General features: G+C 36.8%; 60 protein-coding genes, 1 tRNA gene, 6 pseudogenes and 1 riboswitch (1 of these 68 running past the window's edge). Of the genes and pseudogenes, 31 read left to right on the top strand and 36 right to left on the bottom strand.

All coding sequences use genetic code 11. The features are described from left to right. From KNQ03_RS15535 to KNQ03_RS15515, 5 genes are all read right to left on the bottom strand, one after another. On the bottom strand, positions 1–384 hold the 5' portion of the coding sequence (locus KNQ03_RS15535) for a heavy metal translocating P-type ATPase (protein ID WP_214725478.1). Its footprint begins 2,073 nt before the window's first position; the window shows 384 of its 2,457 coding nt (coding positions 1–384); the start codon lies at positions 382–384; its stop codon lies beyond the left edge, outside the window. A 17-nt stretch (positions 385–401) separates the two neighbouring features. Continuing rightward, entirely contained in the window at positions 402–617 is a 216-nt protein-coding gene (locus tag KNQ03_RS15530; protein ID WP_094942611.1) for a heavy-metal-associated domain-containing protein, read from the bottom strand. Between the two features lie 27 nt (positions 618–644). Next, positions 645–1,109, bottom strand: coding sequence for a CopY/TcrY family copper transport repressor (locus tag KNQ03_RS15525; RefSeq protein WP_214725476.1), 465 nt, complete (start codon positions 1,107–1,109; stop codon positions 645–647). A gap of 52 nt (positions 1,110–1,161) precedes the next feature. Beyond that, positions 1,162–1,232: transfer RNA gene (locus tag KNQ03_RS15520), tRNA-Cys, on the bottom strand. 88 nt (positions 1,233–1,320) lie between these two features. Continuing rightward, positions 1,321–1,638 (bottom strand): thioredoxin family protein, encoded by a 318-nt coding sequence (locus KNQ03_RS15515; RefSeq protein ID WP_214725475.1) that lies wholly within the window; start codon positions 1,636–1,638, stop codon positions 1,321–1,323. Positions 1,639–1,895: 257 nt separating this feature from the next. Between KNQ03_RS15515 and KNQ03_RS15510 the strand changes: the two genes are divergently transcribed. After that, positions 1,896–2,228, top strand: a complete 333-nt coding sequence (locus tag KNQ03_RS15510; RefSeq protein WP_214725473.1) for a four-helix bundle copper-binding protein — start codon at positions 1,896–1,898, stop codon at positions 2,226–2,228. A 58-nt stretch (positions 2,229–2,286) separates the two neighbouring features. Here the strand turns inward: KNQ03_RS15510 and KNQ03_RS15505 are convergent. Beyond that, positions 2,287–2,622, bottom strand: a pseudogene (locus KNQ03_RS15505) (winged helix-turn-helix domain-containing protein); the annotation flags it as partial. Between KNQ03_RS15505 and KNQ03_RS15500 the strand changes: the two are divergent. Next, a pseudogene (locus KNQ03_RS15500) lies at positions 2,607–2,756 on the top strand (ATP-binding protein); the annotation flags it as partial. The pseudogenes KNQ03_RS15505 and KNQ03_RS15500 sit on opposite strands and share 16 nt — an antisense overlap. A 47-nt stretch (positions 2,757–2,803) precedes the next feature. Here KNQ03_RS15500 and KNQ03_RS15495 read toward each other — a convergent pair. The 7 genes and pseudogenes from KNQ03_RS15495 to KNQ03_RS15465 form a co-directional block, all read right to left on the bottom strand. Continuing rightward, positions 2,804–3,565, bottom strand: coding sequence for a formate dehydrogenase subunit gamma (locus KNQ03_RS15495; RefSeq protein ID WP_214725469.1), 762 nt, complete (start codon positions 3,563–3,565; stop codon positions 2,804–2,806). 110 nt (positions 3,566–3,675) lie between these two features. After that, positions 3,676–3,927, bottom strand: a complete 252-nt coding sequence (locus KNQ03_RS15490; RefSeq protein WP_214725467.1) for a copper ion binding protein — start codon at positions 3,925–3,927, stop codon at positions 3,676–3,678. A gap of 235 nt (positions 3,928–4,162) precedes the next feature. Beyond that, positions 4,163–5,050 carry a DMT family transporter gene (locus KNQ03_RS15485; RefSeq protein ID WP_214725466.1) on the bottom strand — a complete coding sequence of 296 codons (888 nt, stop codon included), beginning with the start codon at positions 5,048–5,050 and terminating at the stop codon, positions 4,163–4,165. Between the two features lie 186 nt (positions 5,051–5,236). Next, positions 5,237–5,425 (bottom strand): annotated as a pseudogene (locus tag KNQ03_RS15480) (cation transporter); the annotation flags it as partial. Between the two features lie 128 nt (positions 5,426–5,553). After that, on the bottom strand, positions 5,554–5,760 hold the full coding sequence (gene copZ, locus KNQ03_RS15475) for a copper chaperone CopZ (RefSeq protein ID WP_214725464.1): 207 nt from the start codon (positions 5,758–5,760) through the stop codon (positions 5,554–5,556). 69 nt (positions 5,761–5,829) lie between these two features. Further along, positions 5,830–6,162: a metal-sensitive transcriptional regulator gene (locus KNQ03_RS15470; protein ID WP_214725462.1), complete on the bottom strand. Its 333-nt coding sequence runs from the start codon at positions 6,160–6,162 to the stop codon at positions 5,830–5,832. A gap of 147 nt (positions 6,163–6,309) precedes the next feature. Further along, positions 6,310–6,525 carry a hypothetical protein gene (locus KNQ03_RS15465; protein ID WP_214725460.1) on the bottom strand — a complete coding sequence of 72 codons (216 nt, stop codon included), beginning with the start codon at positions 6,523–6,525 and terminating at the stop codon, positions 6,310–6,312. 40 nt (positions 6,526–6,565) lie between these two features. On the opposite strand from KNQ03_RS15465, the pseudogene KNQ03_RS15460 reads away from it, so the two are divergent. Next, positions 6,566–6,862 (top strand): annotated as a pseudogene (locus tag KNQ03_RS15460) (YdhK family protein); the annotation flags it as partial. A gap of 270 nt (positions 6,863–7,132) precedes the next feature. After that, on the top strand, positions 7,133–7,687 hold the full coding sequence (locus KNQ03_RS15455) for a hypothetical protein (protein WP_214725457.1): 555 nt from the start codon (positions 7,133–7,135) through the stop codon (positions 7,685–7,687). 191 nt (positions 7,688–7,878) lie between these two features. Here KNQ03_RS15455 and KNQ03_RS15450 read toward each other — a convergent pair whose 3' ends face one another. Continuing rightward, entirely contained in the window at positions 7,879–10,473 is a 2,595-nt protein-coding gene (locus tag KNQ03_RS15450; protein ID WP_251140335.1) for a DEAD/DEAH box helicase family protein, read from the bottom strand. Between the two features lie 204 nt (positions 10,474–10,677). Here KNQ03_RS15450 and KNQ03_RS15445 point away from each other — a divergent pair, with 204 nt between their 5' ends. Further along, positions 10,678–11,301 (top strand): recombinase family protein, encoded by a 624-nt coding sequence (locus tag KNQ03_RS15445; protein WP_214725455.1) that lies wholly within the window; start codon positions 10,678–10,680, stop codon positions 11,299–11,301. Positions 11,302–11,479: 178 nt separating this feature from the next. On the opposite strand, the gene KNQ03_RS15440 is transcribed toward KNQ03_RS15445, so the two are convergent. Next, positions 11,480–12,046 (bottom strand): cysteine hydrolase family protein, encoded by a 567-nt coding sequence (locus KNQ03_RS15440; RefSeq protein ID WP_053451931.1) that lies wholly within the window; start codon positions 12,044–12,046, stop codon positions 11,480–11,482. Between the two features lie 118 nt (positions 12,047–12,164). On the opposite strand from KNQ03_RS15440, the gene KNQ03_RS15435 reads away from it, so the two are divergent. Then, positions 12,165–12,608 carry an Lrp/AsnC family transcriptional regulator gene (locus KNQ03_RS15435; RefSeq protein ID WP_053451932.1) on the top strand — a complete coding sequence of 148 codons (444 nt, stop codon included), beginning with the start codon at positions 12,165–12,167 and terminating at the stop codon, positions 12,606–12,608. A 167-nt stretch (positions 12,609–12,775) separates the two neighbouring features. On the opposite strand, the gene KNQ03_RS15430 is transcribed toward KNQ03_RS15435, so the two are convergent. Then, positions 12,776–13,111 (bottom strand): winged helix-turn-helix transcriptional regulator, encoded by a 336-nt coding sequence (locus KNQ03_RS15430; protein ID WP_053451933.1) that lies wholly within the window; start codon positions 13,109–13,111, stop codon positions 12,776–12,778. Between the two features lie 321 nt (positions 13,112–13,432). On the opposite strand from KNQ03_RS15430, the gene KNQ03_RS15425 reads away from it, so the two are divergent. The 3 genes from KNQ03_RS15425 to KNQ03_RS15415 all read left to right on the top strand — a co-directional run bounded on the left by KNQ03_RS15425 (position 13,433) and on the right by KNQ03_RS15415 (position 16,662). Then, the gene (locus tag KNQ03_RS15425) at positions 13,433–14,197 is read left to right on the top strand and encodes an MBL fold metallo-hydrolase (protein WP_053451957.1); all 765 of its coding nucleotides are present in this window, start codon (positions 13,433–13,435) and stop codon (positions 14,195–14,197) included. 102 nt (positions 14,198–14,299) lie between these two features. Then, positions 14,300–15,310, top strand: a complete 1,011-nt coding sequence (locus tag KNQ03_RS15420) for an LLM class flavin-dependent oxidoreductase (RefSeq protein WP_053451934.1) — start codon at positions 14,300–14,302, stop codon at positions 15,308–15,310. A gap of 797 nt (positions 15,311–16,107) precedes the next feature. Continuing rightward, positions 16,108–16,662: a hypothetical protein gene (locus KNQ03_RS15415; protein WP_214725453.1), complete on the top strand. Its 555-nt coding sequence runs from the start codon at positions 16,108–16,110 to the stop codon at positions 16,660–16,662. A 109-nt stretch (positions 16,663–16,771) separates the two neighbouring features. On the opposite strand, the gene KNQ03_RS15410 is transcribed toward KNQ03_RS15415, so the two are convergent. From KNQ03_RS15410 to KNQ03_RS15390, 6 genes and pseudogenes are all read right to left on the bottom strand, one after another. Continuing rightward, on the bottom strand, positions 16,772–17,521 hold the full coding sequence (locus KNQ03_RS15410; protein ID WP_214725451.1) for an adenylate/guanylate cyclase domain-containing protein: 750 nt from the start codon (positions 17,519–17,521) through the stop codon (positions 16,772–16,774). After that, a pseudogene (locus KNQ03_RS17310) lies at positions 17,521–18,095 on the bottom strand (Pycsar system effector family protein). The gene KNQ03_RS15410 and the pseudogene KNQ03_RS17310 overlap by 1 nt, the downstream one beginning before the upstream one ends. A gap of 132 nt (positions 18,096–18,227) precedes the next feature. After that, on the bottom strand, positions 18,228–18,518 hold the full coding sequence (locus tag KNQ03_RS15405; protein WP_047392518.1) for a type II toxin-antitoxin system RelE family toxin: 291 nt from the start codon (positions 18,516–18,518) through the stop codon (positions 18,228–18,230). Between the two features lie 3 nt (positions 18,519–18,521). After that, complete coding sequence (locus KNQ03_RS15400; protein WP_214725449.1) at positions 18,522–18,842, bottom strand: hypothetical protein; 321 nt, start codon at positions 18,840–18,842, stop codon at positions 18,522–18,524. A 459-nt stretch (positions 18,843–19,301) separates the two neighbouring features. Further along, positions 19,302–20,384 carry an MFS transporter gene (locus KNQ03_RS15395; protein WP_214725447.1) on the bottom strand — a complete coding sequence of 361 codons (1,083 nt, stop codon included), beginning with the start codon at positions 20,382–20,384 and terminating at the stop codon, positions 19,302–19,304. A gap of 103 nt (positions 20,385–20,487) precedes the next feature. Next, complete coding sequence (locus KNQ03_RS15390; RefSeq protein ID WP_214725445.1) at positions 20,488–21,816, bottom strand: 6-phospho-beta-glucosidase; 1,329 nt, start codon at positions 21,814–21,816, stop codon at positions 20,488–20,490. Positions 21,817–22,005: 189 nt separating this feature from the next. Here KNQ03_RS15390 and KNQ03_RS15385 point away from each other — a divergent pair, with 189 nt between their 5' ends. Beyond that, positions 22,006–22,737, top strand: a complete 732-nt coding sequence (locus tag KNQ03_RS15385; RefSeq protein ID WP_058266015.1) for a MurR/RpiR family transcriptional regulator — start codon at positions 22,006–22,008, stop codon at positions 22,735–22,737. Between the two features lie 104 nt (positions 22,738–22,841). On the opposite strand, the gene KNQ03_RS15380 is transcribed toward KNQ03_RS15385, so the two are convergent. Then, entirely contained in the window at positions 22,842–23,777 is a 936-nt protein-coding gene (locus KNQ03_RS15380) for a DUF2382 domain-containing protein (RefSeq protein ID WP_214725443.1), read from the bottom strand. A gap of 610 nt (positions 23,778–24,387) precedes the next feature. Here KNQ03_RS15380 and KNQ03_RS15375 point away from each other — a divergent pair. Then, positions 24,388–24,721, top strand: a pseudogene (locus KNQ03_RS15375) (winged helix-turn-helix transcriptional regulator). A gap of 52 nt (positions 24,722–24,773) precedes the next feature. Here the strand turns inward: KNQ03_RS15375 and KNQ03_RS15370 are convergent. From KNQ03_RS15370 to KNQ03_RS15340, 7 genes are all read right to left on the bottom strand, one after another. Continuing rightward, the gene (locus KNQ03_RS15370; RefSeq protein WP_214725441.1) at positions 24,774–25,619 is read right to left on the bottom strand and encodes an aldo/keto reductase; all 846 of its coding nucleotides are present in this window, start codon (positions 25,617–25,619) and stop codon (positions 24,774–24,776) included. A 494-nt stretch (positions 25,620–26,113) separates the two neighbouring features. Further along, a complete protein-coding gene (locus KNQ03_RS15365; protein ID WP_214725440.1) occupies positions 26,114–27,424 on the bottom strand; it encodes an LLM class flavin-dependent oxidoreductase in 1,311 nt (436 codons plus the stop codon). Between the two features lie 55 nt (positions 27,425–27,479). Then, complete coding sequence (locus tag KNQ03_RS15360) at positions 27,480–28,232, bottom strand: 3-oxoacyl-ACP reductase (protein ID WP_214725439.1); 753 nt, start codon at positions 28,230–28,232, stop codon at positions 27,480–27,482. A gap of 134 nt (positions 28,233–28,366) precedes the next feature. Continuing rightward, positions 28,367–28,467, bottom strand: a riboswitch (TPP riboswitch). Between the two features lie 106 nt (positions 28,468–28,573). Next, the gene (locus KNQ03_RS15355) at positions 28,574–29,656 is read right to left on the bottom strand and encodes a hypothetical protein (protein ID WP_214725438.1); all 1,083 of its coding nucleotides are present in this window, start codon (positions 29,654–29,656) and stop codon (positions 28,574–28,576) included. Between the two features lie 19 nt (positions 29,657–29,675). Further along, positions 29,676–30,494, bottom strand: coding sequence for a hypothetical protein (locus KNQ03_RS15350; protein WP_214725437.1), 819 nt, complete (start codon positions 30,492–30,494; stop codon positions 29,676–29,678). After that, entirely contained in the window at positions 30,491–31,171 is a 681-nt protein-coding gene (locus KNQ03_RS15345) for an ABC transporter ATP-binding protein (RefSeq protein WP_214725436.1), read from the bottom strand. The genes KNQ03_RS15350 and KNQ03_RS15345 overlap by 4 nt, the downstream gene beginning before the upstream one ends. Beyond that, entirely contained in the window at positions 31,164–31,550 is a 387-nt protein-coding gene (locus tag KNQ03_RS15340) for a GntR family transcriptional regulator (protein ID WP_214725435.1), read from the bottom strand. Before KNQ03_RS15340 ends, KNQ03_RS15345 begins: the two co-directional genes overlap by 8 nt. Positions 31,551–32,586: 1,036 nt before the next feature. Between KNQ03_RS15340 and KNQ03_RS15335 the strand changes: the two genes are divergently transcribed. The 13 genes from KNQ03_RS15335 to KNQ03_RS15275 all read left to right on the top strand — a co-directional run bounded on the left by KNQ03_RS15335 (position 32,587) and on the right by KNQ03_RS15275 (position 46,289). Beyond that, on the top strand, positions 32,587–32,928 hold the full coding sequence (locus tag KNQ03_RS15335; RefSeq protein ID WP_214725433.1) for a DUF3139 domain-containing protein: 342 nt from the start codon (positions 32,587–32,589) through the stop codon (positions 32,926–32,928). A gap of 1,265 nt (positions 32,929–34,193) precedes the next feature. Next, complete coding sequence (locus tag KNQ03_RS15330; protein ID WP_214725431.1) at positions 34,194–34,973, top strand: hypothetical protein; 780 nt, start codon at positions 34,194–34,196, stop codon at positions 34,971–34,973. Between the two features lie 109 nt (positions 34,974–35,082). Further along, entirely contained in the window at positions 35,083–35,496 is a 414-nt protein-coding gene (locus KNQ03_RS15325) for an SRPBCC family protein (protein WP_214725429.1), read from the top strand. Positions 35,497–35,605: 109 nt separating this feature from the next. Then, positions 35,606–35,851, top strand: a complete 246-nt coding sequence (locus tag KNQ03_RS15320; protein WP_055966353.1) for a DUF2164 family protein — start codon at positions 35,606–35,608, stop codon at positions 35,849–35,851. Between the two features lie 680 nt (positions 35,852–36,531). Then, complete coding sequence (locus KNQ03_RS15315) at positions 36,532–37,437, top strand: helix-turn-helix transcriptional regulator (protein ID WP_214725427.1); 906 nt, start codon at positions 36,532–36,534, stop codon at positions 37,435–37,437. Between the two features lie 79 nt (positions 37,438–37,516). Further along, positions 37,517–38,032 (top strand): DinB family protein, encoded by a 516-nt coding sequence (locus tag KNQ03_RS15310; RefSeq protein ID WP_214725425.1) that lies wholly within the window; start codon positions 37,517–37,519, stop codon positions 38,030–38,032. A 456-nt stretch (positions 38,033–38,488) separates the two neighbouring features. Continuing rightward, positions 38,489–38,800 (top strand): SDR family oxidoreductase, encoded by a 312-nt coding sequence (locus KNQ03_RS17110; RefSeq protein WP_371743275.1) that lies wholly within the window; start codon positions 38,489–38,491, stop codon positions 38,798–38,800. A 165-nt stretch (positions 38,801–38,965) separates the two neighbouring features. Beyond that, complete coding sequence (locus KNQ03_RS15300; RefSeq protein ID WP_214725423.1) at positions 38,966–40,399, top strand: hypothetical protein; 1,434 nt, start codon at positions 38,966–38,968, stop codon at positions 40,397–40,399. 1,129 nt (positions 40,400–41,528) lie between these two features. Then, positions 41,529–42,605: a hypothetical protein gene (locus tag KNQ03_RS15295; protein ID WP_214725422.1), complete on the top strand. Its 1,077-nt coding sequence runs from the start codon at positions 41,529–41,531 to the stop codon at positions 42,603–42,605. A 622-nt stretch (positions 42,606–43,227) separates the two neighbouring features. Beyond that, positions 43,228–44,043, top strand: coding sequence for a ParA family protein (locus KNQ03_RS15290; protein WP_371743274.1), 816 nt, complete (start codon positions 43,228–43,230; stop codon positions 44,041–44,043). Continuing rightward, positions 44,027–44,713 (top strand): DUF3102 domain-containing protein, encoded by a 687-nt coding sequence (locus tag KNQ03_RS15285; protein WP_029343472.1) that lies wholly within the window; start codon positions 44,027–44,029, stop codon positions 44,711–44,713. The genes KNQ03_RS15290 and KNQ03_RS15285 overlap by 17 nt, the downstream gene beginning before the upstream one ends. Next, entirely contained in the window at positions 44,710–45,489 is a 780-nt protein-coding gene (locus tag KNQ03_RS15280; protein WP_214725417.1) for a ParA family protein, read from the top strand. The genes KNQ03_RS15285 and KNQ03_RS15280 overlap by 4 nt, the downstream gene beginning before the upstream one ends. Further along, complete coding sequence (locus tag KNQ03_RS15275) at positions 45,486–46,289, top strand: hypothetical protein (RefSeq protein WP_214725415.1); 804 nt, start codon at positions 45,486–45,488, stop codon at positions 46,287–46,289. Before KNQ03_RS15280 ends, KNQ03_RS15275 begins: the two co-directional genes overlap by 4 nt. A 64-nt stretch (positions 46,290–46,353) precedes the next feature. Here the strand turns inward: KNQ03_RS15275 and KNQ03_RS15270 are convergent, their stop codons facing one another. After that, positions 46,354–47,109 (bottom strand): hypothetical protein, encoded by a 756-nt coding sequence (locus KNQ03_RS15270; RefSeq protein WP_214725412.1) that lies wholly within the window; start codon positions 47,107–47,109, stop codon positions 46,354–46,356. A 307-nt stretch (positions 47,110–47,416) separates the two neighbouring features. Here KNQ03_RS15270 and KNQ03_RS15265 point away from each other — a divergent pair, with 307 nt between their 5' ends. Then, on the top strand, positions 47,417–48,265 hold the full coding sequence (locus tag KNQ03_RS15265) for a hypothetical protein (protein ID WP_214725411.1): 849 nt from the start codon (positions 47,417–47,419) through the stop codon (positions 48,263–48,265). A gap of 98 nt (positions 48,266–48,363) precedes the next feature. Here the strand turns inward: KNQ03_RS15265 and KNQ03_RS17305 are convergent, their stop codons facing one another. The 3 genes from KNQ03_RS17305 to KNQ03_RS15255 form a co-directional block, all read right to left on the bottom strand. Further along, positions 48,364–49,200, bottom strand: coding sequence for an IS3 family transposase (locus tag KNQ03_RS17305; RefSeq protein ID WP_483298108.1), 837 nt, complete (start codon positions 49,198–49,200; stop codon positions 48,364–48,366). Then, complete coding sequence (locus KNQ03_RS17300) at positions 49,200–49,709, bottom strand: helix-turn-helix domain-containing protein (protein WP_483298107.1); 510 nt, start codon at positions 49,707–49,709, stop codon at positions 49,200–49,202. Before KNQ03_RS17300 ends, KNQ03_RS17305 begins: the two co-directional genes overlap by 1 nt. A 139-nt stretch (positions 49,710–49,848) precedes the next feature. Beyond that, positions 49,849–50,829: a hypothetical protein gene (locus KNQ03_RS15255; RefSeq protein WP_214725407.1), complete on the bottom strand. Its 981-nt coding sequence runs from the start codon at positions 50,827–50,829 to the stop codon at positions 49,849–49,851. A 205-nt stretch (positions 50,830–51,034) separates the two neighbouring features. Here KNQ03_RS15255 and KNQ03_RS15250 point away from each other — a divergent pair, with 205 nt between their 5' ends. Further along, on the top strand, positions 51,035–51,733 hold the full coding sequence (locus tag KNQ03_RS15250; RefSeq protein WP_214725405.1) for a 4'-phosphopantetheinyl transferase family protein: 699 nt from the start codon (positions 51,035–51,037) through the stop codon (positions 51,731–51,733). Positions 51,734–51,847: 114 nt separating this feature from the next. Here KNQ03_RS15250 and KNQ03_RS15245 read toward each other — a convergent pair whose 3' ends face one another. Further along, positions 51,848–52,714, bottom strand: a complete 867-nt coding sequence (locus KNQ03_RS15245; RefSeq protein ID WP_214725403.1) for a helix-turn-helix domain-containing protein — start codon at positions 52,712–52,714, stop codon at positions 51,848–51,850. A 175-nt stretch (positions 52,715–52,889) separates the two neighbouring features. Here KNQ03_RS15245 and KNQ03_RS15240 point away from each other — a divergent pair, with 175 nt between their 5' ends. The 5 genes from KNQ03_RS15240 to KNQ03_RS15220 all read left to right on the top strand — a co-directional run bounded on the left by KNQ03_RS15240 (position 52,890) and on the right by KNQ03_RS15220 (position 57,159). Next, a complete protein-coding gene (locus KNQ03_RS15240) occupies positions 52,890–53,093 on the top strand; it encodes a hypothetical protein (RefSeq protein WP_214725401.1) in 204 nt (67 codons plus the stop codon). Positions 53,094–53,176: 83 nt separating this feature from the next. Continuing rightward, complete coding sequence (gene tyrS / locus KNQ03_RS15235) at positions 53,177–54,397, top strand: tyrosine--tRNA ligase (RefSeq protein ID WP_214725399.1); 1,221 nt, start codon at positions 53,177–53,179, stop codon at positions 54,395–54,397. Further along, complete coding sequence (locus tag KNQ03_RS15230) at positions 54,394–55,377, top strand: phosphotransferase (protein WP_214725397.1); 984 nt, start codon at positions 54,394–54,396, stop codon at positions 55,375–55,377. The genes tyrS and KNQ03_RS15230 overlap by 4 nt, the downstream gene beginning before the upstream one ends. Continuing rightward, positions 55,370–55,879: an adenylyltransferase/cytidyltransferase family protein gene (locus tag KNQ03_RS15225; protein ID WP_214725395.1), complete on the top strand. Its 510-nt coding sequence runs from the start codon at positions 55,370–55,372 to the stop codon at positions 55,877–55,879. Before KNQ03_RS15230 ends, KNQ03_RS15225 begins: the two co-directional genes overlap by 8 nt. Before the next feature lie 38 nt (positions 55,880–55,917). Further along, positions 55,918–57,159: an MFS transporter gene (locus KNQ03_RS15220; RefSeq protein WP_214725393.1), complete on the top strand. Its 1,242-nt coding sequence runs from the start codon at positions 55,918–55,920 to the stop codon at positions 57,157–57,159. A gap of 135 nt (positions 57,160–57,294) precedes the next feature. On the opposite strand, the gene KNQ03_RS15215 is transcribed toward KNQ03_RS15220, so the two are convergent. After that, the coding region (locus KNQ03_RS15215) for an IS30 family transposase (protein ID WP_214725392.1) at positions 57,295–57,671 on the bottom strand (377 nt) is incomplete at its 5' end.

Raw genomic sequence — 57,671 nt, 5'->3', positions numbered from 1 at the left:
CTGTGTAATATCAGAGACAGTTACAAGAACGGGGTCATATTTGACCACCAGCTTTTCTGTCGCTAAATTCACATTCGACTCCAGTACACCTGCTAGCTTCCTTGTAGCTTTCTCTATTGTCTGTACACACGATGCACAAGTCATACCAGTGACTGCAAATGTTTTCTGTTCCGTGTCTGTAGAAGCTTTGTAACCTACTTTTTCAACTGTGTTCTGAATATCTTGGGGCGAAACCATGTTTTCATCGTAGCTGATTGTCAACCTGTTGGTTGCAAGATTAACTGTTGACTCGACAATTCCTGGCAACTTCTTAGTCGCCTTTTCGATCGTCTGTACACACGATGCACAAGTCATGCCTTCCACTGCAAATGTCTTACTTTCCATTTCCACAAACCTCCATCCTATTTGGCTGATTCAAGCTCATAGCCAGCATCCTCCACAGCTTTTGAAAAATCATCATAATTTCGTATCGCTTCATCATATTTCACTTTAGCAGTACCTTTTTGCAAATTGACCTTTGCACTCTTGACCCCTTCAAGATTTTGAAGTGCCCCCTCAATCTTATTAACACAGTGAGCGCAGGTCATCCCTTTAATAGTTAAAATGGTTTTTTTCATTACTTACACCTCCCGTTTCCAGTTTATTTATGAACAATGTTGCGTTGAACAATAATGATCTTGACACTTACATTGTCCAGGTACACAGTTGCATGGAATATCTTCCACTGCTTCAGATTCTTTCTGGAGTAAGATTTCCTTAAGATTTTCAATGTCGCGGACACTCAATGTGGCCTGCGCAATCATATTTCCAATTGTATTTCCAACATCTCTATTGCAGATATGATCAAGTAAATTGTAAAAAGTTTCTCTAATCATGTCCCCTTCTTCGACGGCAGCGGAATAGATAAATTTTTTACCTTCGGCTTCAGTAGTTAGCATTCCTTTCTTTACTAGTCTTCCGATGAAGGTCTTGGTCGTAGCGGGCTTCCAACTTTTTTTCTTTTCAAGGACGTCAATAATATATTTACTAGTCGCATTGTCCTGTGCCCAGACTACTCGCATTACTTCCCACTCGGCATCTGTGATATTTGTTTCTATTTGTTCGTTCATTCCAATACACCTCCTTAAGTTGTAATTTGCAAAACCATAAAGTTGTGATGAAAGGCGGTAACCGGATTTGAACCGATGATCGAGGTGTTGCAGACCTCTGCCTTACCCCTTGGCTATACCGCCATATATATTATGTTCACAAATGTAATCTTAAATATAGTTTACATTTGTAAACATGTTTTGTCAACCATTATGTTTTCGCTGTCGTTACTTACAGATTTTTATGGATGAATTCCAAAATTGCCTTCTCAGAAGGTTCGGGCGCTGTCACTCTATCCACTTCTTTTCCTTTTTTTAATAAAATCAAAGTGGGTATACTCATAACTCCATAAGTTTGTTGAGCAAAATCTAAGTTACCATCTACATCAACATCGTAAAAAATAACCTCTCGATTTTCGTCAGCCCAATGCTCGATGACTGGAGCAAGCTGTTTGCACCCTGGACACCAGTCAGCAGTGAACTTCAATATCACTGGTTTCTCTTCATTTTTAATTTCTTCTAATTGAGCTATTTGAAAATTATTTATCATACTTTGTCACCTCCTGAAATTATCGTCTACAACTGTAGATAATAATAGGTTACAAACGTAAACGTTATTTGTCAACCTTTTTATATTTCCTTTCGAAAAAAATACATTAGAAAATTGGAGACCCATCTGTTTACATACAAGTAAACTAAATTATTTATTTTTCGTGGAGTCTCGGAAGTTAAGTTTAATTACAAAACAAATGGGAAGAAGAAGAAGAAGAAGAACTGAACCAATACATTAAAATGGAGGTTTTATACATGGCACATAAACAGTACCCAGAGTTAATTCAGGCTTTACATGATTGCGCAGCAGAATGTAATCATTGTTTTGACGCTTGTCTTCAAGAAGAAGACGTAAAAATGATGGTCGATTGCATCCGACTAAACCGTGAATGCGCGGAGATTTGCGCATCATTAGAACATGCGCTCACACGGAATTCTCCTTTTATTGCGGAGTTGGCTGCGGTTTGTGCAAAAATTTGTGAAGCATGTGGAGATGAATGCACGAAGCATGCTGAACACCATGAACACTGCAAACGCTGTGCGGAAGCTTGTCGCAAATGCGCAGAAGCTTGCCGAAGCATCGCATAATTTCACGAAAAAACCCACCGGAAACCTATTTCCGGTGGGTTTTTTCTTTTCTCAAGCGTTATTCTGTTTCATTAATCCATTTGTAGCCGATGCCCCAAACGGTAAGGAAATGGTCATCGATGGGAAATCCAGACTGCCGGATCTTTTCGCGCATATTCCGCACGTGCGAATCGATTGTCCGTCCTTCCGTTTCCGAATCGAATCCCCAGACCAATTGGATCAGCTGGTCCCTGCTGAAAACTTTGCTTGGATTTTGCAACAGTTGACCCAGCATGAGGAACTCTTTCGGTGTCAGCTTGATGAATTGCTTTTGATAGCTGAGTTCGAACCGGTCTTCGTCCCAAAAGAGGCCCTTCACTTCAATGCTTTTTTTAGGCGCAATGGGGCGAATTAATGGGTGATGAAGGCATAACAACGGCTATTCTAGATCGTTTACTTCATCGAGTAGAAGTCATTCAACTTTCAGGTGATAGTTATCGAATCAAACACCGCAGCACAATCTTCAGTGGAGAAAGTGTTCAAAATTAATTAGCAAAAGTGTTCAATTCTACTTGACGGTTACACCTTATCCGAATTCATATACTAACTCTATTCTTAGAAGGTTTTGGTTTTGATTTTGAGTTAGCTTTTATAGATGGTTTTGATTTAGGATTTTCTATTTCCCAATTCGGATGATTGCTTTGCGCCCATTTTACCGATACTTTTCCATTCTTTAATACTCTCCAAGTGCCTTTATTGGCCCATAAAGAAAGATATATATGACCAACTACAAGAATAGTTGCCAATGTTGCCGTGCCAGCATGTATGATTAAAATTGTACCATCCGCTTCAGTTTCAGTTATTCTGCTAATGAATAGGTTTATCCCTGTAGCCAAAAGAAATATAGGTAGTAAAATAGTTATCCAAAAGAATATTTTTTGCCCAGCGTTAAATTTTCCAGCAGGTAAAGAGAGCGACTGCTTGGTTAAATAACCTCCTAAATGCTGGAGCCACGATTTGTCATAAGGTTTAAACCAAAAAGACTTATGCCATAAGAAAAAAGTGATAACCGATGTTGTAAAAAATAGTATACCGCTAATGTTATGCATCATCCCTGCTGCAACTGTACCTTCAATAAATAAAAAGACTAGACCGCTAATTGCCGCGATCGTAAAGGTAAGCGCTCTAATATTATGAAGTGTTCTCTCAAAACGGGTAAATCTTTCGATGACATTGTTTGAATCGTCTAATTGAACACCTTTAGTCCCTCTCTTTATGTAATGAATAGCTAAGACTAGAACAGATAATATTAATAATGAAATAATAATGGCACCGCCAAAATTTTCATAAATGGTCAAAATACTTTCCTCACTTTCATTTTTCTTGCGAAGTAATTTGAAAAACGTTTCACAATTATTTAACTTATGAAAAAGGTCGTGCTAAAAATCAGCACGGCCCTTTTTCAAAATTAACTGCAGCATGAGCTACCATAGCTATCCTCTTTAGCCAATTCTTCCGTAACCTCATATCCTGAATCTTTAATAGCACCTTTAATTTCTACTAAATTAACTGTACTTTCATTAAATGTTACATCCACTTTTCCTTCAGAACGTAGAACGTGTACAGATTCAACTCCATTTAGCTTACCTACATTTCCCTCGATTTTATTAACGCAAGATCCACATGTCATTCCTTGTACATTAAGTGTTACTGTTTGCATTTAAATTCCTCCTAAAATTTGAATTCCTTAACACGAATTACCTAACCCGTGTAGGGTATATTATTCTTAAAAAAATTATCTAATGTTTGCTATAGCAGTTGTAAAATTTATACTCAGCAATCTTAATTGCGCCACCTCCTTAAATTAACACTTTACTTTAGGAAATAGGGTAAATAGAGTCTTTATTATCCTTGTCATCTACTTTGACTTAATTTCATATTTACGACAATACTAATTAAACCAACTTACCTTTCCGTCGCTTCAGGGAAATCCTTTTTGTAGCAATCGCAATACTTAACAAGATAAGTAACAAACCTATGATAGTCCCAATTGTTATAACCTCATTAAGGAATAACACTCCCCAAATTATACTAAAAACTGGGACTAGTAAGGTTACATTCGATGTATTTACAGGGCCAATTTCTTTCATAAGCTTAAAATAGATTAGATATCCTAAAGCTGTCGAAAGCAATGCCAACCCCATAACAGAATAAATTACTTCCAATGATGGCATCTGTGTTGGTAAATTAAACATGGCTACAGGGAAAAGTAGTATACCTGCCCCTAATTGCTGTCCAATTGCTAAATCAAGTGCTGTTACTTCTTGAAGCTTTTTGGATGCATAAACTCCACCAACACCATAGGAGATAGTTGCCAATATAATAAGCAAAGAAGATAAAATAACGTTATCATCTATTGAAACAGGTCTAAATCCTATTAAAATGGACACCCCAATAATTCCTAAAATAAATCCAACAATTTTTCTTTTTGTCAACGGTTCCTTAATCCAGATCCATGCAACCAATGCTGTAAATAATGGAGTTGTTGAATTAATAATGGCTGACATAGAAGCAGGCAAATAGATTCCAGCTGTTGAAATTAAAGTGAAAGGAATCGCTGCATTATATGTCCCTAATAGTAAGTATTCCTTCCAATACCTTCGTAGCTGAGGACGTTTTCCTATCAAAAGAGCATATATAATCAATGCCACAAAAGAAATGATCACTCTCAGATCCACTAATAAAAATGGGCCCAAAATTGGTGAGGCTATTCGAATAAAAAGAAATGATGCCCCCCATAGTCCACCTAAAATTAATAATAAGCCAAAATCTCTTTTCTTCATTATGCATACCTTCCTTATTAATCCATGGATAACTGTTAACATGTTGTTTTTAACTTTTCATCTATACGGAAATTTAATTGGAACCAAGCGTCCATGTTTTTCCCTTGGTTGCAATGATAATTTTATAAAGGTTTATTTCACAAGGATAACAAAGGGATAAGCATTCACTTGTTCTTCAAACTTAAATTCAGCCTTTTGCTTTACAACACCGTAGCCAAGTGCCGCGATTTTCTTTTCAAAATCTTCCTCACTTAGTTTGGATGAATCATATTTAATCGATGACTTTTCAATTGCTAAGTTAACGGTTGCCTGTTCGACACCCTCCATTTTATTTAGCCCTTTTTCAATACGTGTCGCATATGCGGCACAAGTCATTCCGGTAATTCCAATACTCGCTTCTTTAGAAGCTGTACTTTTTTCTATTGTACTCACGATTTTTCACCCATACCTTACCTATGTATGGTATATTTTTTTGAAAGTGAGAGAGTGCTACGATAGCACTCTTATTCTACCTCGTATCCTTGATCTTCAATCGTTTCTTTAATTTTATCAAGGGATACTTGCGTTTCATTAAATGTTACGTCGACTTGAGCATCATCTAAATTTACTTTGACATTGTTAACACCTTCTAATTGACCAACGCTTCCTTCGATTGAATTTACACAGTGTCCACATGACATACCTTGTACGTTTACTGTTATATTCTCCATGTTTTTCTTCTCCTGTGATTAAAGTATTGTTTACCATATACAGGATAGGGGTACATATAAATCGAAAAATTATTTTTTCATTAGCTTATGAATCGTCACAACTAATTCATCTAAAATTTCTTCATCACCTTCTGAAAGACGATCGACGACACAACCTTTTAAGTGACCTTCTAAAAGAATTTTTGCTACACTATTTAATGCCGCTTGTGTGGCTGAAAGTTGTGTAATCACATCATCACAATAAACATCTTTGTCAATCATCCCTTTGATGCCTCGAATTTGACCTTCGATACGATTTAATCGAGTGTTTAAATCCTTCTTTACACGTTCTGGATGGTGGCTTTTACGACAAGACGTACCTTCCTCTGTATGGCAAACTACTTCTTTTGCTGCGTTTTCCATCGTGTCAACCTCCTAACTTGATTTCATTCTACCATACCCTAGTTAGGTATTTAAAGTGATGTGCAACATTTTCTTTACAAGTATAGCTAAAACCTTTTTGACGGTTTAAAAAGTTGCTGCATTGAATATTAGATATGAAAGAAATAACTATTTACTATACTGATGGCGAATATCGACTAGTTTATCAAGTAAGAGTTCTTTTTTGTTTTCATTAAAGATTTTAATATTCTCTGTTTTAATTTGAAATTCTCCACCAACAATTTTATTGCTTCGACAACTAACCTGGGTAAAAATAGGTGTTAAGGTATTTACCCATGCCAATTCTTTCATTATTTCGGATTTAATATCTGCTTCGACTGCCATTTCGGGAAGTACTTTAATTCCCACCCCCGCGATGACACGAGCCTATGATACAATCGCCTATGCCTTGACCTATACACCGACCACTGACGGCGAACCGGTGGAAAACCACAAATGGGTCATCCACGAAGAACTTGAAAATCCGGGAGATGAATCGTTGAAACAAGGCGATGAAGCAACACTAGCTGCTGCTCATATGGAGGGAATGGACGGTGCAACGGCTACGATTGATTCAGCCGAGGAAACAACCGTCTATAATGTAGATTTCACATCTACGACTGGTGGGGAACCGGTGACGAATCACAAGTGGGTGACCGAAGAGGAATTAACAGCGAACTGAACCGATTGAAGTAGTAACCACTTCAAAAAGGAAGACCAAACAGCGAAAACATTTCGCTTTTGGCCTTCCTTTTTTCGAGAAATAAATTTTCCTCCTTATCAGTCTTCTTCCGATAAACTTATGATATGTAAAGTTATTGTATGTTAACATTTCACCTCTTCACTTTTCAACCTGTGATGTTTATTCGTTTAAATTTCAGCTATTTCCTTGAAACCAATCGTTATAGAATCCGTAAATTATGTTATCTATTTGGAAATGAGGAATTAGAAAATGAGCATTCAAGGGATAATAGCATTAGTGATTTCGATAGGCGGTATAGGGTTTGCTGGTTTTTCCCTTCTGTCCAAAACAGCTTTTGAAGAAGTTTTTATGACAACAGAGCAAAAAATAAAACAGCGATTGTTCGGCTTACTTGCGGCTGTGCTTTATTTTACGGTTCTGTTTCCTTTTTTGTATGTCGCATGGGGAATCGTCGTGAATGATTTGGAGCTTGCGTCGATCAATTGGGAACTGGCGACAGGCATTGCTGTCAACACACTGGTGATCAGTGCCGCCATATTGGGCATCGGCATGAAAAAGGTAGGGAATTTCATCACCAAAGAGAAAACCATGTACAAAGTGAATATCGAGGGCTTGGGCGAGCTGTACCTAGTCAAGATGCTAGACCGAGAGACATGCATTTTTTCTTCAGACGCGCATCTGGACTTAGACGATCTGAGTGAAGAGACTTTTTTAGTCAAAATGGACGATTTAATGAAGTTGCCCATATTAAAAGAGGTGGTCCCTGTGTCGACTCGCAGCATTTACCAGAAACTTTTCAACTGATTAAAAGCGAGTTGCACTTTTGTGAAACAGGTTGATTTTGAAACTATCTTGTTCTCCTTAAATGGAGCGTTTGTAGAAGGGCACTGTTATAAACCAAAAGGAAGAGGAAATGCTAAAAAAAGCATTTCCTCTTCCTTTTTACTTCAATTTAATTTTCTTTCCAGAACCAGTGCATTAATTAGTGCTCATACTCAAGATTTAACTTCAAAAGGAACCAAGTACTTATTTGCAATACGATCGGAATGGAGATTCGATCCTTCTAAGAGCCGATTACATTCCGCTTCCAGCATTTCATTGCTAAGTTGCGATTCACTAAGCGTAGTTAAAAATAAACGAGCATCCGAAACCAAAGACATAAGGTTCTCATAGGTAAGTGCATGAGAAGCTCCTGCTACAGCAGAACGAGAAGCTTGATTTTTAGGATGTACGCTAACTCTTACACACTCATAACTTGGATATTCGGTTGTAAACCACTCAGCAGCTACTAAAAGCTGTCCGTGCTCACTCTTTGTTAAAGCATTTTTTTCCTTTTTCCGGCTTTTCGCTTCTATTACAAGTCCTACTTGATTTGGCAACAGCCAGAGGACATCTGGACCTTCGCCACTAAAATCATGTCGCTCTGATATAAATCCTAACATAGAAGCAAGGTCGCAAAGAGCTTGTTCAAATTGATTAGCTGATGCGTCCTTGTGGAGATTCGCTACAACCTCTTCAAAATTTTGTAGAAATCCTTGACGAAGGCGGTAATCTCCTATTTTACGAGCAATGGCTTTAGCTTGTGGTTGTGAAACTGACAAAGGACGATACGGAGGGAGAACTCTCGGCCGGATTAAGTTTCTGTTATTGGAAAAGGCTTGACGTTGCAAATCCAAAGCCCTATCCCTATTCCCCCACCTATCTGCTATACGAGCAGCTAATTGCTGGAACCATCCAATCATTTGTATATCCAGGTTGTATTTGTCATCATTGATTAATTGTTCGAGCTTAGAGATCGCTTTATCATGATAACCATCATTCCAAAGGTTTATTACCTTTCGTTCTACTTTAGCTAGAGTAATATATAGATCATTTGTCTCGTCCGCATCAACTTGCTCAGCTAAAGTTTCAGCGTGATATTCAATCCAATCTTTGTCTCGATCAATACTTCTTACGATAGTTTGACCTAAGTCTCTAGCGCTTTCTATTTCTTTACTCACTTCTATGCCCATATCTAACTGAGCTCTAGTTGCACTGGTAAGGAACCGGAAATTTGCGTCTTTTGCTACCCACGATGAAATGTCTCTCCCCATCAATAGGATTACACAATGATCCCCTGCTCCACGAGCTCCTCTGCCAATACCTTGTTCAATTCTTTGCGCTATCATACGCGTAATAGTAGTCCCGCCGTATAAAGCACTTGCTCTAAACAGCTCATAACTTGAGGTTCCTATTGGTAAACCGTTCATAAGAAGTATCCTACAAGAGTCACCAGGCAAATCAATTCCATCGTAGCGATTCGCAAATACAACAGGACCTTTAATTTTTTCTTGCTGTAGTTGGGTAACTAAGCTCTCAACTTCTGTCGAACCTTTTGCTACAGAAGCTACATTAGACCATTCCTTTGCCGCTGTGTCAGATGGGACTAACACAACCGCTCCCACACCTCTTTCACTAGTTGCCCATTCAATAATTCGTTCGCTCTGTTCTTTCTTGAAATCAAAGTCCATTAACTCAGGAATGAGTATCATTCTCTCACTAATACCTGCCAATGAACGAGATTGAAGAGCTCCTTTAACACTTTCGGGATTTGCATCAAAAGTTCGTATAATTTCACTATCATCTGCGATCGTCGCTGACATGTAAATTTTTCTAGGGGCTTCGTAAAAAGTTGGAAATGCATTAACCAAAGGCAAAATAGGTGTAATTGTAAAAGAATCTTTGCTGATAAGAGCATGACATAGATGAAGTTGGTCCCTTAGTAACGGCCACACCAAACCAAAGTTATCTGATTCAGCTTTTAGTTGTTCTCTAACTGCATCTAGTTGATCGTGCCACGCCCAATAGGGTACCTCTAAGATTGAAAAATCAGAGCCCGCCACTATATCTTCCAATGTTCCAAGTCTATCAATGTCCTTAAATGACTTTCTGAAAAGATTAATAAGTTCCAAGTAACGAGAAGGATTTTCTTTCTTTTTTACTTCAAGGGTAAAAGAATCACGAATCACCGAAAAAGCTGCATGGGCATCATCAAGAATGATAGCAGCCACGTTTTGAGGATTTGCTTCCCCCCTAATACCAAACTTACTTTTCCCGTGAAATAACGCTTTGTAAGTCGCCACCATTATGGCTTTCCCGTTAACAAAATCTTCGTCAAGTGGTTTTCCTGAAATATATGGTACAGCAGAGATTCCTAAGTTATCTGCTTTTTCAAGAGTTTGCTGAACCAATTGTGTAGTGGCAGCTAGATAAAGAACTGGTTCACCGGTTTCATTTTGTGTGGATTGAGCCATAAGTAATCCGGTTAAAGTCTTGCCGCCTCCCGTATGTAATTTGATTATTATATCCTGCTCGTTCCTGCGTTCAAACCACTTCTGAAGAATTTCGGTCTGACTAGTATATAAATCATTAATTCCTTCAGGTTTCGGCAATCTCCTAAATATCTCTAATGGATCTATTGATTTAGGTTTTGCTTTCTTTGATTTAAGTTTTTTAAAATCTACCACGATACTCACCCCATTCTTATAAACTGTAAATTTCTTTAAATTAAACAATAAAATAATTGTCTCAAATTTCCAAATAATAAACAAGGAATCTTTTTAATTATTCTCGATAGTATATAGAATCGTTCGTAAAAGTACACTTTTACGAACATATGAAAAATAACTTCTGACATATCAAAATAACGTCCGAAAAACTATTAAACTACTTTACGGACGTTCTCCTATTTGCATATACTTTTACGAACATAATTCAGGTATAATGAGTGAAGAAAATCGTTTTCGAGGTGAATTATGGAAAATCGTAAATTTGGATACATACGGGTCAGCAGTAAAGATCAAAATGAAGGTCGCCAACTAGAGGCCATGAAAAAAATCGGCATCAACGAACGAGACATTTATCTCGACAAACAGAGTGGCAAGAATTTCGAGCGAGCAAATTATCAGTTACTCAAACGGATCATCCGAAAAGGAGATGTGTTGTGTATTCATTCACTCGATCGATTTGGTCGGAATAAAGAAGAAATCCTTCAAGAGTGGAACGATCTAACAAAAAATATCGAAGCTGACATCATCGTATTAGATATGCCATTACTCGATACTACTCAATATAAAGACAGCATGGGGACGTTCATTGCAGATCTAGTATTGCAGATCCTTTCTTGGATGGCTGAGGAGGAAAGACAACGTATTCGTAAACGACAACGGGAAGGCATCGACTTAGCCTTACAGAATGGTGTTCAGTTCGGAAGACCAAAGGTTTTAGTGTCAGACGAGTTCAGAGAAGTGTATTGGAAATGGAAACGCAAAGAAATAACGGCCGTCAAAGCCATGCAAGAAGCCGGAGTCAAAAAGACAAGCTTTTATAAATTAGTAACAATCCTTGAAAAAGAAGAAAAAGATACTGTACACATTTAGTGATAATTTCTTGAAGATCCTCTTTGGTTGAAACCAAGAGGGTCTTTTAGTTTTCATACACGCAATAATCTTATATTAAACGACCGTTTTATATAAAAAAGCAATGAAAATTCTTAGGAGAATTTCATTGCTTTCATATTATGGACTTAGAAAAGACAAGTCGCTATCTTTCCGTTCATCATCCATTAATTTTCAGTTGGGTTTGTAAAAAGTGTTCAGTTGACATCACATCCGCATACATGCCATGTAAAGCGCCGACGAACGAATAGTGAACCTGTTCAGCTGAAACGACCTTGCCATCATATGATAGATCTTTAGTCGCGCAAGCATCCTCAATCAATGTTGTTTCATAGCCTAAATCAACTGCCGCACGAACAGTCGCATCAATACACATATGTGTCATCATACCGACCACGACTAACTTAGTGATTTGCTTCTTCGCTAACTGCTCTCCTAATTCTGTTTGAAGGAAACTATTCGCGAACTGCTTGATAACGAGCGTTTCATTTTCTAACGGTTGGACGAGCTCGTGGATTTCAACGCCTTCCGTATCTGGAAGAAAGAATCCCATGTCCGGACTACTGGCTACATGTTGAACGTGGAAAATGTTTTCCTTATTATTTTTTCTAAACCAATCCAGGATTTTAGCGGCATTCTTTGCTGCTCGATCGGGATTAACAAGCTCCATTTTTCCATTTGCAAAGTAATCTTTTTGAATATCTACAATAATTAAAGCTGTATCCATATCTTCACCTCATTTATAATTTTCCTTACACATTAATCATAAAGAGAGACTCAATATTAATCGATAAGCTGATGAATCGTTTCTGCTTCATATCATTTCACCATGAAAGGAATTTAACATGGAACTCAATAATATCGACTATCAAATCCTTCAGATTCTATCAGAAAATTCAAGGATTCAATGGAAGGACATTGGAAAACAAATTCATATGACGGGTCAGGCGGTTGGCAACCGGATTAAAAAGCTGGAGGATCAAGGTATTATTCAATCCTATTCTTTGATCATTGATGAACTTAAGTTAGGCTTTTCTTACACAGCTTTCGTCATCATTTATATGAAAACATCTAATCATGGACAGTTCATTCGTTTTTTGAACGGATGTCCAGAAGTGGTGGAAGCGCATCGTGTATCCGGTGAGGGTTGCTATCACTTAAAAATAAAAGTTACTTCGCAAGAACAATTGAATGTATTGTTAAATTCCATTCTTGAGCATGGCAATTACACGCTTTACCTCTCGATAAATGAAATTAAGCGACGTTTCTCCCCGCTTGATCATGTCTAATGTGCTTCGTTCTGCGCCATATAAAAAACTCGAGTTGAATTGACTCCTCAAAAAGAATGACATGAAAGATATCAAAAAGGCTAAGGTTCTTAGATACTAAAGAACCTTAGCCTTTTTTTGTCTTATTTCTTTTCGCTGACACGATAACCCATATAGTCAGCAGTCCGTTAACTGTTCTGATTCAATTCGCCCCACCTGCACATTTCTTGGATGATTGGCCAAAGTGTTCGGCCTCTCTCTGTCAGACTGTACTCCACCTTTGGAGGAATTTGTGGGTACTCTTGACGATGAATCAATCCATCTCGCTCCATCTCTTTTAAAGCAGAGCTTAATGTACGATACGTGATGGTACCAATCATACGTTGTAGTTCGTTGTAACGAACTGGCTCGTTATTTGACAAGTAATAGATAATCAACAATTTCCATTTCCCGTTGATGAGAGAAAGCGTATACCCGAAAAATGTTTCTTGATTATCAGCTACATTCCCTTTTGAAGTTTTCATAGTAACACTATCCTTTCTGATAGTATATGCAAAAAAAGTGCATACTTGTCTGTTTTCTTATACTGACCATATACTAAATTTCATAGCGAGTAAACAGAATCAAGCTTTTTTCTATCCGACAACACGAAGGGGATCAAACGACTCATAGGATAGATATTACCTACTCAATAAAAAATCAGCTATTAACAAAGGAGTGCTTTAACAATGACGAAATTAAAAAAAGCTGCAATTCTAACCACACTCACATTGAGCGGTGTATTAGCAGCTTGCGGACCTTCACAAACTGAAAAAACTAATCCATCACAACCGAAAAAACAGGACGTGGTGGTCCAACAAATTCGAAATGCGACCGTGACAGTAGAGTACAAAGGACAAAAATTCTTGGTAGATCCCATGTTTTCTAAAAAGGGCGAATTTGATTCGTTCGGTCCCGCTACAAGGGATGATCGGAATCCAATAGTCGACCTTCCATTCTCTGTCGATAAGATTATGGATGACGTAGACGCTGTCATCGTTACCCACACGCATGAGGATCACTTTGATCAGGCAGCAAAAGAACAACTTCCAAAAGACATCAAAATGTTCATGCAAGATAAAAAAGATGCAGATATGGCACGAAAAGCAGGCTTTACAAATATCGAAGTCATGAAAGAAGGCAAAGCGACGACCTTTAAAGGCGTCAAACTGACGGAAGTAGATGGTCGTCATGGCTACGGAGAGATGGCAAAGAAAATGGGAAATGTCATGGGCGTTATCTTTCAGCATCCAAAAGAAAAAACTTTATATGTAGCAGGTGATACCGTTTGGTATTCGGAAGTGAAAAAAAATATCGATACGTATAAACCAGAGATTTTTATTTTGAACGGAGGACAGAATCAATTCCTAGAAGGTGGTCCATTGATCATGGGAAAAGAAGATGTCTATAAGGTGTACAAAGCCGCTCCAAAAGCCAAAATCCTAGTCAGTCATATGGAAGCCGTAAACCACTGGGGACTCTCGAGAAAAGAATTGAAGACATTCATTAAAGGTAAAGACATCACATCCAATGTCCTTGTTCCGGATGATGGGGAAACAACTTCATTTTGATTTTATGACCGTATAACACAGTTTTCAATACTATCTTGAATAACAGAAAGGATTCATCCTGCATATCAAACAACTAGAACGATGAATCATAGAGGTGAAATCATGAAAAAATTCGATCTATCCGTTTTATCGATTGCTCCGTTAAGACAAGGAGAAACAATGAAAAAAGGAATAGATACTGTAGTTGCACTGGCTAAAGCTGTTGATACGATGGGATACAAACGTATTTGGATTGCAGAACATCACAATCATGATGCCTATGCCAGTGCTGCAACTGTATCGATCGTACAGCATTTGTTAGCGAATACAAAACGTATTCGTGTAGGTTCCGGTGGCGTCATGTTACCGAACCATTCTCCTTTAGTCGTCGCAGAGCAATTCGGAACACTGGAAACACTATTTCCTGAACGTGTCGATTTAGCATTGGGACGTGCTCCAGGAACTGATCAACAAACGGCAGATGTGATTCGACGTTCTAATCATAAAGGAGTCTTTTTCTTTGAGAAAGAAGTTCAAGAGATTTTACGGTATGTAGGAACAGAAGAGGAACAAGGCGATGTCCGGGCATACCCTGGGCTTGGTACACATGTGCCAGTCTTCATTCTAGGATCGTCTACTGGATCCGCTGAAATTGCAGCCCGACTAGGATTGCCTTATGCTTTCGGTGCGCAATTTTCTCCAGAAACGATGGAAGAAGCGCTTAACATCTATCGTCAAAGTTTCAGACCTTCGAAACATCTAAAAGAGCCTTATGTATTGGCTGCCATCAATATCATTGCTGCTGATTCAATGGAAGAAGCCTCTTTGATTGCCTCCAGCCACTTGCAGGTGTATATCGATATTTATACCAATAATCTCAGCCAACTCATCCCACCAAAGAAGGATTTCCTTGAATCCTTATCTCAGTATGAGCTAGAAATCCTGCATTATAAGTTAGGGTATACGATCATGGGAGATGCAGAGACGGTTCGTCGAGAAGTTATCGAGTTTCAAGAGAAGTATGAGGTAGACGAAATCATTGCCTTATCAAACATCTATGACAGTAAAAAAGAAATACAATCATACAACATCTTTAAACAAGTAAGCGATTCCTTAAACAACGAAATAAAATAATACTGAAAAGAAGTCAGCGAAAACTAAGTTGAGCAGAGATTGTCCATTCGTAAACGTTGTACAAAACTGATGGTTCTTTCATCAAATCTAAAGACCAAAAAATAGTTGGAATAAAGGAGAAGACCGTATCGATTATCTATGATATTTCTGAATAAAACCCCTTTATCATTCCTTCTATGCTGGAGGAGTAAACGACTAGAGAAGCTTTCGAAATCATCAAAAAAAACATATAATGACTAACACTTTTTTTGCCCGCAATGGATCCAACCATTGCGGGCTTCTTTTTCTTCCTTGGATTTGGATACATCCATCCTCTATTCGCTTGGGTTTTATTTACTAAGAGAAAAACGAATTCGTTTTTCGTCCATAATATCGAAAGAAGATTTTTCTGGTTTATCTTCTGATGAAAAATAAATATTGATCCTCTCATAAATTTAGCTACTAATAAATCTGAGGTCTTTTTTGACTATATTTTGCTTAAGCTTGGTTGAAGTTGATAAAAAATACATACATGGGAGTGATATGATTGTCTAAAAGGGATATCTATTCCTTAAATACAGCCTAGCATATAAATTTATTAAAGAAAAAAACTTATAAATTGATATGATTTCTCCTGAAGATTGTATTAAAATCCTCATACTATAATTTGAAATATACAACTACAATGACTTTAATATCTAGACTATGATGTATATAAAACGACCGTTTTATATAACATCTTCACCTTCTCGAAATTAAGGAAACTAAGTCTTATCATCTGCGTAAATTAATGTATAAAATTGAAAGGAAGAACTTGTATGAAATTATCAGCAATAATTGCTTTAATTATTTCATTACCAGCAGTAATCATTTCCGGAATGTCTCTTTTATCAAAAACTAACTTCGAAAGTATTTTTTTAACTCATGATCAGATATTAAAGAAGCGTTACTTAAAGATGGGCGAACTAGCTTTTTCTATAACCTACTTAGCAACTTTCATTTATGTATTATGGATAGTATTTGTATTTAAATTAAATTATGAATCTATAGATAAGACAAAAATTATACTTATAGCCATGAGTATCTTTTTCATTGCTTGGATTCTTCTAATTTTGTACAGTAATTTTTTAGCCAATCTTTTAGTTAAAAATAAAACTATGTATAAAGTTTTTTTGGAAGGTCTAGGAGAGGTATACATTTTAAAAATGTTAAACCATGAAACGTGTATTTGTTCTAAAGATGCCCACGCAAACTTAAATAACCTAAAGAATCAAATATATCTAGTAAGGATCGAAGATTTAATTAAATTACCTCTTACACAAGAAATAGTTTCACTTCCTTCACAAAGCTTTTATCAGAAATTATTCAGTTGAGACCTATAATGCCAATAGCTTTTATACGACTATTCTGTTCGAGAATGATTGGCTCATAAAAAAGGGAAGGAACGCTCTTTTAGCGTTTCCTCCCTTTTCCGTTTTTTCGCTATTCTTTCATTCCACTATCAATCCAAGTATTGAAATCACTCTTTACTAGGTTAGCGTGATAATATGTACCATGATTTGAGTCGTATCCGCTCTTCCAGTATGCTTCTTCAGTGCTCCCCGTTTCTTTTATGTAATTAGAATAAAAAACAGAAGATAAAACAATTGGATCGACACCATTTTTGTTGCCTAGGTCTGCGAGTTTTGAGGCCACTGACACAGATTCCCCAATCCAAACCATATTATTAATCCCAGAATTTTTCCGACCTGCTTTAACAGTAAGAGTATAACCTATATTCAAACCAATACCCGCTCTAATTGTTGGAAGTTCTCTTTCACTTAGCAACTTGTTCAACATTTTAAGGTATGTGTTGATATAAAAAGCTCTTTCAGCTATATCGATTGTATCTTGGCGAAAGGGTGTTGAGTAAATTGCATATACACAGTCCCCCCTGATCCCAATTTCCTTTAAATCCTCTTTATCTGTGCCTTTTTTTAAGATTTCAATAATTTCAGAAGTGAATCCTCTAATCACTTTAGAAATTTCTACATCATCGTGTTCAGAAAATAGAGTTGTAGAATCTCTTAAATCTACAAAAATAGCGGATGCCCAGGCTTTGTACCCATTTGTATAGGTGAAGTCTTCATTTCTTGGAAATCTCGTTACTTCATTTACTTCATCTGTATTATCTAAAATGTCTTCAACTTCTTTTTTTCTATTTTTGTAATCATAGTCCGTAAAGTTCAGCATTAGATTCCTCCTAGTTTCAACATTATTATGCCAATTACATAGAGTATGAGTATGCCTGCAATGCCAATGAACGTATGGCGGATTCCTTTTTTATAAAATTTGTACTTAGAAGAACATATTTTCGCATTTATGTATACTTGAGATAATAGGTCCTCAACCTCCTCTTCCTCAGTCTCTTCAAGCATTTTTTTCTAAATTCGAAATATTTTTTATCGTCTGCTGACTCGAAATAATATAACGAATCCTCCCGAGTTCCTTCTTTAAATAGCAATAAATCGCTTTTCATCATTGGTATTAGAACTCTTATTAAACAATATGCGCCGTAGGCAAACAGCCCCCAACAATACAGAAAAGCAGCCAAGTATATAAAATTGCTAAAGTTTATGTTCTGTAGTGTTTTAGACAGAATTTGATTTAATATAGATATGGAATGCTCTGCGATAAATATGCTTAGAAACACTCCTACACCTGCAATGACGATTGATGCTTTTGTATCGCAACTTTTAATCCAGTCTAAATGCCTGTCTAACCGTTGCGTTAAATCTTCTTTGTTTAGTTTTTTTAATTCATTCAAGTGATTCCCTCCATTGATTCTTTGAGTTATTATTTCTCTAGTCGCGCTCTTCAATCTATTCTTTTCTCGGCCAAAAAAGGATCAACGTGTTGATACTGTAAAAGTAACGATGCGTTGATCCTCTCCAAAAATTTAATCTAAACGTTTTTCAGCGATTTTGTAAATCTCATCTTTATCCCTTTTTCCAATCGCAACAATCTGAATGATTTGGAGCTTACCTTCTGCTTCTCTAAAGACAACACGTAACCCCATTTTTCTGTTTTTCAACTTATTACAATGAGACAAGTTTCCACTAAGTGGCTGTCCTGCTGCCATTCCTACAGAAATGATTCGGTTCAATGCTTTGTCTACGAATATCTTTTGGCTACCGTCGAGGTTATCGTAATCTTCTTTGGAATACTGCGTCCACTCAAGCTGATACAATGATTACTCCCACCCATCCATTTCATCAATAGTCGTTGGATGAGTTCCTTGTTCTCCACGGACTTCTGAATCAGTATAGGTGCGGACATTTTTATTGGATAGTCGCATCTCAACTGTCAAATCGTCCAATCGACTGTACAATTCTTCAATTTCTTTGTTGAGCGACTCATATTGTTGCTGAGTGAGCATGACGCCCGCAACTTTCTCACGGTTAAAGACATAAACGCCGGCTGCTTCACGATCTGCTCTTTGGAACGCTTCCATCGGTGACCGTTTCACATCGGATATTGAAGTGGTTGGAATATCGAGTATTCTCATCCCCATTTCGTTCCCTCCTTCTATTTACTCTATCATACACCTTTTAAAAGTCTTTTAAAAGACTTTTAAAAGTACCAATGTAATTTTAGTAATCTATACAACTTTACAAGTACAGATTTATATTCTAGCAGTAATATATAGAAGGACAAAATAGTCCTTTTATTATCAATGAACAAGGTTTATAGAATAGTATAGTGCTCATAATAAATGATGAAGAAATGTCACCAAGGCTACTAGTCCAGTAAGTAATACTGAGAACACTTTATCTGGAAAGTAACGATCGAGAACGATGGTTAATCATTAAAATGATCTTGGGCATATAAATGGAATTCGTAGAGTTTTTAAGTACTTATATACATTCCTCATATTCAATCTAGATAAAAAAAGGTATGTCTCTTGTGGTTACAAGAAACATACCTGTTACTAAAACATACTTTTCAAGCCATTCTTAATCGTTTTCTCCTTTTAACTGGAGCTCTTTGGTTGCTTTTTAGACTTACGACCATGTAGGAAATAGTAGAGTATGAGAGTGAACGCCATCAAAATCGCTAGGAATGCATACATGTTCGAATATCCTAGTATTGGAATAACGAAGCCTAACCCATAAGGACCAAGACCATTACCTAGATCCATAAAGATCATGAATGTGGACATAGCTAGACCTACGTTTTGAGCTTTGGCCGAGCTCACTGCAATCGCCTGAGTGATTGAGGAGATATTGCCAAAACCTAGTCCTACAAACAATCCTGCTAATAAAATCATCCAACCACTGCTACTAAGGCTCAACATCGCTAGACCTAATAAGAATAGGATTAAAGCTGGATACATGATGACATTAGCGCCATGAAGGTCGGCAATTTTTCCTGTGAAAGGTCTTGAAGCGATTACTGAAACTGTATAGATGATAAAGAAATAACTCGCCGCTGTCACAAGATTGATCTCATTCGCATATAGGTTAATATACGTGACAACTCCCGAAAATGAGAAAGCACTTAAAAAGATGATGAACGCTATTGGTAATGCATCTTTGTCGAGTAAGTTTTTTATTGAAAAGCTTTTCTCATTTTTTATAGACGGAACATGGATCCCTAATAACACTATTACACTGAGAACCGCAAAAAGTAAGCTGATATAGAAGATGTTCATGTAGTTAGCACCTTGAGTGACAGAAATACCAAGGAACGGTCCGAATCCTGTAGCTAAGGCGGTGCTTAAGGCGAAGTAGCTGATCCCTTCACTTCGACGATCTTTTGGTACGACCAATGCTATGATCGTTCCGACGATGGTGGTTGTAATCCCTGTCATTAAACCGTTCAAAAGTCGAACGGCGATCAACATACTTTCGTTTATTTGAATGAAATAAAGAAGGATGGTCATTAAATAGATGACCATACTCACGATAAATACCTTTTTAGTGATCTGGACAAATCCTGTAACGATTCTTCCTATCAATGCCCCCACTATGAATATCCCGGCTATAAATCCCATCATTGTATTCGAAGAGTTGAATTCATTTTGTATATAGGTTAATATGGTCGAACACAGCAAAAAGTATATTAGGATTTAGGAAAAAATTAAAAAAAAGTAGGCAACACATATCGTTGCCTACTTTAATAATATGTCATTACCGTTCTCTAATCTTTCCTCGAATTTATGCTTGTACTGTTTGCTCAAATTGCGGCAAATGTTCTTTGTGCGCTTCTAACATTTCATCTAAAATGACTTTTGCTACTTTATCGGAAGGGACCAGTGGATTAATCGTCATGGCGAGTAGAGCAGTATCATAGTTTCCTGTAACTGCTGCTTCCGCCCCTATCCGTTCGAATGACTTAATTTGCTGAACGAGACCTCTTACCGCAACCGGTAGATCTCCATTAATGATCGGTTTCGGTCCTTCTTTTGTGATAATGCAACTGACTTCGACAGCAGAGTCGTTTGGAATGCTGGCGATTGCTCCGTTATTGATCGTGTTAACAGGTTGGATATCTCGTTTATCGTTATAAATGGAAGCTATCAATCGAACTGCTGCGTCACTGTAATAGGCTCCACCCCGCTCTTCCAATTGCAGTGGTTTAGTCGTCAGATTCGGATCCTTGTACAGTTCAAACAATTCCTCTTCAAGTTTTTTCACGACCTCAGCTCTAGTTGTTCCTTCTTTAAAATTCTTCAGCTCTTTTTGCAGCATTTCGTCCTTTTTATAATAGTAAAGATGATATGGACAAGTCAGGACGTTTAAAGAGCGGATAAATTCTGGCTCCCAACCCTGCCCTTCTACGTTTTTGACGAAGCTGTTGTTTTCCGGCGATGTCAGAAGCTCGATCACATGTTTTTTGACGCTAGTCCCATCCAAGTAGACATCCAATCCGTATACCATATGGTTCAATCCAGCAAAATCGATACGAATGCGGGAAGGATCCACACCCAATAACTTAGCCACGCCCATTTCGATTCCAATCGGAACATTACATAAGCCGACAACCTTTTTATGGGTAGTATATCTGAGAACCGCTTCCGTCACCATGCCTGCAGGGTTTGTGAAGTTGATCAGCCATGCATCCGGACATTGCTCTTGAATATCTTTAACAATGTCCAAAATGACCGGAATTGTACGCAGTCCCTTAAGAAGTCCACCCGGTCCATTGGTTTCTTGACCCAACACACCATGACTTAAAGGTATTCTTTCGTCTTTGGCACGAGCCTCCAGCAATCCTACACGGAATTGGGTGGTAACAAAATCCGCATCCTTCAGGGCTGCTTTTCTGTCGAGTGTGAGATGGATCTCAATCGAAAGTCCTGCTTTTTCAATCATTCTTTTTGCTAGATTTCCGACAATCTCGAGCTTCCCTTTTCCTTCCTCTATATCAACCAGCCATAGCTCCTTTACTGGAAGTTCCTCATATCTTTTAATAAAACCTTCTACCAATTCGGGTGTGTAGCTTGAACCTCCACCAATCGTTACGATCTTAAGACCTTCACTCATGCATAACCCCTCCTATGATTTTTCTACTTTGCACCTTTAACTTTACAGAAGAAAAAAAGATGCGATAGGGGTTTGAACATGTTTGACCGATTTACCGTGGAAAGGCATTTGTTTCATGCAAGTAACACTGTGTTTTAATTTTATCGTACACTAACTATAAAGTAAGTGTGTGTAAAGGAGGATACGCATTTGTTTACAAACGAAGTGATTTCGACCTTCAATGATCTTGAAATGAGACTCTATAAGTATGTGATACAGAATAAAGAACAAGTTGTCTACATGCGCATCCGCGATCTTGCGGATAAAACTCATGTATCTACTTCCACAATCATGCGGTTTTGCAGAAAACTAAAATGCGAGGGCTTTTCGGAGTTTAAGGTAAAGCTGAAGTTTTTGCTTGATAAAAAGAGTGACATACAAATCAAAAGCGGACAATACATCTTAGCGGAGTTTTTTGAACGGACTCAAAATAAAGCCTTCACTTCTAAACTAGAAGACGCAGCAAACCTGATTAACTCGGCTACTAGTATTTACTTTATTGGGATTGGCAATTCGGGCACTTTAGCAGAGTACGGCGCCCGATACTTTTCAGGTCTTGGTAAGTTTTCGATATACTTAAAAGATTGGTATACCCCTGTACACGCCAATCTTAGTAACAGCATTATAATTGCTTTATCTGTTTCCGGAGAAAACTCATTTATCTTGTCCCATATTCATAAACTCAAAGAAAATGGTGGAAAGGTTTTAAGTATTACAAACAATGAGCAATCTTCTATCGCTAAAGTATCAGATATGAATATCTCATATTACGTGACCGAAGAATTTTTTCAAGAAAGCAATATTACGACACAAATTCCAGTGGTTTTTATAGTAGAGGAACTAGCGCGTCGCATATATAGCATAAATAGTACGCAGAATTAAGTTTTATGAGATTAGCTAGTTATACAATTTAAATATGCTATACTTGTTATCACGTTCTCAACAAAAGGAGGTAGCTGATTAGCTACCTCCTTTTGTTTATTCTATTAAAGACGTTTATTGTCGTCCCGATCTAAATCTGATCTAGTATCAGTTCCTTCGTCAATATCTGCTTCCTCACGTCGTACTGTTTCAGAAACTGTTTCTGTATCTCGCACTTTTCGCTTTCCGACGACGATTTCTTCAGAAACCACATCTTCTTTTGAGACGACTACTCGTTCTTCTGAAAGTGGTACGTGAATGGAGTCGTTTTCATCGACGAATGCTTCTGTTCCTGACGTATTTTGATCAACTTTACGCCGCTCAACATAAACCTCTTCACGCTCAACTGGTACTTCAATCGATTGTTCATCTTCAACTACATGTTTGCTGACATTTACTTCTCCTGTTTGTACTCTCTCTTTATCTACATTCAATCGCTCCTCATGCAAGCGAAGACGTTCTTCCTCTGTGTCACTATTCATTCCAGTAACACCCGATCGATCCGTCCCTGAATTATGGTCATATCCTTGGGTCCGGTTTACATCTGCAAGATGATCATTATGATCTCGATTTGATTCTACCCCAGTACGATCATATTGATTTTCATCTTCTCCAGTGAACTGATTAAAACTTTGATTGTGTTTCTCGTAAGAATCACCATAATCGCTATCTACATATAAAACTAATTTCCCATTCTCTACTTGACGACGGTATTCTTCTGATTCATCATGTGTTAATCCCATTCCTCTGAAGGCTTCCGTAGAAGAATCATCTGAAAATGCAGCCATGAATTTCCCCATAAATCCTTGGTTTTGCTGTTCGCCAGCAGTTTCCACATTAACGTTTGTTTGATTCTCAACCATAGAGAAGGAATGTTTATCTTGAGCTACGACATACATGTCTCTTTCGTCATATCCTTGCGCTTTTAATTCGTTTACTTTACTTAGAACTTCCGCCTGGGTATTAAATACTTGGATAAATGTGTTCTCTTTTTTACTCATTTTTCTTCCTCCTTTTAATACATTCTACGGAAACTGATCATCTGCTGGTAAAAAACAATACTACAGTCCAACATCTCAAATTTCTCCTACTTTTTAAATTTCCCCTACTTTTTTTCACCTTAAACATGAACGATTTTTACATCTTTTAAAGGGTTTTTAACTCTCTTTGTAACTGTTTTTCTTATAAGATCGCCTTTGACACTAGGTGATTTTATGAATTTTATAAGGTATGGATGCAAAAAAATTCTTCCTTTTAAGCATCAATTAAGCACTACTTATCTTTTTTTCTTTATTCATATTCTCAGGAGTAGAGCTTCATTATCATTTTGTCTCAGGTCTGATTCATGATTTAATGCATTAGACTTCTATTTACTTACCTATCTTTTATGAACTGTTTTTTCTTCTTGATTCATGTAATTACTAAATCCTCGATCGCTAGAAACAACAAAAACTCTTCCTTCAACCAAGATTCATTATTCAATTTTCGAACTAAGACAACTCCATCCTTGAATATTGATTTGATTTTCGTACGCGGTATACTAGTACGTGTATATGCCTAAACGACTAATAGAATACTATTAGTTACTTTTAAGTATTAAAGGAGAGTGTTATGCAAAAAGTATATAATATTGGTGTTGAAGCTACTCTTGCATGGTCAAATTCGTACAAGTGAATTTCGACGATTGATTCCTGCTACTTCGCAAAAGATGCTTACAAGTAAATTGCGTGAACTAGAACAATCTGGATTAATCCATCAGCAAGTTTTTAATCAAGTTCCTCCTCGAGTAGAGTATTCATTGACACCATATGGGGAGAAAATGGAACCAGTTCTGAATATGCTCTGCACTTGGGGTGAAAGTCACATTGAAGTGTTACAAGATAAAGGTGGAGATGTCATTTTAAATCAACGGGATGAGGATATCGCATTGCAACAATTTCTATAATAAAAAAGAGAGACCGACTCAATGCGTCAGCCTCTCTATACTTTTTTGCTATTTACAGAGTAAAATCATATTCATCTGGATTGGGTCCAACGCGTTGATCAAGATTTAATTTATTGATCGTCATCATTTCTTCATCTGTTAGATTGAAATCAAAAATATCCGCGTTTTGCTTCATGCGTTCTTTACGTACCGATTTTGGAATTGTAATTACTCCGTTTTGAATATCCCATTTCAAAACAACTTGTGCAATTGTTTTTCCATGGTTTGATGCTATTTTTGAGAGGGTTTCATTCTTCAGAAGTCCTCCTTGCATTAGAGGAGCCCAGGCTTCGAGTTGAATATGGTGCGTTGCACAAAAGTCCCGAAGATTTTCTTGTTGCAATCGTGGATGAAATTCAACTTGATTCAAGACTGGTTTAATCCGCGCAAAAGACAATAAATCTTTTAAATGTCCTGTGTTAAAGTTACATACCCCGATGGCTTTAATTTTACCTTCAATGTATAGATCCTCGAGCGCTCTCCAAGATTCAGTATATTTATCTTTCCCTGGCCAATGAATCAAGTAAAGATCTAAATAATCTAGTCCGAGTTCGTTTAGACTCTCTTCATAAGCTCTCTTAGTTTCATCATAATTTAGTCCATCATTCCACACTTTTGATGTAATGAACAAATCTTCACGCTGTAAATCAGTAGATGCGAGGGCTTGTTTGATTCCCATCCCTACACCTGATTCGTTGCCATAGATAGAGGCAGTATCGATACTTCGATACCCCACTTCAATAGCCTCTTTTACCATTTCAGCAGTAGCATCATTCGCCACTTGAAAAACGCCTAGACCCATACCGGGCATTTTTAGTCCGTTGTTCAACTCGATTGTATCTTGTAAATGTTTAATCATATTTACTCCTCCACTTATGTGTTTGTCTTACTTGCCTATTTAGTATTATTCTTTCTAAATCGAAATAACAGTACGCACTTTTTTGTTTCATAGAAACCTTAAGGTAACTATTATTGTGTACCAAGGATGAATCCAATAAAATTAATAGTGGTTACTTTGAGAATGTCTTTTCATTGTCTTAGAGGTCTAAATTTACAAGGGTTGAGTCACCGGATATGGATTTATTAATTATGCCAACTTTATGAATAGCCTTTTGTATAGCGTCATCTCATTCATTTTTTTAATTAAATAAAAAGAGGATCAACACAGGTACTCTAAAAGTAACCAGATGTTGATCCTCTACAAATATGATCCACATTTTAAATCAGAAATAATGCAAGTTCTTAAAAGTGGTTTGTTTGTACAAATGTTAAAACCAGCCTATGCTACATAAAGCTTTAGTATGTTGAAGAGTTTACCGCTACTTTCTTTATCAAAATAATATGTTTTAAAGGTTACTCGACTTTTGTTAAACCTAGATGTTCTCGAAGTGTCGTTCCTTTGTAGGTGTCTTTAAATAATCCTCTTCTTTGTAACTCAGGAACAATCATGTCTACAAAATCTTCTAAACTTGACGGTAGTGACGGTGGCATCAAGTTGAAGCCATCTGCCACTCCCTCGTTAAACCAAAATTCCATCTGATCCACAATTTCTTCCGGAGTACCAATCAATGTCAGATGTCCCCCTCCGGCTGCTAAATAGCCTAACAGTTCTTTTAGCGTCGGATCTGAATCATCGATGATCTCTAAAATCGTTTGATAGCGTCCAATGGGACCTGAAAATTCTTCAATTGATGGTAAGATCGGAATTTTTGCTTCGAAATCCCATGTGGAGCAGTCCTGCTGCAAAAAGAAACTCAATTGGTTTAACGCATTTTCAATCGGTAATTTTTCATCAAGTTCTGCTTTTTTTGCCAGTGCCTCTTCTCGCGTTTTTCCAACATAGGTCACTAAGCCTGGGTATATCTTAATCTTACGATTTGGTGAATTAGTTTGTTCAATTTGTCTCTGCAGTTTTTCACGAAACACTTTCGCTTGTCTAAAATTCCATGACACAGAATACACGGCGTCCGCATGTTTTGCTGCAAGGGCAATCCCTTGTTCAGAAGCCCCCGCTTGCATCGCTACTGGCTTTCCTTGGGGACTACGCGGCGTAGACAAAGGACCTTTTACCCTAAAATAGGTTCCAGAATGATCGATAGCCTGTATCCGTTCAGGGACAATCAATCGATTAGTTGATCGATCTGCGAGAAAAGCCGCTTGGTCCCACGATAAAAATAGCTTTTCCATCAAACTCGCAAATTCTTCCGCCTTGTTGTACCGTTCATTCCTCGGAGGTAGTGTCTTCATCCCGTGGTTTAACGCTTCCCAATCTGTCATCGACGTCACTAGGTTCCAGCCTACTCGTCCCTTCGTCACATGTTCGAGACTTAGGAGTTGCCTGGCTGCTGTATATGGATTGGAGAACGTACTCGATATCGTGGAGACTAACCCGATATGGTCGGTCACTTGAGAAATAGCCGTTAAATTGACTAAAGGGTCCAACCAAAAGGCAGGTAAATCAGTTGGATTATTAGCCGGAAAGGATTGATTGTCCGCAAAAAATACTGCATCCAAACATCCAGCTTCCGCTATTTGAGCCAAACGCTGATAATAGCGGCTCTCTCCGATCTCTTTAATCGCGGAATCAGGCATTAACCATGCGGCTTGATGATGACCACATCCATATAACAAAACGCCGATATTTAACTGATTTTTATTCGTCATCTGCTGTTCACGAATCCCTTCTCTGACAAGCTGAGAATCTTTTAAAACGCCCGCTTCAATTCATCGTTAACCCACCATCGACCGTTACGTTTTGACCCGTAATCCCAGATGCTGCTTCTGATGCCAGGAAGGCGACCATTTGCGCTACTTCTTCTGGACTCGTCACTCTTTTCAATGGGGTCGATTGGGCAATTAAGTCGAATACTTCAGCGGTTGTCACAGCACTCGCATCTGTTACTTTCAACAATCCACCGGAGACGAGATTCACGTTTATGCCATATTGACCTAGTTCTGCGGCCAGATTGCGAGTAAATCCTATTAAGCCTGCTTTTGCTGTTGTGTATTCATGATAAGGAACGACTGGGTTTTGATAGAGGTTTGTTCCAATGCTGATGATACTACCGCTATGTCGTTCTATAAATTGTGGCAAAATACTTTGAATGATGTGAAACGCTGCTTTAAGTGTTCCATCCAGTTGATTTTGATAATCTTCCCACTCTAAATCGATAAACGATTTTTGCGCAACCGGATCAAATTTGAAGTCTACTAACGCATTATTCACGACAACATCGATTTGACCATAATGTGCTGTTGCGGATTGCATCATGCTCTCGACATCTTCCCGCTTCGTGACATCTGCATACAAGGCAATTGCATTCTCTACTCCCAGTTCGCTCACAAGTTGTTCTGCCGCATCCTTGCTTTTAAAGTAATTGATCACCACTTTAAATCCGTTTTGTACTAACACCCTTGCAATCGTCGCCCCAAGTCCTCGACTACTTCCTGTCACTAATACTGTTCTGCTCATTCTTGTCCACTCCCTCATCCATTTTTGCAACTTAAATAGCGAAGTAGTAAACAAAAAACGCAACTCTCCAAAAGGAAAGTTGCGCACGTCTAAATAATCACATAGCAAAGAACGATATCATCGTCTCCGCTTGTTCATCAGAGTTTACACTTCCCTACGCTAGTACGACCTAGTTCAGGTTCAAAGGGTTTGAGTAGCTACTCATCTCAGTTTATTAACACCCCTAGTGATTCTATTTAAGTTATCTTTACTGTAGTGGTCTTGAAAACCCCTGTCAATGATTCTTCATTTCTAGTATTCTAAGAAGCGAGTAAACGAGGTGAATCATGAGTCCATCACGATTACTCCGATACAGTGACATCCTGTACCAAACGATTCTTTTTAGCATTTTTATCTTTGATGATTCCTTGATACGAAATCGATTCATTTTTCGTATCGACTACTGTGACTTGGAAATCCGAATCATTGATATTAGCGATATGGTATAGCTTTCCCTGCGCAATCATCGTATAGGAGCCATTGAAGCGGTAAGCATGCTGCCCTTCCACTTTATGTTGCTTGACTTGATTCGTCTTAAAGTCATAGGTACTCCATTTGATGCTTTTACTTTTTTCTGAATCAAACGTACCGTAAGCGATCAGTGATTGGCTATTTTCATCAGCATTAAAGTTTCCTTCAGAGGCATACGTATCAAGTGCTTTGATTCGTTTGATGCCTTTGCCGTTATCTAGATAATAAGCGCTATCTTTTTCTACCCCTTCTGCATCATATGCGATTTCACGATAGACAATTCCATAGTCGTTCACTGCCACATAATGACGTTCTTGATTAGTCTTAAGTTGCTTGGATTGAAGCGTCTCTACTTTTCCTTTTGCAAGATTGAGTAATAACACCGTCGATTTTTCCTTTGCTCCATGATCATCCCGTTGGACGTATACGTTCATGCCGTCTTGATGGAAGACACGGATGTCAGCCATTTCACGATCCGGTACCGTTAAACGATGAGAAAGCGTCTTTTTAAACTGTTTCTGTGTACTTCTGTCATAAGAATGATAGTTCAACTGAGATGCCTTTACTTCAATTCCGTATGTTCGCGAGCCCATTTCACTAGTAAATACGTCTTCCTTAGAAAGAAAGCGATAGAAATCAGCAGGGAAGTCTGCAGCATAGCTATTGAACAACCCTGTGATATAGTTCTGCGACTCACTATGAATTTGACCGTCCAATTGGATATTGTATTGAGTAGGCTTGATGTCTCCATTTTCAATCTCGATGTTTACTTTTTTAAGAGCTTCTGCATTTTCTTTTCGTATACTCTCGACTTCATAATCCGATCCTTTAATGCTTGCAGCGTAACCAAAATAACTGAGTAAGGTGACGCCAGCAATGCTTCCTACGATGATCATTTCCTTATATCGTCTCATGACTTCCTCCTTCTAATGATTAAATAGATACTTTATGGTTCAGTAGTCGAACACATTTCCAACTTATATATATAAAATAGATGAGAATAAAGGAAAGATAGACGAATACCTGTTGATTAGGAATGAGAATGCTAGTCAAATCAAATAAGTAACGTAATGCAATGAATGGTACGATCAAGAGCGCTACATCCTTTGCGATCGTCAGCAAAGCTTTCCCTTTTTGATAGGACCGCTCCGTCAAGACGAACAAGAAGACCATCGTGATGACGAAGAGTGCGAGCGCTAGAATGACGAATGTATCGATCACATTGAAGGTATAGAGCATGTTCAACGCAGCTGACTCCCCGATGATTTTGGACGCTGCTTGTAAATGTTCCGGGAGTAACCATTCGTAGAGTCGACGACTTAGAAGAATCGTGATCCACTGGATGCCCATGAAACCACATACAAATACCAATACTGTTGTCAGTTTGGATAAGAGGATTGTGATGCGTTTACCCGGTAGCATCAATAAACGGTAGATGTACTTGGACTCGCCATACCAATCGCGGTACCAAATTTGAAAGGCATATAGAATCGTGAACATGATACCGATGGCAATCATGTACTTGAAGTAGTTGGTCGCATCGCCAAACGTCAAAGGTCCATTCAGTTGATCAACAGCTTCCATTTCCGTAAGTCGCTCTTTTTTCATCAAATCCTCCAGCTTGGATTGATAATGAAGAACCTGATATACGACCGATGTGAGTTCAACAATCACTAACATCGTCAATATCGAAAGGTATAGTTTGAAGCTTCGCTTGATTTCCTCGTTTGATAGCATAAAGAATTTCTTCATGTCTGATAAACCTCCCTCATTCGATCCTGTACTGATTTCCCGTAAAGCTCACGCATCTCTTCCGAGTCATCTTCCTGTATGATGGTCCCGTTCTGAAGAAAAATAACGCGGTCGATGAGATGTTCCACTTCTGCAATCTCATGAGTCGTCATCAAGATGCCCTTCCCTTCCATATAGTGACTAGAGAAGATCCACGCAATTTGTTCTTTCGTAAATAAATCAATCCCAGCCAACGGTTCATCGAGCAGTAAGTAAGGTCGATTCATCGCAAATCCAATCAATAGATTAACCTTTGCTTTATTCCCTTTCGATAAATTGGCGATGCGGTCTGTCGCCATCAGTTTAAAGAACCCCATCAGTTCCTCTGCTACTTGTTGATCCCAATCCGGATAGTAGTCGCGCATATAGGCGACGGCTTCTCCGACGCTCATATAACCAGGCATCGTAGAAAGATCAGGTACGAAAGCGATGCTATCGTGAGTCGTTTTCCCATCCACTTTGATTGTTCCAGCATCTACTGGGACTAAGCCCATGATTGCTTTCAAGATGGTGGACTTCCCTTCCCCATTCAATCCGATGAGACAGGTCAGTTGATTTAACGGGACAGTGAACGATACATCGTTCAACACATTCTTTTTTCGACCATATGACTTTCGTAATCCACGGACTTCAAGCATTTAAATCACTCCTTTTTCGAATGTTGTATTCTTTCTCAAAATTAATGATGACCTCTTCTAATGGAATTTGGATTGCATATATCGAATCCACAAATTGCTTCACTGCATTTTCGAGAAGTTCTGTTCGCGCTCGATCGATGATGGATTGGTCCAGCGTCACCTTACTCGGCACGTTACGGTCAGTTATAATCAACAGTTGATCTTCCAGTTCCTTATACACTTTTTGCGCGGTATTCGGATGAATTTTAAGCTCATTTGCCAGTGCGCGACGCGAAGGGATACTTTCCCCTCTTTTGAATTCGCCCATAACAATACGTTTTTTAAACCAATAAAGTACTTGTAGATAAATCGGGGTACGTTGATCAAAATGCAATAACATCACCTCTCTTAATGAATGTTGTATTAAAACACTAATACACTTTACAACTGTATGATATGGTCAGTACAGTTATAAGTCAATGCTTTTTTATTACTCTTTTTTTATTATTGGATGATTGGCTATAATTTACTTTCTGTTATTCATAGTGATTTACATTCTTCATAAACAGAGTGTTAGCATCAAAAATAAAAAAATCCTTGAATGGAGCCATTCAAGGATTTAAAAAAATAGAGATTCCATGGAATATTCGAATCATTTTATTGCAAACAATTTTTTGATAAGTTATGTATCAGTAATAGAAAAATAAATAGGCTTAAGAAAGAACACTAAGATAAAAAAGAGACAAAAATGACGTTCTATAAAAGAAATCCATAGTTTATAAAAATTACCCTTCTATCTACTTTATCTCAAGTTGAAATGTATAAAATTTTTATTAGAAAAATCGTCATTTTGCGTATAATTGCAGAAAAAGTCATCAAATCCATAAGGAAGTGATGACTTTTATTAAATATCCGTCGTCTATTTTCTCTTCATAGTAAATAATTTTTCACCTGAGATAATCAACAATATCCCAATCACGAACTCTAACCCAATGATCCACAAAACAAGATTTGGAACTGCTGAAAATCCATTTTCTCCAATACTACCATATACATCTAACTTCTTAAGCATATAAAAATCAGTTAGGTATATAGATAACCAAAGCTTTGAAGAGCTAGCTAATAGAAAAAGAAAGCCGATTTTTCGCAAAGAAATACCCCCAATCAATATATATAACAATAATTAATGTAACACTTTTCTCTTAAAATTTCCTCGAATTCAAAAAGGATATTACCAACTTACAATTGAACGATAGATTTCGCTTTATAGAATACTTTCCCTGATTTCTTACACCTTGTAATGATAATTGAATATGGTTTTACCTCCATTGAAACGTACTAATAAATAATCTCTATAATGTAACTGATGAATCAAACTGGATATTAATGTTAGCATTAATACCTAGAATCTTATATTGATTCGAGGGGGCATCATTATGAAAAAGGCATATTTGTTCGTTTCTATTCTTATGATTGTAGGGATTGTTATCATAGGGGCATCAGCCTATAAGAGCTTTTATTACGATAAAAAACAAGAGACTACAAAGAACATCAACTTCTATCTCAAAGAACATAACTATGAAAGACAAGTTCAGAAAAAAGAAATTCGACGAGACTCTAAAACAGCTGAATACTTTGCCAAAGTTACGTTTAAAGATGAACCTAATAATGAGTATGAAATTCATCAAATTGGATCAAATCATTTTGAAGTTGTCGGTTACAAAGATGGAGTACAAATAGCTGATAAAAAAGTAGGAAAATACATTACATCTAATTGAATTTTCTCAAAGAGAGAATAAGTTCAATTATATAGATCATTAAAAATGATACTTTCACTAAATCAAAGTTTACTATTAAATAAAGATATTTAATGAAACTTCAAGTCACTTGCTAAGCTAAAAACATCATTCGCTACACCAATCTTAGAATTTACTTTTATTCCTACTCTCTATTAGTCATGAGAAATATACTTGATATTTTTACAATTAAAGTTAGGATTACTTCGGTTAGGGAGGCGCTTAATGGACAAACAATTTTCGAATAGATAAAACATGGTTAGGTTTTTCCTTTTATCAATAGTTCTGATTGTTTTTTCATCATTCTTAGAGCTATCAAGTCAGGTGACAAATACGATAATCATATTGACGAACATTAGTTTGATTTACATGGAAATTAAAATTAAGGTCCTGAGAAAAAACTCTACTTTTTAAGGATAAGTAAATAAAGGGTTTCAATCGTTTCCGATTGTTAGAGTTCTCACTTGCTCTTTTAGAGCAAGAATCCAAGTCGTAATTCAATATTTAAATTCAGCTTTTCCATCACATTTTCTTTTGTGGTGTACTAAAATATAACGCTCAATCCCTTCTACTGTGTTCGATCAGGAACTCTAGTCGTTTTTAGAATAGATAGTGATTCTTATTTTTTTATTTAGTACTCAAAATAAAAAATCTATATTAAACCACTGGAGATGACTAACTTAATATGAAAAATGCTAAAACCATTTTAATTTCTAACCTGATTATTTTAGGAGTCATTATATTAATTCAATTGCTTTCTCCATCCCTTGGAACCTATTTGCTCGATTCAAAAATAGAATTTTCGAATGAGGATTCAGCGTATTGGATCGCTAAACTAATTGAAATAAATACTGTTCAAAGATTTTGTTTATTAGTAGGATTACTAAACGTCAGCTTAATAGCTGTCTCAACTAACTACCTTTTAAAACATAATTAAAAATTAATGATATGCAATAGAGCTATTCTTCTCGTTAAGAAAATAATAGCTCTATTCTATTTACATCACTTTAGTCATTTCCCTAAATAAGTATTATGTTTTTAAAAATTAAATCTTGACCGTTTTCATAAAAAGATTTTGAGAAACCTTATTCACTATTAAATAAAAATCCCTCCTAGCTTTTCTACAAAAATATCTTTATTTCAAAGAACAAATTAATATGGAAATCATTCTTATTGGAGTAGTTTTTTTCTTACTAAGCTGTAAAATAAATGTAACGTATACATTTCATTAAAAAGGAGACGAACTTATGCAGGTTAGAAAAGGAATCTTACTTGTCGTGATTGCGATTGTATACCTTTTATTGTTTACCCTCACCTTTTGGAGTATCATTGGTCTATTTATCACTATTTTAGGTCTATACTTCTACTTCAAACCGAGACTTCGCAGTCCTGTCAAATATCCCATGGTTGTTGTTTGGCTAGGTGTTTTCATCGCTTTTGCAATTTCTATCTATATGGTGAAAGGAACAGAGACGCAAAAGGCAGAAATCAAGTCTTCTTCACAAGACTCGAAAACGATAATTGCATTTAAAAAAGAAGCGACGGAATTGAAAGCATCTTTGCAAAATACAGAACGTAAGCTTAAAGAACAGAAACAAGAAATAAAAAAGTTGAAAGAGGAGTTAACACGCAAGGAAGAACTACGCCTACAAGCGGTTGAAAGTTATCAAGAGGAAGCAGACAAACGTTCTGCCCTTGAAAGTGAATTGAAAGAAGAAGAGACAAAACGAATCGCGGCCGAAGAGAAAGTGGATGAACTCCAGTCATCCTTAGCAAGTATTGAAACTTTGATGGAAGAATCGGAAAACCTTGCTGACGAGGAGTACGAGGAAATCCCTGAAGAAGAATATGTAGAAGAAGAAGTCGCAACAGAGTTAGAATACGATCCGAATGGCGCAGATCGAGATTGTGGTGATTTTTCAAGCGCACAGGCTGCTCAAGATTTTTATCTGGCTGCCGGAGGTCCTGTCAACGATCCTCATGACTTAGACCGTGATAACGACGGGAATGCTTGTGATTGGAACTGATTTCTTTGTCAGATCTTTTTCGCATGTCGTATTTTTCATACATGTATCTTTTTTCTTATCCAACTTTACTTTATGAAATCAATAAAAAATGATTAGGTGGTAATATATCATGAATCAAGCTGTAGAAGACATCAATCATTCGGTCTCCATTGAAGCTCCTATTGAAGAGGTCTGGGATCGAATCTCAACCGCTCGTTCTCTATCACAATGGTTTATGCCGAATGATCTCATTGCACGTCCAGGATATGAGTTTCATCTTCAATCCCCTTTTGGTCCATCTCCTTGTACAGTACTCAGCGTACTGCCAGAGAAAGAATTGTCATTCCGTTGGGATGAGGATGGATGGATTGTAACTTTTTCTTTAAGTACAATGAATGACCTTACAATCTTTACGGTGAATCATAGCGGTTGGAAAAATGCGAATGATCTTGTCCCGAAGGTAAAGCAACCACAAGGTCAAGTTCGTAATTTCATGTCCCAAGGCTGGTATGGGATGTTGCAAAAATTGAAAGAAACTCTTTAATCAAAGGCGTGTACATTTTTCTTTGCCAAAGTATAGTCTGTGATTTCAAGACGACCTCCCGTATAGTTTTTTTAGGTTAGACATTATTAAAGCAAAAGGAAGTGTCGTCATGTTTGATCGGTTTAACAAAGAACAGCACCAACAAATTATTCAGTCCATTCAAGATTTTTTCCTAGAAGAGCGCGATGAAGAATTATCCGAGTTCGCCGCAGAACGTGTTTTGGATTTCATTAAAGAATCGATTGCCGTTCATTTTTATAATGTGGGGATACAAGATGCTCATGCAGCGGTGTTAAACCAATTCTCTTCATTAGATGATGAATTGTTAACGCTTGAACGTCCACTATCTAAATAATGATGATAGAGACATCATTTCATTCTGTTCTAATTAAAAAGTGTGCGCCGGCGCACACTTTTTAATTTTTGTTTACTATTATGCAAAACATATCATACAGAGTTTTATTTATGTAAATCACTATATCTTACTTATTTAATCTAATCTATATGTACTGTAGGATCATTTCAATCGAATATATTGAATCATTTTATAGATAAAATAGAGAACGACCATGATAAAAAAGATATTACCTAAAACTTCTAAGAATGCGATCTGATCCATCTCCGCCACTCTCCTTTTAGCTGAACTAAAATGTATAGTTGAATTGACCTGAATTCTAACATACTTTGATTCTTAAACGAAACCCTTGCTTTTAGATTTCCAAGATGGAGTATACATTTTTTTATAAATATCCGTTTTTTATTTTACAGTGTTAGATGCTTAAGCTTTACTACCCAATGCATTATAAAATGGAATAGGTATAATGAACATTTCGGGTTAAATGTATATTTAAATATTTTTATTAAGATTATGGTGAGTGAAATAATAAAAAGTATGCGCCGGCGCATACTTTTTATTTTGTATTTTTTTAACGTTATTAAAGTGTTTTTCAATTTTTTTTGTAAATAAATCTTATATACTTAAAAGAAGAAATACATAACAAAACCGTTATTGTGCTTAGCGTAAAGGAGAATACATTGAAACTTGAACGTTTACTAGCTATTATTTTTAAATTATTACATCGCTCTACTATTTCTGCGACACAATTAGCCGAGGAATTAAATGTCTCTCAAAGAACGATTTATCGAGATATCGAAACGATCAGTGCAGCCGGTATTCCAATTACCTCATACCATGGAACAAACGGCGGATTTGGTATTATGGAGAACTACAAATGGGATAAAACGTTTTTAGATACTTCTTCTATGGTTGAGGTATTATCTTTAGTAAAAAGCTTATCGGATCAATTAAATGATCAAGATCTCAAAAAAACACTTGATCGCTTATCTATTCTCACAGAAGAAGAACAAAAGAACTACTTACACATTGATTTAACGCATTTTTCTGTTGATCCTTCTGATTTAATTGATCTACAAAAAAGCATTAAAGAATCCAAACGAATTAGCTTTCAATATATTAGTGCTCAAAATGAACAGACTACGCGAGAGGTCGATCCGCTTTCTCTACAGTATAAATTCCGGACTTGGTACTTATACGCTTATTGTCATTTAAGAAATGACTATCGAGAGTTTAAAGTATCGCATATCCTTCATCTTCAGAGATTGACTACCTCTAATATGGATTCTCATTCTTTACCGAAAGAGAGTCCATTAGTTGATCCCCCAAAAGAACGTATCATTCTACGTGTCCATCCTCAATCCATCCATTTAATATTGAATTATTTTAACCATCAATCGATGATTCAAGAAGAAGATGGGAGTGTTACCGTGACATTGATGTTGCCCACACCCTTAAATGCAGAATGGCTTATTAACATATTATTAAGTTTTAGATCAGGAGTCGTTGTTATTCATCCTTTGTACTTACAGGATGTTTTAAAAAATGAAGCTAAAAAAATAGTCAGATTATATGAGGATATATGACAATCAGTTGTCATATATCCTTTTTTATAATCAACATAGTTAGACAACAAATACTACTACTATTAAAGGAGCGATTTAAATGAACGCGGGAAAAACAATGATTTCTTATCATGAATGGGCAATGAACACGATGTTAGATCATCTAAATGAATTACCGAAAGAAATTTTAAAAAATGAGATAAAAAGCTCTTATCCCAGTATTGCTAAAACACTTAGCCATATTCTTGCTGTTGATACCATGTGGATTCAAATTCTAGAAAAAGTAGATCTTCAACAAGCATTACAAGATGTGATGAGTCAAATACCGTTCACTGATGAATATACAATTGAAGAATTCAAAATGGCATTCAAAAATGTCGGATCAAAATATCAAACCTTCTTAAACAAAAACTTAGACCTCACTGTGATGATAGATGTAAACAACCCTTGGTCTGGTACGCGGCAAACAACCTTTGAAGAAATTCTCTTACACGTATCTAACCATGGGACGTACCATTTAGGGAATATCACTACCATGCTTAGACAACAAAATGAAACTTCACTCATGACGGATTATTCTCTTTTTTGGTATGAAGACACAACAGCTACATTATGAAGGGACGTACTAATAGTTAGTAATCAATTAGAAATTCTGTTTTAAAGCAAAAAAGTGTGCGCCGCGCACACTTTTTTGCTTATATGATTTATGGTAAGCCTTGAAGATACACGAACTATATCCTAAGAATAAAAATCGGAGGCGCAATTTCGTTTCATACATGTTTCATCAACTAATTTATTCTCTAATCGATCAACTCATTTTCTTTAAAAGGTTTCTTCGCAGTATATACAGTTTTGTTTCACGTGAAACCTTATCTACTTTATGTTTTCCCAATTTATACGTATCAGGCTGATGTTTCGTAAGAACGTGAGGCTTTAGATGTAATCTCTTATACCATCTCTATGTTTGGGAGGATTAGTTTTTAGTGAGCAACGAAAGCATTACTTCTCAAACTCCTGTGAATGAGGTGACGGAAAAATATAGAGTCTCTACATTGCAGTTAATGTAAAAAGTATGTTCCCTTTCTTAGAGGCTGTCATCCCACATATGAAAAAACAATTCGAAGATGCAATCGTCATCTTGGAGAGCATACGGTATCGGTTCTTTCATTCCTTATTCACCACGAAATTGACCACTCATACAATGACAGATTCACTTGCCATCTCACTCGCACCTGACATTCGCGTTAATTGTATCTCTTCTGAAGCGGTCGCCACGCATTGGTGGGCTGGGATTGAGGAACGGATGCATAGTTTAGCAGGTAACCTTCCCTTAAAGAGAATCTCCACACCGGAGGATATCGCAGAGGCTATTCTATTCCAGTGACACAATCGTCCATAACGGGACAAGTCTTTGTGATTGATAACGGCCAAACGATTTAAATCGATATCTTTTTTCAAAAAGTGTGCGCCGGCGCACACTTTTATCTAATTTCCCTACTACTCTTCAGACATGCTATGCTAGCTATATCGAATTAAGGGGGCGTGCATTATGGACTCTACCTCATCCATCCAACATAGACAGCTTGTTGTCTCTCAAGCAGCAAAGACACTGCTCGAGAACGATGTTACCGAACAACTAATCTCCATTGATATCATTGATGTCGAAGCCTATGTCAATCAACTTTATGAAGAATTTTATGAATTTCAAAATGAAGAAGATGTATATACCAAGCTTCGTTATTATTCCTTTAAGAAATTGAAACGGCGCTGGGTACGAGCAGCCGTAAAAAACTATGTTGAGAACAAAGGTCCGATGAAAGAACTACGTGGCCTTCATAAAATGTACCTTGAGTATTGGGACATTGCGGGAAAAGAAGGTTTCCAGCGAAAGTTCTCTGCTGATAGTGTTGAGAATTTGATGCAAGAACACATACTGGAACTTGAAGAATGGGCTGAAAATAACAACTTGCTGATTCATACGTATCCGCACTGGGGACAAAAGACGAAGAATCAGCAAACGACAACGATGCGGACCGATATTCTAATGGTTATTGGCGAGGTTGCGAAGGAATTGAAACGTGCGCAACCAAAAGCACACGTTGCCACTTCTACCTCGATTACGGTACCGTTCTTTGGAATCGCTGATCGCATGAAAAATACGACGGAAAAGTTCAATCAAGGAGAGGGTATGTTGACGGACTTATCTCTTGACCTCCATGACTTCTCCGCTGTCGTTCCTAAATACAAACAAGGTATCCCGGCGAATTTATCGGTTCTCGTCAGTAACGAGTTTCTTGCAGAACTCGACGGAAAAGTCCCGGATCTTGATGCTCGTGATTTTGAGGCCTTTAACGAGATTCTGTCATATCGAGATGTGACGTTTCAAACGAGTCGAAAGATCGTCTTCCCAATCTCAAAACTTGTTAAAAAGATTTATGGGAACGATAGCGGGAAAAGCTATACCCTCACAACCCAACGTCTTGTAAAACTCGGTTATTATCGCGTAGCGGTTAGAAATGAGGAAGGGGATCTCTCGATCTTCGGTCTCTTCTCCTCTGTTAAAATTAGTAATGCTTCTTCTGTTAAAAGGGACACACAAATTACTGTCACTGTCTCAGAGGAAGTCTATGATGATTTGTTAAAACAACAGATCATCAGTATCTATGGAGAACAGATTGAGCGATTAAAAGGAACGTTCGCTTATCATTTATCCTTTGTACTTCAAAAGGAACGACTTAACTCGTATCAGTTAAACGAAGCAATGCCCGCGAAACGGCATTGGCGCCAGTTTACACACTCGATTCGATTTAATAAGAGTCGAAAAGCAGAAAACTTGAAAGAGCTTGAAACTAACTTGGATCGTATCAAAGAACTTGATTTTATCATTCAAGATTGGCATCGGTCCGGTGACTACTATTTCTTGTACTTCCATCCCTTGGAACGCTGGGAACATGATGATCGCCGCAATGCCCTTCTCCTATAAGGAATATCGAACAGATCAATAGAAAGTAGTCTTCTTCCATTCTTCATAAATTCAAATAAATGAGCGTATGAGATTATGAATCTCGTACGCTCTTTTGAATACTAGTTATAATTCTCCTTGAAACTATATGATAGTAAATAAGCGTTTTTTCTCATATGCCTAGCCTACATTGTCTTTGTCCTATTAAATCGAGATTAACTATCGTGTCATGTTGCCATTGAAAAATATGATCGCTTTAACAGCAATACAATAATCAAAAATAAGCAGCATTAAGCATTAAGCATTAAGCACTCAGCCATGCTCATGTACACTTTGCTAATCACAATCATGTACTTATATAAACGATCATATCAAAAGATCTGTAATGTAGTACCAACATAGATGGTCGTATATGAAGTAACAAAATATAAAATAGGAACATACGTTCTTTAATAATTTTCTATTTTTCTTACTGTTGTAAGAATTCACGTATAATTGGATGTCTTATTCTCCAGAATATTTACTGATCATACATGTCGAATCGTGTCGGAAAACGACCATTTTTTAAATTCAGACGATATTTATCGTACTGAAACAGCATTTTTTCTTATATTTTTAGCATTTTTGTCGGATTTGACCGTACCGAAACAACACTTCATCGATTTAGGTCGTCGATCACCGTACCAAAACAACAGTTTTGTGGTTTTGGTCGTTGTCTCCCGTACCAGAATGACCATTTTGCACTTTAGAACACTTTTTAAAAATTATTTTAAAGCGACTATCTTATCCATTTGGTCGTCATATACCGTACTCAAACGACACTTTTGGACATTTTAGTCGCTTTATCCCGTACTGAAATAACATTTTTAATCATTTGGTCGCTAAATACCGTACCAGAATGACATATTGCATCGCTATATGTATGAATTTACTCGAGATAAACCTCTAGAAAGCGCATCATATAAGGATTTCAGAGATTCTGGTCGTTTTTAACCGTACTGAAATGACATCTTTTTTGTACCTGAAAACGGCTTCATATCAACGTTTGTAGACCATTGGTCGTTTTTGACCGTACCGAAAACGCGTTTTGACAGTTCCTTTTCTGAACAGGATACTAGTAATAACAGTTCAGAGTAGGGGAGGTGTAGGTATGTCATTTCAACATGAAAATCGTCACGTATTGGTCGCTAATAAATTACTGATCGCGATGAGCGGCTTAACACGTTGGACAAAACGTCAAGACAGTTTCTTATATGAACAGCATCACTATAACATTCCAGGACCTTTCTTGGCATTGAAGTGGACAAAATCTCGTATTCGTCATTTGTTGACGCTTTTATCACATTGCGATGATCAAGGTGTTCTCTCCTTGATGGAAAGTGAAGTATTGGCTCACTATGCGCGTACGTCAATGCGATCGTTACACAATAACCTACGCCTATTTGAATCGGCTGGACTTATTCGCTACTCGATTCATTTCTCCGGAGTTGTCACCATTGAACTCGTAGATTATCTCGAAAACTACCGTGACCTCTTTGAAGAAGGCGGTACGTATACATCGAAGACTGGTTATACGTCTCTTTGGTGTGGGATGGTGCGTCAATTGATGGATATTGATCATGTGAATATCCTTCGGGTTGCGTTACGTGCTCTTGTACAAGTAGAACGAGATGTGAATGTTCAGTCTCAGGAGAAGGCAACTTTAACCTATGATGAAGTACGCGGATTCTTACCGCGTTACTGTGGACACCGTTTGGCTGTAAAAGGTATGCTTGATCAACTATCGCAGTTCTTTAATGTGCATTTGGTTGAGAACACGAAAGATTTCTTAACTGCTGTCAAAGAGAACGTCTCGCTTAAGAAGCGCATACATACCGTAACACGTCCTTTAATGTTTCACGTGAAACTCGAAGACCAAATTAACAGTAAGCGTATCCGGGAAGCGGAACGGGCGCGTACATTAATTAGTTGGTTCGATCTTCGAGAAGTCGCTCGTGACTACGTAGATTTTGATGCATTGGAAGTTCCGCAAACATCGCTGCAGTCGTTGAGTGATACGTACGGATTTGCTGCCTGTGATGCAGTCATTCGTTCGATTCGAAACGATTTCTACCAATACGGGGACCGTCTCGAAGATGCAGAACTCTATCGCCTCTTCTTTGAATCACCAATCCTCTATCTAAACGAACGACTCCGAGTCGTATCGGAAAAATTGGCCATTGCATGATGGTCTATTTGTCATGCTTTTTTTTGAAAATAATCGTGAAAAGACAACAAAACCGCGCCATTTTAAGTCTTTTTGATCGAATTCATCGTCATGCTACTCATTTTATTAATCCATTCAAAGACAATATCAATATGCCATACTATTTAGGAAAAAAAACAAATTCTGTTGTTAAAAAATCAGTTTCTTGTGTTGCTTATTCAACTAATTCCGAACAAAATCATTGAATGAATTCACAAAAAACAACACTCTTTGAATTTCTACAAATTGTGCTGTTCGTTTCCCGAATCGCAAAATGTCTTATTTTTGTTGGTATTGCAGGATTAAGGCGGTGAAGTCTTTTTCCAATTCTTATTAATTCTTTATTAATCTTTTTAATCTCTATCAATGTTTTGAATGATAATAATCTGGTAGATCACGGCTTATTATGATGAAGAATAAAAATTAAAATAGGGAGAAGCATTTTAAAAACGTAGATAAAAACATCTAAGTAGGAAAGATTAAATAGACTGTAAACATTTCGATGTCGAAATGTTTACAGTCTATTTAATGATGTATACATAAAATTACGTTCATATTATCTTTTGAGTGCTGATAATCATTGAAATTATTAATTTCATGTGCCATGATGAATGAAGAAAGGAGAGAGATGATGAATATTATGACGTTTTACATATCAAAAGGAGGATCCGGGAAGACAACCTGTTCGCTCAATATGGGTCATGCCCTTGGAGAACTCGGTTATCGGACGCTTCTCGTTGACTTAGATCCGCAGGGATCATTAAGTAAATTAATGCTGAAAGAGTCAGATACGATTCAATACATGACGCTGTACGACGTCCAAGCGAAAGGATTAGCGATTGAAGAGATCTTATTTGATGATGAAAAACATAATATTAGTCTTCTTCCCTCCAATGAACGAAATGCCCGTTTAATTAACTTAATATCTGAACAAGATAAGATTTTTCTATTAAAAGACTTATTAGCACCTCTTGCCCATGAATTTGATTGGATCATTCTCGATTCAGTCCCTTCAATCAATGAATTATCTAAAGTCGTTTTATCGTGTGCAGACGAGGTGATCATTCCATTTATGCCGAAAAAGCTTGTCTTTGATCAGTTAGGAAGTACGGTTCGAACGATTCGACAAGTGAAGAAATATTATAATGCTTCGCTAGAGCTAACAGGCATTATGCCGGTCGCAATCGATCTTGGTTTAAAAGGCGATCGCGAATACGCAGAAGCGATGAAACAGTTGGCAACAACAGAGCAATTACATGTTCTCCCCTCTGTACGACGTGCTGCTTTTATTGAAAAGGCAGCAGATAGCGGAAAGAGTGTTTTACAGTACAAGTCGAAGGAAGGCATGGAACTGGCCCAACCATTTCGTGAACTAGCACTCTTGATGACAGGAGGTCCGAAACATGAAAGCGCGGAATAAACAAATCCATAAAGTAAGACCACAGGATCAACATCCTTATCGGAGTGGATTGACTGATCTGAGTTCTGTCGTGCAGAAGTTACCGGTTTCCCGCGATTTAGAAAATCTCGCAGTCGAGATCAAGGAGTTAGCTAAGATTCAAACGATCTCTGTTTTCGAGATTGGTAAGCGCTTGTCGATTGCTAAATCAGAAATGCATGATCAACAAGAATGGCGCACATTTTTAGAAGTCGTCAACATGTCCAATTCACTCGCCTCCCGATATGTTAAAGCGTTTGACACTCTAGAACCATTTGAAGAACAACTCCAAACGTTACCTGCATCCAAAGTATTCGAACTGATGTATGTCGATGACCCAGAAGACGTTGTTTTAAATGGTTTACCTGTAGAAGAAGGACGGAAGTCATTAGACAGTGCGACAGTACGAGAAATTCGTGCTGCTCGATCAACGACACCTAAAGTAAAAGTCAAATCGTTTCAACAACCGGAAGTGACATCGACCGTCCTTTCTACACGAGTTCCTACAGAAACATCAGAACAGATTCATGTGTTAGCGCGTGCTAAAGGACTCAGCATTAGTGAATACATTTCAAAGATGATCGAAGAGACAATTCAGCGAAACATTATTGAAGATCAGAGTGAGATCGTGGAAGGAGAGAAGGAACAGTGAAAAAAATTGCCTTATATAATCGAAAGGGTGGCGTCGGAAAATCAACGACCACGATTAATCTAGCCCACGCATATGCTCGCCAAGGATTGCGCGTTCTAGTCATTGATGCAGATGACCAAGCATCGACGACAAACGGACTAGGCTTAACCGATGATTACGATGGAAAAGTGCTCCTTGATTGTCTGATTGAAGAATACGATCCGTTGTACGCACCGATTGAACAAGTGATTGTTACCTGTGATTATGAACTAGGAACGATTCACTTAGTACCAACGCGTCGCTCTGCTTCTCCTACCGGACTGACGAGTCAGATGGGATATGAATACCGCTTGATTGAAGAACTAGCGCGACTTGAAGACTTATTTGATATTTGTTTAATTGATTGCCCGGGATCAACGTCCGCTTTAAATCCATACGCTCGTTGTGCTCTTGTTGCTCAAGACCGGATTGTCATGCCGGTACAGATGCAGAAGTTCTCGATGGATGCTGTTTACACAGCTCCAGAAGAGTTGGAAGAAATGAGAAATGGATACAAAGAAGATATTCATATTTCAGCATTCATTCCCACAATGGTGAATGCCCGCTCTAAAGGGGATATGGCGACAGTGGACGAGTTAAAGGAATTAGGAGAAGAAGTTGGTATTCCTGTACTGACAACGATTCCGTATATCGTCAAGATTCAATCCTTACAACGAGAAGCACGTCCTGTCATTGACCATAAAAGTCCAGCGACAGATGCCTACTTACAGCTAGCAGAGGAGGTACTCTCACTATGAGCAGTCGACGTAAAAAAGGACAAGCAACGTTCAAAAGCTTTCAGAGCACAGTAGCTGAAACACCTGTTCAAGAAGAGAGCACAGAAGCGTTACGAGAAGAGCAAGTCGAAGCGGTGAAGAAGTTTGCTGCGCCTGCGATGTCAAATCCGTATCAGTCGCTTCCAGCTGTCGGCTTATCACGTGTGTTATCAAAACGACTTCCGGAAGACATGGAAGGTATTATTCAATATTACAATCACATTGATACAATCCAAGCAACAAGTTTTGTTGAGAAGTGTCGTATTCTAGCCCATGCAAATGAAGTATTCCGTGATGGTGAAACTAAAAAGGCGTTTCAACAGGAGCAAGGAAGTTGGAAAGATTTTTTAAATCATATTGGAATGTCTCAACCTCAAGTCAGTCGTTTTATTTCATTTTGGAATGTATTTGGACCAACGATCTTAGACAAGGCGATTCAACAGGACTTCAGTGCTTCTAAATTAGCTGAACTATTAACATGGCCAGAGGATCCAAAAGTCGCGTTACTGGAAGAGCGTAAGTATAAGATAAACGATGGGGAGTTCACGGTCTACGAAATGACACGTGAGCAATTACGTGAAGTGAAAAAAATGCTAAATGAAAGAAAAGAACAACAAGTGATTGATGCAACTCCTGTACAGCCAAAGCCAGCACGCGTCCATGTAGATTTCTCTGACAAAAATGATCCACTATACCAAACGCTAAAAAAGCGAGCGCAAGATCAAGGCATGAAGCCCGATCAAATCATTCGAGCAGCATTAGAACAATACTTACGCACGTAATTGGATAGCAAAGACCGTCCTACATCCTAGTAGAACGGTCTTTTTATGATTTCAGCTTAATCGATTACTCATTTTTACTATCGAGAGATGTCTGTGTACGCTCTCGTAAAATAGCAAGCTCAATTTGTTCTTGAAGGCGGCGTTCAAAAGATTCTTGATCACGCTGCGCAATGGTTAACGCTAACGACAATTTTCTATTTTCTTCTTCTAACTGCTCAGAACGCTCGTTACGTGCTTTCAGTTCATCGATTCGATCAGTTAAGGCTTTGTTTTGGCGATACAATTGATTGCGTTCTTCCTCAAGTTTAGTAATGTTTCCTTCCAAATAAAAAACTTCTCGTTTTAATGACGTGATTTCTTCCTTGTTAGATACTTCGCGTTTATCCTGTTGTTGTTTTGTCTGAACTAACTCATGTTCTGTCTGTTCCAATTTTACTTTCAGATCTTCGAGTTCTTGCTGATAGAGAGAGACTTTTTCTAAATACTCTGCTTCTAAGTCGTCTTTAGCTTGGAGCACTTCGCTCTCTAACTTAGTGACTGTATCTAAATGACGCGATTGAATGCGTTGATTTTCATGTTGGAATGTCTCAAGACGTGCTGCACGTTCATGAAAGAGAAGAGTGATCTGCTTAAGTGATGCTTCTAATACAGCATCCTCTTCACTAAGCTTGGGGTCAATTTCCTTTTGTTCAGCGAGTACAATAAACTCTTCGAATAATTGATTTGTCGTGATTTGACGACCTTTAAGTAATTCACTAATCTTATCTGTTACTTCTTCAGATAGACGGAATGACTTATTTTTCATTTCGTTAGATGACATTCTTAAAACCTCGTTAAAGTGTATTTTGACTTAGTATATCATGTACTAATCAATAGTTTGGTTATCACATTTAAGTTCCAAGAAAACTAAAATAAAAAATGTTTTCGTTTCAAATAATAGAAAAAAATTTCTTACCACAGTTTTAAATTGTTGTATAAGAATTATGAATAGTTATTTTATTATGATAGGAGGAAATAAAATATGTAACCTTTGTTAATTAATAAAGTAAAAAAGTAAGAAATAAATCATATACATCAATTATGAATAACTAAAAGTATGTATATTTTTAATGTAAAGGATGTAGAAAATGGAAAAATCAGATTTACTGATAGCATTGATTGGAGTAACCGCAACGTTTGTTTCAATTTTAGGAGGGTTTTTACTTACAATAAGCCACAATATCAATGAAAGTAAACGGAAAATGGAGTTTGAGATAGAGTTACTTTATATGGAGATTCTTAAAGAGCAAAATACTTTATCATCTCAATTAATTACTAAGATTAAAAAATTTGAAGAAGAATCACATCGATATTCTATGTATATAGATGGACAATTTGGACATATACAGCTTCCTTACACATCTACACTAGACTATCTTGAAATGCGTAAAAATTATAAAAAGGATAAAAAAGCAGTCAAAATAATAAAGAAGCAATCAGAATTTTTAAGGTATAGTAGAGATTTTGAAACGTTCATCCGTTGGTCCAATCTAAGAAGGAAATGGGCAGAGTCGGCTGAATTTCAAGCATTATATGAATTTCTTTCTCAAAATCAAACGATCGAACAATATTCTTTAGAACTAAATCGAAAGTTTGCAAATTTGTTTACTTCCAACGAAATGAAACAGTATAAAAAATTTATTATTTCAACCAAATTCCAAAGAGACCAGTTATTTAATCAAGCTATTATGATACCGTCTCATAAGAATCAAAAATTTTATTCATTGGGAATTGTTTATTTAGTTTCTATAACTGTTGTTGGAATTATTTTTCCGTTTTATTTTTATAATTATAGTTTTTCTAAAGACTTAATCAAAGTAGGTATGATAATTGTGTGCTTACTTACAACTGCATACATTAGTTTAACCTTCGCTATGGGATTAACTTCGAAAAGACCTAAAAAAATGAGGAAAAAAGTTAGACAATACTATTTGTGAATGTAATGGTATTTATACTTGTTCATTATCAGCAAAGATAAACTAAAGAGCATTCATCTTATGAACTGAACCAAAAAAGTTAGACAATAAATAATTTGTCAGGCGACCTTGAGGACCTGAGTCCGGTATTTCACCGGGCTCAGGTTTTTTAGTCGTCTCTTGATACGACGATGGTTATAGTACTCGATGTAACGCTCAAGCTCATATTTGAAGTGATCCATGTCATCAAACTCCTTGAGATACAGGAGCTCTGACTTGAGTACGGCGAAGAAGCTTTCGATGGCTACGTTGTCGAGACAGTTGCCCTTACGGGACATACTTTGCGTGATGCCATGCTCGTGGAGCGTACCCGTGAACGCTCGATACTGATAATGCCAACCTTGGTCGGAATGAAGAATTGGTCGTGCTTTCCCGTTGAGCTTACTGATTGCCTGATCCAACATTTCGCCAACGAACCCGTATGTGGGGCGGTCCGACATGGTATAGGCAATGATCTCACGGTTTCCTAAGTCCATCATCGGCGAGAGATAGAGCTTCTCCCCGAACAGGTGAAACTCAGTGACGTCAGTCACCCATTTCTGATTCAGGCCGGTGGCCTTGAAGTTCCTTTGGAGAAGGTTCGGCGCGACCTCTCCGACCCGTCCTTTATAGGAGCGGTATCGCTTCATGCGGACGAGACACTTGAGACCGAGATCATTCATGAGACGGCGCACGGTCTTCGGATCGTGCTGGAAGCCTTGGCGTTCGAGAAGTGCGTGGATGCGATGATAGCCACATCGCCCCTCGTGTTCGTGGAAGAGGAAATGGATAGCCTTTACCTCCGCATACTTGTCTTCGCCCGTCAGGCGCGTCCGCCAATAGTAATAAACGCTTCGTGCCATACCGAGCACGCGGAGGAGTCCCGGGACGGGATAGACCGCCCGCAACTCATCGATTACTTGCGCCTTGATCCGGTTCGTCGCGCATTCTCTTCTTGAACCAAGACTCTCAATTTTTTTAGCGCAGCGCTCTCCATCTCGAGATACTCGACCCGCTCCTTGAGCTTCTCGACTTCTGTCATCTCTTCAAAATCTTTCTTCTTGCGTCTTGCCATCGGGGCACGTCCTTTCGGTCTAGCGACCAGACCTGCGGTCCCTTCCCGTTCATACGTCGATCGCCAGTTCGAGATCATCCCCGGGGAGGAAATTCGATATTTTACGGCTGCCTCTATGTAGGACAGTCCGTTGGTCGCCATGTCGTTTAATACCTCCCGTTTAAATGCCGGCGAGTGTGTTGTATAGGAAGGATCGAAGATCGTCTCTCCCCAACGTTCATAGAGATGTGACCACTCACGGACTCGTTCAGGTCGTATCCCGAATTCCTCCGCCATAATCTGGTATCCGTCTCGTCCCATCAGATAACGTTCAACAACCTTGATCTTAAATGCCTTAGTATATTTGACCATAAAAAATACCCCATAAAAGTTGGATTTTTAAGTCCAACTTTTATGGGACAGTTCACTTATTAAGAATGCTCTTTTATTTAAAAAAATAATTGGAATTAATTAGTATCATACAGCTATCCAATATTAAAGGGATACAAAATTACTCTATTCGCTTTAAATATTTATATGCGATGTCAGCTATTACTTCCAACATAAAATGACAATCCCCTTTTAGTACTGCTCCAGGACTGCTATGAGATGCTAAATTTCGCATTTTGTAGGCTACTTCAAGTCGACCATTGTCTCGTCTAGTTATTATTCGTGTATTAGGATCTTCATAAAGAAGTTTCATTAGTTTTCCTAATTGAGTATCACTATTTTTAACGTTAATGGAATGTTCTTCACAAATTTTTGAACATACTGTCTCAAGGCATACTCCTAAAGTTGCAGCAGATGGTAAAAATAAATTCTGTCTGTAAGCAGCCATTGCCTGTTCCAATTGATAAGTGAAGTCTAAATCATTTACAATCTCCATCAATGGATTTAAATCTATAATAGAGAAAGGGAATTGAGTAGCATTCTGAGCAAAGTAAGATATTAGTGTTCGATCAATTTCTTTGTATTTTTGAATATCTTCTTTAATTCTATTTATAGTTTCAGTTCTCATGCTCGTTTCATATATTGATGCTAGATATTCTATATCATAAGAAACAATAGATAACTTTTTGTAGACATCTTCTTTAATTCTTTCTTCTTCTTGGAAAAGGACTTGGGAAGAGTTGTAATCAAACTTCGGAAAAATTTTTTCGTAAATAAATGAACTTTCATATCTATATGAATCTAGATTTTGTAAATCTTCTTCATTCACGACGTAAGCATTGGCTAGTCTTTCACCTGGGGTAGATAAAAAATATATTTTTAAATCGTTCTTCATATTGAATTCTTCAGGAAAAATTAAAGCTAAGATAGAACAATTACTTTCATAGTAAAATCGATATGGCGCTGGATTAGCATTAAAAGAGTCTTGGTTTAGAGTTTGAACTCTATCTATATAGTATTTTCTGTATAAATCCTCTAATTTTTTTGAATTTTTCAAAATAATATTTTGTGTTTGTATTTCATCGAGTCCATTATAATTCATGGAAACACCATCCTTAATATTAAAGTTAGTTGGAAATTCAGGTCATCAAAAAAATATAAAGAAATGATATCTTTTATTTAAGCTTTCTTGTTTCATCAAATAGATACAATAGACTAAAGTGATGTATGAACTTAAAATTTACCTTGCGAATATTCAATGAAAAATCACTTAAATTTAAGTGGTATAGAGGGAAGAAGGAAGATTTATGATTAAACTTTACGTAATGAACCTAGATAATAATGAAATATTCAATGATATTTTGAATTATAAACATCAAGTATCTAACGATAGAAAAGAAAAAATCAATAAACTCAAATTTACTAATGATAAATCAATAAGTATTTTATCTGAGCTACTCATGAGGTATTGTATATTCGACAACTACGATATAAGGAGTGAGGAAATAAGCTTTCGAACAAACGAATTTGGGAAACCATACTTAAAATCGTTTCAAAATATCTTTTTTAATGTGACTCATTCAGAACATTATATTGTGTGTGCAATCAGTGATTCGGAAATTGGGATAGATATAGAATTAGTCAGTAAAGATGACTGCAATTTTATGAATAGAATCTTACATCCACAAGAGTTAGGTTGGATTGACGAATTAAATCAGTTTGAAAAAAACAATACTTACTACAAATTTTGGTGTCTTAAAGAGGCATTCGGAAAGTGCTTAGGAGTCGGTTTGAACTATGATACTAAGGGAACTTATTTTTCTTATGAAAATCATAATTGGAATTTAAAAGAAACATCATTTAAAGTAAACTATGAATATCATTTCTGTATAATCGATTCAATAAAAGATTACATTATGGCTATATGCAGTCCTAAAAACATAAATATAGAACGAATTGATTTAACAGTAGAAACATTACTAAAAGCATTTATGATTGAAAAATAACCTTCTAAAGTAATGATACGAATATCCCCTTCAAAAATAAGAAAGACTTTTTCTTTCTTATTTTTGAAGGGGATATTTTTGAGTTTTTATAAAAATGAAATCATTATCATGTACTCAATTAAAGTATTTATTTTGCTCAATTTTTGTTATTTCGATAAGATCCTGTCGATCAAAAGCTTTAAAAAATTCGACAGCTTTTTCAAAACAGTTCTTTACTTCAGCATCCGGAAAATTTAGTCCTTCCTTACACTCACCTAAAATGTAATAAAGAGGTCCTAGCACTACAGATTTACCTGATATTTTAGCAAGAGCTATTGCTTTCTCTGTGATTTCTTGTCCTTTTAAATAATTTTTGTTTCTTTTTAAAGCATTAGCATAGTTGTATAAAACGATTACTTTAAAGTTATCGTCAGTGTATTGAAATTCAGATTCAATAATTTTTTCATAGTTGCGAATGGCATGTTTAAAATTACCCACACTAAGATAAACAGTTGCTATTGAACTTCTTACATATAGAAAAAGATTTCGATCCGCGTAGAGAGTGTCTTCTCTATTTAAAATATTCTCTAATTTTTCTACACATTGTTGATGATGAATTTTTTTTAATTTAAATTCTGATACTGCATCGATCCAGTCTAAATAAGCCAAGTATTCAATATCCTCTTTGAACTTTTTTCTTTCCTCTTTACTCATGTTAAGAGCTTCTTCGTAAGAATTATGCTCGAGTAAATATCGTAACTTTTTCTTGGATTCAGTGATTTGTAATGAATTAGTTGCGCGAAGACTTTCTAAAAGATATTCAATCGAGACATCCAAGCGATTTGAAATGATCAAAAGAGTGTCTAGTGAAGGAAGAACTAAACCATTCTCGATACGACTAATAATTGATTGTCCTCCAACCCATTCTCCTAATTCTGATTGCGACATTTTCCTAGACTTTCTTATCTTACTTATTGTTTTTCCGAGAGAATAATTATCCATAAATGTACCACCTGCTTAAAATATGTTTATTCCGCATAAAACAGTTAAAAAAAATCATTTACCATAAAAATGTAGTCAAAACGAATTGAGATTTATTTTACAGACCTAAGAAATAAGTGGTCATGAAATATATTTTAAAACGATTTTGGTAAAAAGAAAACTCGGGGGTATTGAAGTGAAAAAATTATTAGTTGTTTTATCAGTAGGATTGTCTATCGGAATTAATGCTGGGCTTAATCAACAGATTGACGAATTAAAAGGATCAGCTATTAGTACGTTTACATATCATAACAATACAGTAGTAAATAGCACTACAACAGAACTTGCAAGTGATGAAATTGTGAATCAATCTGCAAGAGATATGCCTGAGATTTTTTAAGTCAATAAAGAGAAACTTCACAACATAAAATGATTTCCTGGATAATACAAATAAATTATAACAAATTAATTTTGGAGGTTACTATGAATAAGTGTTCAGTTGAAAAGAAAACTTTGGTCAATCAGATTTTAAACAGAGGTGTAATCAAACAAATTCTTCCATCAGAAGAAGAGTTCCGTGAGTTATTATTGTCAGATAAAAAACTTAAGATTTATATCGGAGCAGATCCAACAGGTGATTCATTGCACCTTAGTCATGCAAAAAACTTTTTACTATTAGAAGAATTTCGTCAGCTTGGTCACGAAGTATTTGTTCTATTTGGTGATTTAACAGCATGTATTGGAGATCCTAGTGAAAAATCCTCTGCAAGATCAAAATTAACTAGAGCAACGGCTAAGAAAAATGCAGAAAGTTGGGTGAACCAGATTTCTTCCTTGATCAATTTCAACTGTGAAGAAAATCCTGCACAAGTTGTATACAATAGCACGTGGTTTGATGAATTTTCTGTAACTGAGCTTTTAGAATTGTTTTCTAACTCGACCGTGCAACAAATGATTGAACGAGATATGTTCCAGAAGCGAATCTCTTCACAAAAACCAATTTTTCTTAACGAATTTTTATATCCTATGTTCCAGGGATACGATAGCGTAGCTCTAGATGTTGATGTCGAACTTTGTGGAACCGATCAAATTTTTAATGCACTTGCAGGACGAGATTTATTAAAAAAATTCAAAGATAAGGACAAGTTTGTTGTAGCTGTAAACCTTATGGAGAATCCAAAAAATGGAACATTGATGTCGAAAACCAACAAAACCGGAGTTTTTCTTGGGACAGATCCTAAAACGCTATTTGGTCAAATCATGGCACAACCAGATGAAATGATTGAAGTTATTTTGGTAAATAATACTCGCATTCCGCTTGACGAAATAAAGAAATTGGATATCTTAAACAATCCTATGAAAGCTAAATTATTCACTGCTCAAGAGATTACAAAAATTTTCTACGGACCTGAAGCAGCTATAAAAGAATATGAGAGCTTTATTAATACATTTAGTAAAAAAACCTTCTCAAAAGACGCAGAAATTATCGAAAGCAATCAAAAGGAAATTTCATTAATGGAATTGATTATTCACTGTATGCCTAATGAATCGAAGAGCAACGTGCGTCGTTTAATTATTCAAAAAGCAGTTTCAGTTAATGGAGAAAAAATTGAGGACGAAGAGAAGAAGTTTGATTTAGAGAAAATGGATGAACTTAAAATCAAAATCGGAAAGAAAAGATTTTATGAGGTTGTCTACAAATGAGTAATGTGAGTCAAGTTAATTTAACTGAAAGTACTCATGATAATAGGTTTACTTTAAATGAGAAATTTATTTCAAATCTTTTCTTAGAAATGAAGAACGAATACGGTATTTTAGCAAATGCTTATCAACCTATTAATATTCATGAGACGCAGAATAAAAATTTAATTGTAACAACAGATAAAGGGAAATTTTTTGCAAAAATTTATACATCTGGTGATTTAAGCGAAAGAAAATATGAGGCAGCAGTGTTGAATAAACTTCTTAAAGAAGACATCAATTGTATTTCAAAAATCTATGGAATAGAGCCGTTATTGGTAAATGGTTTTCCTGTAATGCTCTTTGAAGCTATAGAGGGAACAGAGGTAAAATATTTACCTTATGATTCAGAAATGGTATTAAATTTGGCTGGACTACTATCAGAAATTCACAATGGCTTGTCCTCCTTCGATCCAGGAAACAAAAAGAGATTTAATGCGTTTGGATTAGAGTTTGTGAATGTCTTTAATCTAAGTACGAACGATGTGATTATAAACCAAGCTTTAGGTGTACTAGCGAAGTGCTTCAAAGAAATTAAATTTGATGAAATGATGGCAACAATTATCCATGATGATCTTTCTCCAAGTAACGTCATGCAGCTATCGGAAACTGAGTTTGTGATTGTAGATTTTGATGATATGCATCAATCATACAGAATTAGCGACATTGGAACAGTAGTAAAAGAATTCATTATTCAACCAACTGGAAAAGTAGATCATGACCATATTCAACGATTTTTAGAATGCTATGAAAATACACCTGAAACTCGTAGATTAAGTGATCAAGAGAAGGAATTAGTGATTGTAATGGCTTTAAAAAGATCCGTCTTTATGTATGCATATTATCGAATGATTGAAGAAGAAAGAAGTGTATATATTCAAAGTAATGAGGAATATGAAGTCATTAAAATTATTTTATCGTCAGGGGCGTTGAATGATGAATAAAGACAATAATTTAAAAATTGGTTTAGTAATTGGAAAATTTGCACCTTTTCATTTAGGTCATATTGATCTGTTAAAATTTGCTCTTACTGTAGTGGATAAGCTATATGTAGTGGTCTATCATTGTCCAGATAAAACAAACATTCCTTTAAATCAAAGAGCAGGATGGATCCGAAATACTTTTGCCAATGAAAATGTTGTAGTTATTGACGGATGGAATGCACCGAACGAACATGAGGACACTCCTTATGTTAGAAACCTACAAGAAAAATATTTAGAAAAAGTAATGAACGGAATTGAATTGACTCACATTATTTCTTCAGAGGACTACGCCACTCATTTGTCAGAATATCTAGGGATTGAAAATGTAATCTACGACAAAGACAGAGTAAAACGGAACATTTCTTCTACAATGATTCGAAAAGAATTTGATAAGTACAAAGAACAATTACCTGAGAGTATTTTAAGTTATGTAAAAGAAGATCTAAATAGCATTAAATCATAGAATCAATATTTATATCTTATCAATAAGGAGGTCATGGATTGAAGAAAATAATGACTCAATATAAAGGGCTACCTAGAGAGGCGTATGTACTTATAATTGGTGAATTTATTAATAGCACAGGAAATTTTGTTATTCCTTTCTTGACGTTTATTTTAACTTTATCACTTGGAATCGAGCCGTCAGAGGCAGGTATTTGGATCACGATTGTCACTATTCTTTATATTCCAGGATCATTAATAGGTGGAAAGCTAGCCGATAGTAACTCAAGAAAAGCGGTTATCATAACCGTTTTAGCTTTAAAAGCTCTAATTTTCGTAATCTGTGCTTTTATCGGTTTTGATAAATTACTGATTTTCTTATTAATGTTATCTATGTTTTTAGGTGCGGTAGCGAGCCCATCGTTACGATCATTATTAGCAGATGTCTCCACAAGAGAGAATCGACAAGCTGTTTACTCATTAATGTACCTTTCAATTAACTTAGCGATGAGTATAAGTCCGTTAATTGCTGGTCTTTTATATCAAAAGTACCCGCACTATCTATTTATAGGAGATGCAGCTACATTAGTTATCGCCATTACACTATATCTATTGTTTATTCCTAACAAACCAAAACTGAGAGCGGCTCCAATCAGTAATGACTCTAAAGATAAGGTAGAAGGATCAGTATACTCCTTCCTATCCAAAAATACTGCGATCTTATTTATGCTGACTTGTATGTACTTGTACTATGTTATTTACTCTCAGCACAGTTTTAGTTTACCTATACACTTAAATACTTTCCATGAGAACGGCCCAGCATTATTTGGAATGTTGATGGCAATCAACGGCTTCACAGTAGTCCTTTTGACATCAGTTATCACGTATTTCACAAAAAATAATAGTAGTTCGAAAAATATGGGCTTATCCGGAGCGTTGTTAGGAATCGGATTCGGAATGATATTTATTGCTGATAGTGTGACTATGCTCGTAATTTCAACAGTTATATGGACAATTGGGGAAATACTTACATCTACCAATAGTGAAGTATTTATAGCCAATAATACAAAAAGTCAGTTTCGCGGAAGAGTTTTCGGATTATTCAGTGTAATCAAAAGTGCTGGATTAACAACTGGACCATTATTAGGTGGTTTCTACATCGGATTGTTCAATGTCAAACTCATATGGCCAGTAGTATTTTGTGTAAGTATCGTTTATTGTTTATTGGTTTACTTTGCGCATATGAAAAATAAAAAAATGAGTGAACAGAATAGTGAACTAAGGAGTGAAGTAAATGGTTAAAGTGAGTGAGCTAAAAAAGAAAAACTATTGGAATCAAATTCTTGAACAGATCGAGCTTAATAGTGAATATTCTGCACAAAATAAAGAGCAAAATCAAACGGAAAAACTTGTTTTTTCTTTAGATAAGACGGTTTGTCAAATTAAGTGCAACACTTCTTCCGTGAAGACCTCGTATGCAGTTTTCCAGTTAAGACATTTTCGTGGTCTCCCATTAATCCAGGCGAGCGCTTGAGCGATTTCAGAACGACTGACCTTTCCGAAATCTGTCCCCTTCGGGAAAAATTCACGGAGAAGACCATTGGCGTTCTCGTTACTACCACGCTGCCAAGAAGAATACGGATCTGCAAAATACATGGGTAAGCCTAACGTGTCACGAATTCGTTCATGACAGCTAAACTCTTTTCCACGATCTGTCGTCGCAGTTTGGAACGTTCCCAACGGGAAGGAAAGATGTAATGCTTGAATCGCAGACTCCATCGATTGAGCGGACCGAGTTTCCATCGGTACAGCGA

The sequence above is a fragment of the Exiguobacterium sp. s143 genome (genome assembly GCF_018618895.1).
GTDB lineage: Bacteria > Bacillota > Bacilli > Exiguobacteriales > Exiguobacteriaceae > Exiguobacterium_A > Exiguobacterium_A abrahamii.
The sequence above is the reverse complement of the archived record's forward strand: the minus strand, read 5'-3'. Positions and strand labels throughout refer to the sequence as shown.

Excerpts from the sequence above, each read along its gene's own strand:
- KNQ03_RS15265 (WP_214725411.1), top strand. The coding sequence starts at position 47,417 with ATGGAAAAATCAGATTTACTGATAGCATTGATTGGAGTAACCGCAACG.
- tyrS (WP_214725399.1), top strand. The coding sequence starts at position 53,177 with ATGAATAAGTGTTCAGTTGAAAAGAAAACTTTGGTCAATCAGATTTTA.
- KNQ03_RS15530 (WP_094942611.1), bottom strand. The coding sequence starts at position 617 with ATGAAAAAAACCATTTTAACTATTAAAGGGATGACCTGCGCTCACTGT.
- KNQ03_RS15400 (WP_214725449.1), bottom strand. The coding sequence starts at position 18,842 with ATGGGGATGAGAATACTCGATATTCCAACCACTTCAATATCCGATGTG.
- KNQ03_RS15485 (WP_214725466.1), bottom strand. The coding sequence starts at position 5,050 with ATGAAGAAAAGAGATTTTGGCTTATTATTAATTTTAGGTGGACTATGG.
- KNQ03_RS15350 (WP_214725437.1), bottom strand. The coding sequence starts at position 30,494 with ATGAAGAAATTCTTTATGCTATCAAACGAGGAAATCAAGCGAAGCTTC.
- KNQ03_RS15525 (WP_214725476.1), bottom strand. The coding sequence starts at position 1,109 with ATGAACGAACAAATAGAAACAAATATCACAGATGCCGAGTGGGAAGTA.
- KNQ03_RS15310 (WP_214725425.1), top strand. The coding sequence starts at position 37,517 with ATGAACGCGGGAAAAACAATGATTTCTTATCATGAATGGGCAATGAAC.
- KNQ03_RS15360 (WP_214725439.1), bottom strand. The coding sequence starts at position 28,232 with ATGAGCAGAACAGTATTAGTGACAGGAAGTAGTCGAGGACTTGGGGCG.
- KNQ03_RS15390 (WP_214725445.1), bottom strand. The coding sequence starts at position 21,816 with ATGAGTGAAGGTCTTAAGATCGTAACGATTGGTGGAGGTTCAAGCTAC.
- KNQ03_RS15455 (WP_214725457.1), top strand. The coding sequence starts at position 7,133 with ATGAGCATTCAAGGGATAATAGCATTAGTGATTTCGATAGGCGGTATA.
- KNQ03_RS15320 (WP_055966353.1), top strand. The coding sequence starts at position 35,606 with ATGTTTGATCGGTTTAACAAAGAACAGCACCAACAAATTATTCAGTCC.
- KNQ03_RS15285 (WP_029343472.1), top strand. The coding sequence starts at position 44,027 with ATGAAAGCGCGGAATAAACAAATCCATAAAGTAAGACCACAGGATCAA.
- KNQ03_RS17300 (WP_483298107.1), bottom strand. The coding sequence starts at position 49,709 with ATGGTCAAATATACTAAGGCATTTAAGATCAAGGTTGTTGAACGTTAT.
- KNQ03_RS15410 (WP_214725451.1), bottom strand. The coding sequence starts at position 17,521 with ATGCTGAACTTTACGGACTATGATTACAAAAATAGAAAAAAAGAAGTT.
- KNQ03_RS15250 (WP_214725405.1), top strand. The coding sequence starts at position 51,035 with ATGATTAAACTTTACGTAATGAACCTAGATAATAATGAAATATTCAAT.
- KNQ03_RS15370 (WP_214725441.1), bottom strand. The coding sequence starts at position 25,619 with ATGATTAAACATTTACAAGATACAATCGAGTTGAACAACGGACTAAAA.
- KNQ03_RS15340 (WP_214725435.1), bottom strand. The coding sequence starts at position 31,550 with ATGTTATTGCATTTTGATCAACGTACCCCGATTTATCTACAAGTACTT.
- KNQ03_RS15325 (WP_214725429.1), top strand. The coding sequence starts at position 35,083 with ATGAATCAAGCTGTAGAAGACATCAATCATTCGGTCTCCATTGAAGCT.
- KNQ03_RS15365 (WP_214725440.1), bottom strand. The coding sequence starts at position 27,424 with ATGACGAATAAAAATCAGTTAAATATCGGCGTTTTGTTATATGGATGT.
- KNQ03_RS15380 (WP_214725443.1), bottom strand. The coding sequence starts at position 23,777 with ATGAGTAAAAAAGAGAACACATTTATCCAAGTATTTAATACCCAGGCG.
- KNQ03_RS15435 (WP_053451932.1), top strand. The coding sequence starts at position 12,165 with ATGGAACTCAATAATATCGACTATCAAATCCTTCAGATTCTATCAGAA.
- KNQ03_RS15510 (WP_214725473.1), top strand. The coding sequence starts at position 1,896 with ATGGCACATAAACAGTACCCAGAGTTAATTCAGGCTTTACATGATTGC.
- KNQ03_RS15230 (WP_214725397.1), top strand. The coding sequence starts at position 54,394 with ATGAGTAATGTGAGTCAAGTTAATTTAACTGAAAGTACTCATGATAAT.
- KNQ03_RS15330 (WP_214725431.1), top strand. The coding sequence starts at position 34,194 with ATGCAGGTTAGAAAAGGAATCTTACTTGTCGTGATTGCGATTGTATAC.
- KNQ03_RS15515 (WP_214725475.1), bottom strand. The coding sequence starts at position 1,638 with ATGATAAATAATTTTCAAATAGCTCAATTAGAAGAAATTAAAAATGAA.
- KNQ03_RS15490 (WP_214725467.1), bottom strand. The coding sequence starts at position 3,927 with ATGCAAACAGTAACACTTAATGTACAAGGAATGACATGTGGATCTTGC.
- KNQ03_RS15255 (WP_214725407.1), bottom strand. The coding sequence starts at position 50,829 with ATGAATTATAATGGACTCGATGAAATACAAACACAAAATATTATTTTG.
- KNQ03_RS15275 (WP_214725415.1), top strand. The coding sequence starts at position 45,486 with ATGAGCAGTCGACGTAAAAAAGGACAAGCAACGTTCAAAAGCTTTCAG.
- KNQ03_RS15335 (WP_214725433.1), top strand. The coding sequence starts at position 32,587 with ATGAAAAAGGCATATTTGTTCGTTTCTATTCTTATGATTGTAGGGATT.
- KNQ03_RS15300 (WP_214725423.1), top strand. The coding sequence starts at position 38,966 with ATGGACTCTACCTCATCCATCCAACATAGACAGCTTGTTGTCTCTCAA.
- KNQ03_RS15270 (WP_214725412.1), bottom strand. The coding sequence starts at position 47,109 with ATGTCATCTAACGAAATGAAAAATAAGTCATTCCGTCTATCTGAAGAA.
- KNQ03_RS15420 (WP_053451934.1), top strand. The coding sequence starts at position 14,300 with ATGAAAAAATTCGATCTATCCGTTTTATCGATTGCTCCGTTAAGACAA.
- KNQ03_RS15445 (WP_214725455.1), top strand. The coding sequence starts at position 10,678 with ATGGAAAATCGTAAATTTGGATACATACGGGTCAGCAGTAAAGATCAA.
- KNQ03_RS15355 (WP_214725438.1), bottom strand. The coding sequence starts at position 29,656 with ATGAGACGATATAAGGAAATGATCATCGTAGGAAGCATTGCTGGCGTC.
- KNQ03_RS15415 (WP_214725453.1), top strand. The coding sequence starts at position 16,108 with ATGAAATTATCAGCAATAATTGCTTTAATTATTTCATTACCAGCAGTA.
- KNQ03_RS15345 (WP_214725436.1), bottom strand. The coding sequence starts at position 31,171 with ATGCTTGAAGTCCGTGGATTACGAAAGTCATATGGTCGAAAAAAGAAT.
- KNQ03_RS15225 (WP_214725395.1), top strand. The coding sequence starts at position 55,370 with ATGAATAAAGACAATAATTTAAAAATTGGTTTAGTAATTGGAAAATTT.
- KNQ03_RS15290 (WP_371743274.1), top strand. The coding sequence starts at position 43,228 with ATGATGAATGAAGAAAGGAGAGAGATGATGAATATTATGACGTTTTAC.
- KNQ03_RS15470 (WP_214725462.1), bottom strand. The coding sequence starts at position 6,162 with ATGGAAAACGCAGCAAAAGAAGTAGTTTGCCATACAGAGGAAGGTACG.
- KNQ03_RS15295 (WP_214725422.1), top strand. The coding sequence starts at position 41,529 with ATGTCATTTCAACATGAAAATCGTCACGTATTGGTCGCTAATAAATTA.
- KNQ03_RS15245 (WP_214725403.1), bottom strand. The coding sequence starts at position 52,714 with ATGGATAATTATTCTCTCGGAAAAACAATAAGTAAGATAAGAAAGTCT.
- KNQ03_RS17110 (WP_371743275.1), top strand. The coding sequence starts at position 38,489 with ATGTTCCCTTTCTTAGAGGCTGTCATCCCACATATGAAAAAACAATTC.
- copZ (WP_214725464.1), bottom strand. The coding sequence starts at position 5,760 with ATGGAGAATATAACAGTAAACGTACAAGGTATGTCATGTGGACACTGT.
- KNQ03_RS15430 (WP_053451933.1), bottom strand. The coding sequence starts at position 13,111 with ATGAAAACTTCAAAAGGGAATGTAGCTGATAATCAAGAAACATTTTTC.
- KNQ03_RS15440 (WP_053451931.1), bottom strand. The coding sequence starts at position 12,046 with ATGGATACAGCTTTAATTATTGTAGATATTCAAAAAGATTACTTTGCA.
- KNQ03_RS15465 (WP_214725460.1), bottom strand. The coding sequence starts at position 6,525 with ATGGCAGTCGAAGCAGATATTAAATCCGAAATAATGAAAGAATTGGCA.